Origin of the sequence: Thalassotalea hakodatensis (assembly GCF_030295995.1) — a bacterium.
GTDB classification, from domain to species: Bacteria; Pseudomonadota; Gammaproteobacteria; order Enterobacterales; family Alteromonadaceae; genus Thalassotalea_C; species Thalassotalea_C hakodatensis.
Genome location: NZ_AP027365.1, coordinates 2,018,504 through 2,076,174 on the forward strand (window position 1 = coordinate 2,018,504; position 57,671 = coordinate 2,076,174).

Annotated in this window: 41 protein-coding genes (2 of these 41 running past the window's edge); 25 read left to right on the plus strand and 16 right to left on the minus strand. The window is 39.2% G+C overall.

Features of this window, described 5'->3' with window-relative positions; translation table 11 throughout:
* The 3 genes in view from QUE72_RS08805 to QUE72_RS08815 are tightly spaced (each overlapping or abutting the next) and all read right to left on the minus strand, a layout consistent with a single transcriptional unit that may run on beyond the window.
* Window positions 1-689, minus strand: the 5' portion of a protein-coding gene (locus QUE72_RS08805; protein WP_286272811.1) for an HD domain-containing protein. It extends 235 nt beyond the left edge of the window; the window shows 689 of its 924 coding nt (coding positions 1-689); the start codon lies at window positions 687-689; the stop codon falls past the left edge of the window.
* Window positions 682-1,869, minus strand: a complete 1,188-nt coding sequence (locus QUE72_RS08810; protein ID WP_286272812.1) for a site-specific integrase — start codon at window positions 1,867-1,869, stop codon at window positions 682-684. The genes QUE72_RS08805 and QUE72_RS08810 overlap by 8 nt, the downstream gene beginning before the upstream one ends.
* Entirely contained in the window at window positions 1,862-2,107 is a 246-nt protein-coding gene (locus QUE72_RS08815; RefSeq protein WP_286272815.1) for a hypothetical protein, read from the minus strand. Before QUE72_RS08815 ends, QUE72_RS08810 begins: the two co-directional genes overlap by 8 nt.
* Window positions 2,108-2,261: 154 nt before the next feature.
* Here QUE72_RS08815 and QUE72_RS08820 point away from each other — a divergent pair, with 154 nt between their 5' ends.
* Window positions 2,262-2,465, plus strand: coding sequence for a helix-turn-helix domain-containing protein (locus tag QUE72_RS08820; RefSeq protein ID WP_286272816.1), 204 nt, complete (start codon window positions 2,262-2,264; stop codon window positions 2,463-2,465).
* Window positions 2,466-2,543: 78 nt separating this feature from the next.
* Here QUE72_RS08820 and QUE72_RS08825 read toward each other — a convergent pair whose 3' ends face one another.
* On the minus strand, window positions 2,544-2,744 hold the full coding sequence (locus QUE72_RS08825) for an HU family DNA-binding protein (RefSeq protein WP_407704963.1): 201 nt from the start codon (window positions 2,742-2,744) through the stop codon (window positions 2,544-2,546).
* 379 nt (window positions 2,745-3,123) lie between these two features.
* Here QUE72_RS08825 and QUE72_RS08830 point away from each other — a divergent pair, with 379 nt between their 5' ends.
* Window positions 3,124-5,964 (plus strand): FAD-binding and (Fe-S)-binding domain-containing protein, encoded by a 2,841-nt coding sequence (locus QUE72_RS08830; RefSeq protein ID WP_286272818.1) that lies wholly within the window; start codon window positions 3,124-3,126, stop codon window positions 5,962-5,964.
* A gap of 238 nt (window positions 5,965-6,202) precedes the next feature.
* Window positions 6,203-7,243, plus strand: a complete 1,041-nt coding sequence (locus tag QUE72_RS08835) for a LacI family DNA-binding transcriptional regulator (RefSeq protein WP_286272819.1) — start codon at window positions 6,203-6,205, stop codon at window positions 7,241-7,243.
* A 4-nt stretch (window positions 7,244-7,247) separates the two neighbouring features.
* Here the strand turns inward: QUE72_RS08835 and QUE72_RS08840 are convergent, their stop codons facing one another.
* The 6 genes from QUE72_RS08840 to xylB all read right to left on the minus strand — a co-directional run bounded on the left by QUE72_RS08840 (window position 7,248) and on the right by xylB (window position 15,904).
* Window positions 7,248-8,216, minus strand: coding sequence for an aldose epimerase family protein (locus QUE72_RS08840; RefSeq protein ID WP_286272820.1), 969 nt, complete (start codon window positions 8,214-8,216; stop codon window positions 7,248-7,250).
* A 9-nt stretch (window positions 8,217-8,225) separates the two neighbouring features.
* Entirely contained in the window at window positions 8,226-9,875 is a 1,650-nt protein-coding gene (gene pgi, locus QUE72_RS08845; RefSeq protein WP_286272821.1) for a glucose-6-phosphate isomerase, read from the minus strand.
* Window positions 9,876-9,924: 49 nt separating this feature from the next.
* Complete coding sequence (gene tkt, locus QUE72_RS08850) at window positions 9,925-11,943, minus strand: transketolase (RefSeq protein ID WP_286272822.1); 2,019 nt, start codon at window positions 11,941-11,943, stop codon at window positions 9,925-9,927.
* 100 nt (window positions 11,944-12,043) lie between these two features.
* Window positions 12,044-12,997, minus strand: a complete 954-nt coding sequence (gene tal, locus QUE72_RS08855; protein ID WP_286272823.1) for a transaldolase — start codon at window positions 12,995-12,997, stop codon at window positions 12,044-12,046.
* 95 nt (window positions 12,998-13,092) lie between these two features.
* On the minus strand, window positions 13,093-14,409 hold the full coding sequence (gene xylA, locus QUE72_RS08860) for a xylose isomerase (RefSeq protein WP_286272824.1): 1,317 nt from the start codon (window positions 14,407-14,409) through the stop codon (window positions 13,093-13,095).
* Between the two features lie 37 nt (window positions 14,410-14,446).
* On the minus strand, window positions 14,447-15,904 hold the full coding sequence (xylB, locus tag QUE72_RS08865) for a xylulokinase (protein WP_286272825.1): 1,458 nt from the start codon (window positions 15,902-15,904) through the stop codon (window positions 14,447-14,449).
* 872 nt (window positions 15,905-16,776) lie between these two features.
* Between xylB and QUE72_RS08870 the strand changes: the two genes are divergently transcribed.
* From QUE72_RS08870 to QUE72_RS08895, 6 genes are all read left to right on the plus strand, one after another.
* Complete coding sequence (locus QUE72_RS08870; protein WP_286272826.1) at window positions 16,777-19,173, plus strand: TonB-dependent receptor; 2,397 nt, start codon at window positions 16,777-16,779, stop codon at window positions 19,171-19,173.
* A 260-nt stretch (window positions 19,174-19,433) separates the two neighbouring features.
* On the plus strand, window positions 19,434-20,093 hold the full coding sequence (locus tag QUE72_RS08875) for a response regulator (RefSeq protein ID WP_286272827.1): 660 nt from the start codon (window positions 19,434-19,436) through the stop codon (window positions 20,091-20,093).
* A gap of 20 nt (window positions 20,094-20,113) precedes the next feature.
* A complete protein-coding gene (locus tag QUE72_RS08880; RefSeq protein ID WP_286272828.1) occupies window positions 20,114-21,463 on the plus strand; it encodes an ATP-binding protein in 1,350 nt (449 codons plus the stop codon).
* A 119-nt stretch (window positions 21,464-21,582) separates the two neighbouring features.
* Window positions 21,583-22,320 carry an SDR family oxidoreductase gene (locus QUE72_RS08885; protein WP_286272835.1) on the plus strand — a complete coding sequence of 246 codons (738 nt, stop codon included), beginning with the start codon at window positions 21,583-21,585 and terminating at the stop codon, window positions 22,318-22,320.
* Window positions 22,321-22,352: 32 nt separating this feature from the next.
* Window positions 22,353-23,555, plus strand: coding sequence for a mandelate racemase/muconate lactonizing enzyme family protein (locus QUE72_RS08890; RefSeq protein WP_286272836.1), 1,203 nt, complete (start codon window positions 22,353-22,355; stop codon window positions 23,553-23,555).
* 27 nt (window positions 23,556-23,582) lie between these two features.
* A complete protein-coding gene (locus QUE72_RS08895) occupies window positions 23,583-24,431 on the plus strand; it encodes a fumarylacetoacetate hydrolase family protein (RefSeq protein WP_286272837.1) in 849 nt (282 codons plus the stop codon).
* A gap of 92 nt (window positions 24,432-24,523) precedes the next feature.
* On the opposite strand, the gene QUE72_RS08900 is transcribed toward QUE72_RS08895, so the two are convergent.
* From QUE72_RS08900 to QUE72_RS08920, 5 genes are read right to left on the minus strand one after another with little or no spacing between them, the layout of a single operon-like run.
* Complete coding sequence (locus QUE72_RS08900; RefSeq protein ID WP_286272838.1) at window positions 24,524-26,092, minus strand: aldehyde dehydrogenase (NADP(+)); 1,569 nt, start codon at window positions 26,090-26,092, stop codon at window positions 24,524-24,526.
* Window positions 26,093-26,126: 34 nt separating this feature from the next.
* Window positions 26,127-27,350 carry a fumarylacetoacetate hydrolase family protein gene (locus tag QUE72_RS08905; protein ID WP_286272840.1) on the minus strand — a complete coding sequence of 408 codons (1,224 nt, stop codon included), beginning with the start codon at window positions 27,348-27,350 and terminating at the stop codon, window positions 26,127-26,129.
* A 36-nt stretch (window positions 27,351-27,386) separates the two neighbouring features.
* On the minus strand, window positions 27,387-28,121 hold the full coding sequence (locus QUE72_RS08910; RefSeq protein ID WP_286272841.1) for an SDR family oxidoreductase: 735 nt from the start codon (window positions 28,119-28,121) through the stop codon (window positions 27,387-27,389).
* 33 nt (window positions 28,122-28,154) lie between these two features.
* Window positions 28,155-29,039 carry an SMP-30/gluconolactonase/LRE family protein gene (locus tag QUE72_RS08915; protein ID WP_286272844.1) on the minus strand — a complete coding sequence of 295 codons (885 nt, stop codon included), beginning with the start codon at window positions 29,037-29,039 and terminating at the stop codon, window positions 28,155-28,157.
* Window positions 29,040-29,067: 28 nt separating this feature from the next.
* Window positions 29,068-30,864, minus strand: a complete 1,797-nt coding sequence (locus QUE72_RS08920) for an IlvD/Edd family dehydratase (protein WP_286272846.1) — start codon at window positions 30,862-30,864, stop codon at window positions 29,068-29,070.
* 318 nt (window positions 30,865-31,182) lie between these two features.
* On the opposite strand from QUE72_RS08920, the gene QUE72_RS08925 reads away from it, so the two are divergent.
* Complete coding sequence (locus QUE72_RS08925) at window positions 31,183-31,995, plus strand: SDR family NAD(P)-dependent oxidoreductase (RefSeq protein WP_286272849.1); 813 nt, start codon at window positions 31,183-31,185, stop codon at window positions 31,993-31,995.
* 360 nt (window positions 31,996-32,355) lie between these two features.
* On the opposite strand, the gene QUE72_RS08930 is transcribed toward QUE72_RS08925, so the two are convergent.
* Window positions 32,356-33,570 (minus strand): endo-1,4-beta-xylanase, encoded by a 1,215-nt coding sequence (locus tag QUE72_RS08930; RefSeq protein ID WP_286272851.1) that lies wholly within the window; start codon window positions 33,568-33,570, stop codon window positions 32,356-32,358.
* 218 nt (window positions 33,571-33,788) lie between these two features.
* Here QUE72_RS08930 and QUE72_RS08935 point away from each other — a divergent pair, with 218 nt between their 5' ends.
* The 15 genes from QUE72_RS08935 to QUE72_RS09005 form a co-directional block, all read left to right on the plus strand.
* Window positions 33,789-34,892 (plus strand): efflux RND transporter periplasmic adaptor subunit, encoded by a 1,104-nt coding sequence (locus tag QUE72_RS08935; RefSeq protein ID WP_286272854.1) that lies wholly within the window; start codon window positions 33,789-33,791, stop codon window positions 34,890-34,892.
* 19 nt (window positions 34,893-34,911) lie between these two features.
* Window positions 34,912-38,010 carry an efflux RND transporter permease subunit gene (locus tag QUE72_RS08940; RefSeq protein ID WP_286272856.1) on the plus strand — a complete coding sequence of 1,033 codons (3,099 nt, stop codon included), beginning with the start codon at window positions 34,912-34,914 and terminating at the stop codon, window positions 38,008-38,010.
* A 52-nt stretch (window positions 38,011-38,062) separates the two neighbouring features.
* A complete protein-coding gene (locus QUE72_RS08945; protein ID WP_286272858.1) occupies window positions 38,063-38,917 on the plus strand; it encodes an SDR family NAD(P)-dependent oxidoreductase in 855 nt (284 codons plus the stop codon).
* A 3-nt stretch (window positions 38,918-38,920) separates the two neighbouring features.
* The gene (locus QUE72_RS08950; RefSeq protein WP_286272860.1) at window positions 38,921-39,874 is read left to right on the plus strand and encodes a sugar kinase; all 954 of its coding nucleotides are present in this window, start codon (window positions 38,921-38,923) and stop codon (window positions 39,872-39,874) included.
* A gap of 151 nt (window positions 39,875-40,025) precedes the next feature.
* Window positions 40,026-40,946: a sialate O-acetylesterase gene (locus QUE72_RS08955; RefSeq protein WP_286272861.1), complete on the plus strand. Its 921-nt coding sequence runs from the start codon at window positions 40,026-40,028 to the stop codon at window positions 40,944-40,946.
* Between the two features lie 74 nt (window positions 40,947-41,020).
* On the plus strand, window positions 41,021-43,426 hold the full coding sequence (locus QUE72_RS08960) for a glycoside hydrolase family 2 protein (RefSeq protein ID WP_286272863.1): 2,406 nt from the start codon (window positions 41,021-41,023) through the stop codon (window positions 43,424-43,426).
* 194 nt (window positions 43,427-43,620) lie between these two features.
* Entirely contained in the window at window positions 43,621-45,972 is a 2,352-nt protein-coding gene (locus QUE72_RS08965; protein ID WP_286272864.1) for a beta-glucosidase family protein, read from the plus strand.
* Between the two features lie 289 nt (window positions 45,973-46,261).
* Window positions 46,262-47,008 (plus strand): DUF1565 domain-containing protein, encoded by a 747-nt coding sequence (locus QUE72_RS08970; RefSeq protein WP_286272865.1) that lies wholly within the window; start codon window positions 46,262-46,264, stop codon window positions 47,006-47,008.
* A 3-nt stretch (window positions 47,009-47,011) separates the two neighbouring features.
* Window positions 47,012-48,160 carry a right-handed parallel beta-helix repeat-containing protein gene (locus QUE72_RS08975; RefSeq protein ID WP_286272962.1) on the plus strand — a complete coding sequence of 383 codons (1,149 nt, stop codon included), beginning with the start codon at window positions 47,012-47,014 and terminating at the stop codon, window positions 48,158-48,160.
* A gap of 316 nt (window positions 48,161-48,476) precedes the next feature.
* The gene (locus QUE72_RS08980; protein WP_286272867.1) at window positions 48,477-50,741 is read left to right on the plus strand and encodes a glycoside hydrolase family 3 C-terminal domain-containing protein; all 2,265 of its coding nucleotides are present in this window, start codon (window positions 48,477-48,479) and stop codon (window positions 50,739-50,741) included.
* A gap of 25 nt (window positions 50,742-50,766) precedes the next feature.
* Entirely contained in the window at window positions 50,767-52,155 is a 1,389-nt protein-coding gene (locus QUE72_RS08985) for a sulfatase-like hydrolase/transferase (protein WP_286272869.1), read from the plus strand.
* Window positions 52,156-52,457: 302 nt separating this feature from the next.
* Window positions 52,458-54,221 carry a glycoside hydrolase family 43 protein gene (locus QUE72_RS08990; RefSeq protein WP_286272871.1) on the plus strand — a complete coding sequence of 588 codons (1,764 nt, stop codon included), beginning with the start codon at window positions 52,458-52,460 and terminating at the stop codon, window positions 54,219-54,221.
* A gap of 262 nt (window positions 54,222-54,483) precedes the next feature.
* Complete coding sequence (locus QUE72_RS08995; protein WP_286272873.1) at window positions 54,484-55,869, plus strand: sulfatase family protein; 1,386 nt, start codon at window positions 54,484-54,486, stop codon at window positions 55,867-55,869.
* Window positions 55,870-55,878: 9 nt separating this feature from the next.
* The gene (locus tag QUE72_RS09000) at window positions 55,879-56,442 is read left to right on the plus strand and encodes a hypothetical protein (RefSeq protein WP_286272875.1); all 564 of its coding nucleotides are present in this window, start codon (window positions 55,879-55,881) and stop codon (window positions 56,440-56,442) included.
* Between the two features lie 23 nt (window positions 56,443-56,465).
* Window positions 56,466-57,671 carry the start of a glycoside hydrolase family 2 protein gene (locus QUE72_RS09005; RefSeq protein WP_286272877.1) on the plus strand. 1,236 nt of this gene lie beyond the right edge of the window, so only the first 1,206 of its 2,442 coding nucleotides appear in the window; its start codon is at window positions 56,466-56,468; its stop codon lies beyond the right edge, outside the window.

The following is a 57,671-nucleotide window of genomic DNA, read 5'->3' on the forward strand; positions in this document are numbered from 1 at the left end:
CCTAAATGTGTTCTGTGACCAGTGAGAGATAAGGTTCTTGTTTTACCAATGTCATGAATCAATGCGGCAACAATGGCAATATCACGTTCAGCCCCCTTCAACTGATTTTCACTTAACAGCTTATTAGCAACATCAATGCTGTGAGCGAGTAAGCCACCGGCAAAACTATGATGGTGCCTAATGCTGGCAGGACATTGCAGGTAATAAATGCCGATATCTCTACCTACAAGCACATCCGACATAAAGCGTGTTAAGTGACGTGAAGAAAGACTATCAACCAAGGTTTTAAGTTGCAGTAACGTTTCAGGGGCAGGACTGTAACAACTAGGCAGTGAATTGATACTCAATACTTTTCTGCTCACGTTACTTGGCAAGCGTTGCAAAAAAGCGCAGCGAACATACTGATAACCATCAACATATTTTAAAGTCGCTTCAATATGGACAATGGCGTTGCAAGCTAACTGCTCAACATATTCATTCATATTGAAACAATATACATTAATGCTAGTGCTGATGTCTGATAGCTTAATTATCCAATAAGCTTTACCGGATTTATCATAACGCTCAGTACTACCTACAAGGCTATAAGCACCTTTAAAGCGTTTAAAGGAAGCAACTTCAGCTAATAATGGCTGAATAGATTGCTCAACAGTTGCAGGGATTAATTGAGTTTGTGGTAAGTTAGTCATGATTAGCTCCTGGGAAGTTTTTCTTAAGAAGATTTTCAAATGCGCTACCGTCATTACGGGTTAAGTTAGGCACAAAACGAGAGTAAACTTGAAAAAGCATCTGAGTATTCGAGTGCCCCATCTGCTTTGCAATCCATTCTGGGGATTCGCCCGATGCAAGCCAAAGCGTGGCTGCGGTATGACGTGACTGATAAGGCCTACGTTTTTCTAGCCCAAGCCGTTTGAGTAAGGGATACCAAACACGTTTAGTCACATTATTATGCTCAATCGGCTGACCTGACAGAGTGCAAAATACGTAATCAGAAAGTGAGGAGCTAACTTGCTCTTGAAGCTTTAAGGCATCATAAACTGGTTGGCTCATTGTTATTTCACGTTGAGAGAAATCGTTTTTGGTATAGTCACATTCACCTGCAACAATAGTTTCGCGAACTTTAATCATGCGATTGTTAAAATCAACGTATTTCCACTTCAGACCATCAATTTCACCTGTACGCATGCCAGTTAAAAATCGAATAAGGTAATAGCGGCTATAGTCTTCTCTAACATTGGCTATTATTTTATTCACCTCCTCTAATGAAAAGGGATTCACATCCGTCTTTTCAATCTTCAATGGCTTGATTCGGATAAAAGGCGTGTTAAAATCATGACGATCGGCGGCCTCCTCAAATACTCTACGTAATGGATCCATTATTTTATTAATGCGATTGTTACTGAGCGTTAAGCGTCCATTTCGTCCCGGTTCTTTGGCGAGAGAGGTACGAAATTTGAGTAAATCAGCGCGAGTGATGCTGTCGATCTTCTTTCCTTTAAAGGTAGGAAGATAGTACTTATTCTTCATGCTTTTCATATTTTTGAGATGTGACGGTCGCCATTTCAATATGCTTTCTTCAAACCATTCATCAAGAAAGTCTTCAAAAGATGGCGTCTTCTTTGTCGTAGTTCCTGAAAGCTTTTGTTCATCGAGCAAGAGCTTTTGTGCAACCTTGCTGTTAGGAAAGTGATTTAGATAATCAAACTGGCCTGTCAGTAGTTCAGCATTGATTTGATCTAGCTTCTTTTGTAAGCGACGACGATTAACTTTTGTGTCACTTAGGTTTGTGTTTTCTCTACAGCGCTTACCCTGAAAGGTAAAATCAAAATAGAGATTTTTTGTGTCTTTACGTGATGAGAGCTTAGCCATGATTTACTACCTCCATTGGCTTTTTGCATGCAAGAGCTAAAGAGTCATGAGCAATGTTTAACATGTCTGATTCAATAGCTTCCCAGATAAAAAGAATTTTTCTCCGGCCAAAAGGCCTAATGTAATGCTTACCTTCAATTAAACACGCATCGAGTAACTCATTTCGTATTGTTCTCGCTGTGTAATGAATTCGATCAGATAATTGATCTGTAGTTAAATATGTTTGTTCCGATTTCATCGATCTTCTCCTTAATAAATGCTAACCTGAATGAACAAAAGATATTTAAATTATCAAAATGTCATTCTAGGTAACATAATAACACTCAAAATGTCATTTGCAATGTTTTTTTGTTATTTAGGATGACATAATTTTATTTAGGATGGGAAATGGTTTGATTAAGTGTCACTTGGCTCGGTTAATGGGCGAGAGAAAAATGAAGGTTATGGATGTTGCTAGAGAAACTGGCTTGAACAGAAATACTATAACTTTATTATATAAAGAAACGGCTCAACGGATTGATTTAGATGCCATTGATAAGCTTTGTGAGTTGTTTGATTGCGAGGTAGAAGATCTATTACAGCGAAAAGTTGATTGATATTAAATCGTTTAGCTAAGGTAAAAACTATTGAAATTAAGTTTTTACCTTTGATTACGATTTAGCAAAACTCAAAAGCTAGTTGCAAGCATCTTTTAATGCTTTGCAGGCTTTGAAACTAGGTACAGTTGATGCTGCAATTCTAATTTCAGCGCCAGTTTGTGGGTTACGTCCTTTGCGAGCAGCACGGGCAGATATTTTAAATGTACCAAATCTTACAAGGGTGACATCATTACCCTCGACAAGCTCGGAAGTAATTGTGTCCATTAAACTATTCAATGCTCTTCCTGCCGCTGATTAACTAATATCCGCGCTTTCGCAATTTTGTCTACTAGTTGTCCTTTGTTCATTATTGTTTTTATTAATACTAAAAAAATGGCTGCTTATAGCAATGGAGATGAAGTGAATTTTTATTTTTATCTTAAAAATGGGCACATAGAACCATAGAGTTTATGATCAATTGGTGGTAATAGTGAATGTTTAGCTATAACTCGTTATGGAGCACAAACAGTCATAGTTTAATGTGCCATCAATTTAAGCTTCACTTCATAAAGTTAAGCTACCGTGGTTAGTATTTATCTTAAAGTAGCCGTTCATCTTTTTTATCACCTACTTTTATTTCATATCAATATTTTTAAAACAGTCGGAACTACATACTATGCCAACCAAGCCTTACCAAAATTTTGTTGATGATCTCAGACAGGTGTTACCTAATGAACGCATTATTACAGACTATACAAAGAGGTTTGCTTACGGTGTAGATGCCAGTTTTTACCGATTGATTCCGAAAGTTGTTCTATTAATTGATAATGAAGAAGAGCTTATTTTTAGCCTTAGAAAGGCACATGTTGCCAACCTCGCTGTTACATTCAGGGCAGCGGGAACAAGTTTATCAGGTCAGGCACAATCCGATTCTATTTTGATCATGTTGACAAACAGTTGGCGACATCATGAAATACTGGATTTAGGGCTAAAGATCAAATTAGGTCCTGCTGTTATTGGCGCAGATGCCAATAAGTACTTGTTACCTTACGGTAGAAAAATAGGACCAGACCCTGCCTCCATTGATACTTGCAAAATAGCTGGAATAGCAGCAAATAATTCGAGTGGAATGTGCTGTGGTGTATCACAAAATAGTTATCACACATTGGCAAGCATTAGGGTGATATTAAATGATGGCAGTATATTTGATAATAGCTCATGTGAGCGTGTTGATGAGTTTAGAAAAAATCATTCTAACCTCTTAGATCAAATAAGCACTCTAGCTAATTCTACTAAGGATAATAAAGTACTAAAGGAACTGATCGAACATAAATATCGATTAAAAAATACGACAGGTTATGCAATTAATTCCTTAATTGATTTTGATGATCCTATTGATATTTTGGCCCATTTAATCATTGGCTCTGAAGGTACCCTAGGCTTTATTTCTTCGATAACATATCATACGGTAATTGAGCATAAATACCGAGCTTCGACTCTTATATTATTTCCCGATTTATCTGTTACTTGCAAAGTTGTAAGTATGTTGGCTAATGAAGAAGTCAGCGCAGTTGAACTACTAGATTACCGTTCGTTAAAGTCAGTAAGTAATATGGAAGGTTTACCTGATTTTATTCTTGATGTAAAAGAAGGAAATGCAGCTCTACTGATAGAAACTCGTGCTAATAATCAAGACAGTTTAAATGAACAAGCTAAATTACTAAACAAGGCTATTTCTGCATTTGAGCAAGTTGCTGCTATTAACTTTACTGATGATATTGAGCAATATAGTAAATTATGGGCTATTCGCAAACAAACTTTTCCTGCGGTTGGAGCAGTTCGTGAAACGGGCACAACTGTTATTATTGAAGATGTTGCTTTTCCTGTTGAGAAATTAGCGGAAGGTGTTGCTGCACTTCAGCAATTATTTGATAAATATCAGTATGATGAAGCTATTATCTTTGGTCATGCATTAGACGGTAATTTACACTTTGTGTTTACCCAAGACTTTGCCTCGCAAGTGGAAGTTGATCGGTACGAAGCCTTTATGAATGATGTTTGCCAACTCGTTGCTGTTGACTTTAAGGGTTCATTAAAAGCAGAGCATGGTACAGGGCGAAACATGGCCCCATTTATTGAACTAGAGTGGGGCAAACAGGGCTATCAGTTGATGCGAGATATCAAAGCATTATTTGATCCATCCAATCTGTTAAACCCTGGAGTGATTATCAATGACGATAATAAAGCGCATTTAAAATCATTGAAGGCTTTGCCAAAAGCGGATGATATTGTTGATAAATGTATAGAATGTGGTTTTTGTGAACCAGTATGTCCCTCTGTAGGTTTGAGTTTTACCCCAAGACAACGAATTAGCAGCTATCGAGAAATACAAAGGTTAAGAAAAAGTGATGAAGATCCTAACTTATTGGCCAAGCTTGAAGCTGATTATGAGTATTTAGGTATAGATACCTGCGCAGCTACTGGTTTATGTGCTCAGCGTTGCCCGGTTGGTATTAATACAGGGGATTTAGTAAGGAAATTTCGTAGTGAACGTAATCAAAAACATGAAAAAGTATCGATTAAGCTAGCCAATAACTTTAAAACAATTGAAAGTCTGACACGTTTTTCTTTAGCAAGTGTAGATTTAGCACAAAAAGTACTGGGTAATAATGTTATGTCATCGCTTAGTAAATTGTTGAGAAAACTAAGCTTTAATCGTTTACCTTTATGGACAGAAAGTATGCCTGCTAAGGCAAATTACCACCCTAAACCAGCTGTTGCTCTAGAGAGTGATTCTCGTCCTAAAGTTGTCTATTTTCCAAGTTGTGCAACGCGAACTATGGGACCTGCGAATGAAGCAAAACAGCAAAAGTCGTTAACTGCGGTAACCATGCGCTTACTTGAAAAAGCGGGTTTTGAGATTATTAGCCCAGACTTTTCTGGACAATGTTGCGGTATGCCCTTTAAAAGCAAAGGTATGTTTAATCAAGCCGAGCAAAAACGTCAAGCAACGGTGAATCAGTTAAATCAGCTAAGTAATAATGGACAGTTTCCTATTTTGTTTGATACCAGCCCATGTAAATCAATGTTGTCCGAAGGGGAAGGCGCTAGCAGCAATTTAACTATTTATGAGCCCGTAGGTTTTATTGAAGATATTTTGACGCAGCACCTTACGTTTAGTCCTATTGATGAAAGTATTATGCTACATGTGACTTGTACCAGTAGAAAAATGGGGTTAATGGATAAAATGATCTCATTAGCCAATCGCTGTGCAATAAAGGTGTATATACCTGAACATATCTATTGTTGCGGCTTTGCCGGTGATAAAGGTTTTACTTTGCCTGAGCTAAACGCAAGTGCTTTATCTACCTTAAAATCACAAGTACCTGATGATTGCAGTCAAGGTTATAGCAATAGTCGAACCTGTGAGATTGGTTTGTCAGAGCATTCAGGTATTGACTATCAATCGATTATTTACCTCGTTGACAAGGTTACACAGCCAAGGTTTCCAAAATAAATTAAGATAATTTTTCTTAGGCCTGTTTCAGATTATATTATCGTGGAAATTCTGATTTACAACACCAAGAAAAGACAGTTCTAATGTTAATTTTTGATCTTTCTTCTAATGAACAACCTCAGCTATACCTAGCAAAATGGTATTTTCCATATAAATTTATTGATTAAATGATATCGCTACCAAATTTTGTTAAAGTACTAATGTAAATAATGAAATTTTAAATTGGGAACTTATATTAGTGAATGTATCCAAGCGGGCTAGAATAAAAGACGTAGCTGAAAGAGCAGGTGTATCGAGTATGACTGTCTCTAGAGTTCTTAGTCAAGATACAAAAGTGAGTAGCGCTAAAAAAGAGTTAGTAATGGAAGCTGTTAAAGCGCTTAATTATCGCCCTAATGTAGCTGCCCGTCGATTAGCGAGTAACAAATCTTTTTTTATCGGCTTACTTTATTATGATTCAGACACATCTTACGTGAGTAAATTTTTGCTGCGTGGATTAAAAAGTTGCCGAACGACGGGTCATCATCTCGTTGTAGATGAAATTGACGATGATATTGAAAAATCATTAGCATCTGTTAAAGACTTGATAGAAGTTACTCAGGTTGATGGGTTAATTTTATTGCCTCCTGTTTGTGATGACGCAAAATTACTCGCAACCTTACAAGAAGCTAACATGACTTTTGTCAGGATTTCCCCTGATACCCAGTTAAATATTTCACCTTATATTTGTATGGATGATTATCAAGCTAGTTTTGAAATGACAGAGCTGCTTATTAATAAAGGTCATACAAAAATCGGCCATATTATTGGTAATACGAATCAAGGCGTGAGCCGATTACGTTACCAAGGTTACCTTGATGCCTTACGCTCTCATCAAATTAATGTGCCACCTGAATATATTGAGCAAGGCTTGTTTACTTATGATTCAGGTCTCGCAGCAGCTAAAAAAATGCTCGCACTCGATATTAAACCAACGGCAATAGTCGCGGCAAATGATGAAATGGCTGCAGCTGTTTTGGCCGCTGCCCATTTAAATAGAATTGCAGTACCAGAAGAGTTATCTATTTCTGGGTTTGATGATGGTAATGTTGCAATAACCGTATCACCAAACTTAACAACAGTGCGGCAACCAATTCAAGAAATGGCTGAGTTAGCTATTGATATTATTGCGTCAGGGAAGTTTTCAGATTTATCAACGGCAAATCACCGTGAATTCAGAAATGTGCTCGATTTCGACATTATTGAAAGAAATTCGACAGGACAAGCACCTCAAACATAGTTTCTTATTGTGCTTTGATTAATGCATATCGAATTTCGGTTTTTAAAGGACCGTTCGGAGAAGTCATGTGAAAAGGGAAGGCAAGTTGATTTGGGCTATCTGGGCAAAACTGAGGCTCTAAACAAATGCCTTGGTTCGGAGTAAAAGGTTTATTTAAATGTTTGCCAGCATATACTTGTATTGCCGGATAATTTGAGCTGACTTGTAGCGTTAGCTTTTTATCTTGACTCGTCAGGCTGGCATGCTTTAACGCTATTTTTTCTATTGTTGTGTCTTGTAAAGATAGAATGAAATTGTCATCAAGTGATTGATTGTTATTCGCTTTTGATATTGTTGTCGGTGAGCTAAAATCATAATGGCTTCCTTCTACGGGCTGAATTTCACCTAGAGGTATGCCGTGTTTATTCACAGGTGTATAGTTGCTGCTGTTAACTTGCAGGTTGTGTTCAGTGCTCTGCTGTTTTGCATTTAAATTGAAATAGGGATGAGCAGTTGGCCCTACTATTGTGGCTTTTGCGGTGTTGACTTCTATGTTAATGATGAGTTCACTCGTTGGTGAAATTTCGTAATTTACCTTAATGCTAATGTTTCCAGGGTAACCGTTAAAGCCGTCTTTTAATTGACAAGTTAAGGTAAGTGAACTGTCATCATGGTAACTACATTGCCAAAACTGGCTGTCTAACGCTCCCTTGCCACCATGTAATTGGTTTTTTCCTTCATTGGCTGATAAGGTCACTTCCTTTTCATCAACTGTGTAACAAGCATTAGCAATTCTATTGGCGTATGGTCCAACAATTGCGCCCATGAAAAAAGGATCTGTTAGGTAATCTTCAAGGTCTGGATAGCCTAAAACAATATTACGACTTTCATCACCCACTTTGGTTTGCCAACGAATGATGCGTGCACCAAAATTAGTTATAGAAAGGGTATCGCCTTGGTGATTTTTTATCTCATAAGCGGTGATTCTAGTCATCAGGGAGCCTTATTTATCAGCTTTACTATCTTGGTAAAAGTGCATCAAACCTTGAGTTGAGCTATCGTGAGTATCACTGATACTGTTTTTAGCTAATTCTGCCTGTATGTTATTCGCTAAGCCTTTACCTAGTTCAACTCCCCATTGATCGAATGAGCAAATTTGTAAAAGAATGCCTTGCGTGAATATTTTGTGTTCATACAGCGCAATTAAGCTACCGATGGAGCGTGGTGATATTCGTTTCATCAATATGGTATTCGTGGGTCTATTACCTTTATGCACTTTATGAGGCACAACTTTATCAATATACTCAGGAGTCCTTCCTTTCATTTTTAAGTCTTCTCGTACTTGTTGTTCATTAACACCTTGCATTAACGCTTGAGTTTGAGCGAAAAAGTTAGCCATCAAAGTTTCATGGTGACCTTGTACAGGTGTTACACTTTCAACTGAGCCAATAAAATCAGTCGGGACAATATTATTACTTTGGTGTAAGTATTGATAAAAAGCATGCTGACCATTAATGCCTAGTTCACCCCAGATAGAAGGCACAGTAGGGTAGTCAATAGACTCTCCTTGCCAGTTAACAGACTTGCCATTACTTTCCATTTCAGCTTGTTGTAAGTAGGCTGACAACATATGCAGTGACTGGTCGTAGGGTAAAATAGCTTGAGATTGAGCGCCTAAAAAGGTGCAATTCCATAGACTTAACAAAGCTAGTATCACAGGAGCATTTTGTTCCAGTGGTGCTTGAGAAAAATGGTTGTCAATTTCATGGGCGCCTTCGAGTAATTCAATAAATCGCTCAAAGCCAAGATCAATGGCAATAGGTAAACCTATTGCTGACCATAATGAAAAACGACCACCAACCCAGTCCCACATATCGAAGATGTTCTCTTCGTCTATGCCAAACTCAGTCGCATTCTTCTTATTTGAAGAAACCGCGACAAAGTGTTTGGCAATGGAAGATTCATCAAAAGAAGACGCCACTAACCAACGCATTGCTGTTTTTGCATTGGTCATCGTTTCAGTGGTAGTAAAAGTTTTACTCGATATGATGAACAAGGTTTTTTCTGGGGTTAATGGCCTTAATACATTAGCGATTTGTGTTCCATCAACATTAGAAACATAATGCACATTGATACTATTATCACTGTATTGTTTTAAGGCTTCAGTAACCATTTGCGGCCCTAAGTTTGAACCGCCAACACCAATATTCACCACGTCAGTAATACGCTTTCCTGAGTAACCTTTCCAGTGCCCCTGACGAACATTATCTGAAAAGGCCTTCATTTGAATTAGTGCTTGTTGAACGTCTTCATCAATGTTTTTCCCCGCTAAGATTATCGCTTTGTGTGAGCGATTACGCAGGGCAATGTGTAATACCGATCTATCCTCTGTGGTATTAATACGCTCACCAGAAAACATTTTTTGCCGCCAGCCTTCTACGTCACATTCTTTCGCTAAGGCGAGCAGTTTTGACATTGTGTTTTCATTGATTAAGTTTTTAGAGTAATCGAGTAAAAACGGCGCTAGTTTGATAGAAAACTGTTCAAAACGATGAGGGCTTTGTTTAAAAAGCTCACTCATGTGTTGCTGTTTCATCTCAGTTGCATGAGTTACTAATGCTTGCCAGCTGTCTAATGAAGTTCTTGATTGCATAGTTTTTTTTTCCAACTCTAATATTTACTCAATTAATATTTATACAGGCTCAGTCGTTCAGGTTCTTTTTAATGACTTTGAGCGTTGTTGCAACGACATTTTCAATTGTGAAGCCAAAATGACTTAACAGTTCAGCGCCCGGTGCTGATTCTCCGAAAGTGCTCATGCCGATGATTTCGCCTGCTCTACCGACATACTTATGCCAGAAATCAATATGCGCTGTTTCAATGGCGATGATGGACTTTACGTCACGTGGTAATACGTTTTCTTGATAGCTGAGTGGTTGCTGATCGAATACATTGGTACTTGGCATAGAAACAACGCGGATATTTTTTCCTTGCTTTGTTAATACTTTTGCTGCATTAACGGCTAACGCAACTTCAGAGCCTGTGGCTATGATGATGGCCTCAGGTGTTGCTTGGCAGTCAACTAAGATATAACCACCTTTTTCAATATTATTGACTTGTTCATCATTTCGATCTTGATGTGAAAGGTTTTGACGACTAAAAATTAATGCACTGGGTCCATGCTGTTTTTGAATGGCTGCTTTCCAAGCGACCGTAGACTCAACCGCATCGCATGGGCGCCATGTTGTTAAATTAGGCGTCATACGTAAATTGGCAATTTGCTCTATAGGTTGGTGAGTAGGGCCGTCTTCACCCTGTCCAATGGAGTCATGGGTATAAACAAAAATATTTTGAATCCCCATTAGTGCTGACATGCGTACTGCATTTCGGGCATATTCCATAAACATTAAAAAGGTTGCGCCGTAATTGATGAAACCATCATGCAATGCTAAACCATTCATGATGCCACTCATGCCAAATTCTCGTACGCCGTAAAAGAGGTAATTACCGTCAGCATCATCAGCTGAAATGCCTTTTGAGCCAGACCATAATGTTAGATTAGAGCCGGCTAAATCGGCTGAGCCACCTAATAATTCAGGTAATAAAGAGCCAAAGACTTCTATCGCGTTTTGAGATGCTTTGCGACTGGCAATATTTTGTCCTTGTTGCTGACATTGCCTGATATATTGTTGGGCTTTTTCTTCGAATTTCTCAGGTAACTTTTTCTCTATAACACGACGAGTATATTCTTGAGCTAGTTCTGGGTGACTACTTTGATAGGCTGAAAACAGTGTTGACCACTGTGATTCAGCTTGACTACCTTTGTCTTTGGCATCCCAACCTTGATAAACCTCTTGAGGGATTTCAAAGGGAGCATGTGGCCAATTTAAAAACTCCCTTGCAGCAGCAATTTCTTCATCTCCTAACGGTGCACCGTGACAGTCATGTGAGCCTGATTTATTGGGTGAGCCAAATCCTATAGTTGTTTTACAACAAATCATAGTGGGTTTATCACTCATCGCTTTAGCTTGTTCAATGGCTAAATTGATGGCAGTAGGATCGTGACCATCAACATCACTGATTACATGCCAACCGTATGCTTCAAAACGAGCAGGGGTGTTATCTGTAAACCAGCCTTCAACGTCGCCATCAATGGATATGCCATTATCGTCCCAAAATGCGATGAGTTTCCCTAAGCCTAAAGTACCAGCTAGGGAGCACACTTCATGAGAAATTCCTTCCATTAGACAGCCGTCGCCTAAAAAGCAGTAAGTGTAGTGATCGACAATGTCAAAATTAGGACGGTTAAAATGTGCTGCTAAAGTTTTTTCAGCTATGGCCATACCTACGGCATTTGAAATACCGGCTCCTAATGGGCCAGTGGTGGTTTCTACGCCAACGGTATAACCGTATTCTGGATGACCAGGTGTTTTTGAGTGTAATTGTCTAAAGCGTTTTAGTTCATCAATAGGTAAGTCATAACCACTTAAGTGCAGCAATGAATAAATAAGCATAGAGCCGTGACCATTACTTAAGATGAAACGGTCACGATCAGCCCATTGCGGATTTGCAGGGTTATGCTTTAAATGGTCATTCCATAGTACTTCAGCAATGTCTGCCATCCCCATAGGAGCACCTGGGTGACCTGATTTTGCTTGTTGGACCGCATCCATGGTTAAAGTACGGATAGCATTAGCGAGATGCTGCCTTGAAGACGTCATGATAATTTCCTATAAAATTGATTATTAATGTTTTGTACTAGCCACTCACATTGATATGAGTGGCTATTGTAATGCTAGGTTAGCAGTACTTTTTAATTAATTATTGAGCAACAAGTTCACTCACCATTTGCTCTAAAATGGCTTGATCTTTAGCAAAGTTGCGAATGCCTTCAGACAGTTTTTCAACAGCCATGGCATCTTCATTATGTTGCCATGAAAAAGAGCTTTCATTCAGTGGCGTCAGGTTCTCTCTTGATTGCACTGCCACTGATTCAGCATCAAGTTTTGTGATGAGTTCACCTTCGCTTTCTTGAAGTTCGTTCAGCAAGGCAGGTGAAATGGTTAATAAATCACAACCCGCTAATTCAATAATTTCAGAGGTATTTCTAAAGCTCGCGCCCATCACAACTGTGTTGTAATCGTAAGTTTTGTAATATTGATAAATACGAGTAACTGATTGAACACCGGGATCATCAGCACCAGTAAATTCTTTATCTTCTTTGGCTTTGTACCAATCTAAAATCCGACCCACAAAAGGAGAAATTAAGGTCACATTGGCTTCTGCACAAGCAACTGCTTGAGCCATCGAAAATAGTAAGGTTAAGTTACACGCTATACCTTCTTTTTCAAGTTGCTCTGCAGCTTTTATTCCTTGCCATGTAGAAGCTAATTTGATTAATACACGGCTTTTGTTAATACCGGCTTTTTCATAAAGGGCGATTAACTTACGGCCTTTCTCGATACTGCCTTGCGTATCAAAAGACAAACGAGCATCGACTTCTGATGAAATACGGCCGGGAACATGCTTTAGTATTTCACAACCAAAATTCACAATTAATTGATCGCAAACATCATCGGTATTGGCTTCGCCATTAACCGTTGATTGTTCAATTGCATCATTAATTAGGTGTTTATATTGTGGTAACTTGGCTGCTTGTAAGATTAGTGAAGGGTTAGTGGTAGCATCAACAGGGTTTAATGCTTTAATGGAGTCAACATCGCCACTGTCGGCAACGACTGTTGTCACTAATTTAAGTTGTTCTAATAAATTCATTTTAATATTACCCATGCTATGACGTTGGCGCTGTCATAAACATGGGCGTACCTTATAGTTTTAATCTAACTCATCTCTCAACAAGTTAGCTTTAATTAAACGTAACGGTTAACAATATTTTCAAGTAGCTCTTGACGACCAGATACTTGTGACGGGTTAATATCGTTTTCTAGCACAAGTTTAGATAAGCTCTCTAAGCTTTGATCGCCCGCCATAATGCTTTGGCCTAAATCTTTTTTCCAACCAGCATAACGGTTTTCAACAAAGTCAGATAAAGGCGCGTCTTCGATTAACTTCGCGGCATTTAACAGTGATTTAGCCATAGTGTCCATGCCACCGATGTGACCAATGAATAAATCATCACGCTCACAAGATTGACGACGTAATTTAGTATCAAAGTTAAACCCACCCGTTGTTAAACCACCGGCTTTAAGGATTTCATACATGACTAAAGAACACTCAGCAACATCGTTAGGGAATTGGTCTGTATCCCAACCGTTTTGCATATCACCGCGGTTAGCATCAACACTACCCATAATACCTTCAGCACATGCGGTAGCAATTTCATGGTGGAAGCTATGGCCTGCCAATGTTGCATGGTTTGCTTCAATATTTACTTTAACTTCACCAGCAATGCCGTGCTTGTGTAAGAAACCTGCAACGGTTGCTGTATCGTAATCGTATTGATGTTTGGTAGGTTCTTGTGGCTTAGGTTCAATTAATAACGTGCCTTTGAAGCCAATTTTATGTTTATGTTCAATAACCATTTTAAGGAAGCGTGCGTATTGCTCGCCTTCTTGTTTAAGATCTGTATTTAGTAATGAATCATATCCTTCACGGCCACCCCAAAGTACATAGTTTTCACCACCTAAACGGTGAGTAACATCCATTGCGTGTTTTACTTGTGCAGCAGCATAAGCAAATAACTGTGGATCAGGGTTAGTTGAGCCGCCCGCACAAAAACGAGCATTTGAGAATAGGTTAGCAGTACCCCAAAGTAATTGAACACCAGTGCGAGACATTTCTTTTTCGAAAATATCTGCAATGTGGTTAACATTTGAATGAAATTCTTTTAGTGACGCACCTTCAGGTGCGATATCAGAATCGTGAAAACAGAAATAGGGAACACCTAATTTTTCGAAGAATTCAAACGCTACTTTTGCTTTTTGTTCAGCAAGCTCTAATTGGTTGCCTGTTGCTTGAATCCATGGACGTTCGAACGTACCAGCACCAAAAATGTCTGAGCCAGCCCAACAAAAGTTATGCCAGTAACAGGCAGCAAACCTTAAGTGTTCTTTCATTGTTTTGCCAAGCACTACTTGGTTTTCATCATAGTAACGAAAAGCAAGTGGATTTGTGCTATTAGTGCCTTCGAATTGAATTTTGTTTACGTTGTTAAAAAATTGACTCATGGTCTACTCCTAGTTAATTCTGTAAATAGTCTTAAGTTTAAAAATGATCTTTTAAGCTTTGATAAAGTTGTTGATATTTTTTGTGCTGAGCAAGGTAATAGTCTTGCAAGCTCTTATCAGGTTCGATAACAAAATCAATGTCGCTAGCGACACAAACATCACTGGCTAGAGAATTTGTTACACCGATTTTGGCGAGACGAGCTGCTCCAAAAGCTGGGCCAACCTCTCCACCTTTACGGTAAGTCAGTGGCTTGTTCAGTACGCTAGCAAGAATGCGTCCCCATAGAGCACTGCGAGCACCACCACCAATAACTGACACTTGATCGATTTTTGTACCAGCGGCCACTAGGGCTTCTTGGCCATCAGCAAAAGCAAAGGCAACTCCTTCTAAGACGGCACGACCTAATGTTGCTGCATCAATAGCATGGTCAAGGCCAAAGAAAACACCCTTAGCGTTAGGGTTATTATGTGGCGTACGTTCACCTGATAAGTAGGGTAAAAACATCACAGGGCACGGAATAGATAAATCGAGTTTTTCGACTTCATCTAATAATGCTTTTTCATCGCTAAAACCTGTTAGCTTAGTTACCCAAGATAGACAACTTGCGGCACTTAATACCACTGACATTTGATGCCAAGTATTTGGGATACAATGACAGAAAGTGTGTACCGCGCTATCAGGGTTTGGGTTGTATGTTTCATTGGCAACAAAATAAACGCCAGAAGTACCTAGAGATAAAAAGGCTTCATTGGGATTAATTACACCTATGCCCGATGCACCGGCGGCATTATCACCACCACCTGCAATTACGGGCACTTCATTTATACCCCACTGTTTAGCTATGTCGTTATTTAGATAACCAGTAATTTCTGACCCTTCAAATAGAGTAGGCATATGCTCAATAGTTAAACCAGTTGCGTCTAACATTTGTGTTGACCACTGTCTTTTTTCAACATCTAACCACAGCGTACCTGCACTATCAGACATGTCTGAAGCAAAGTCACCTGTCATCAAAAATCGTAGGTAATCTTTAGGCAGTAGTACTTTCTTAACCTGATTAAAGTTTTCTGGTTCATTTTCTTTTAGCCAAACGAGCTTGGGTGCTGTAAAACCTGGCATTGCAATATTGCCTGTTATAGCACGACTATTTGGTTCAAGTGCTTCAATAGTCTTACACTGTTGTTCACATCGGCCATCATTCCATAGGATTGCGGGTCGAATAACTTGGTTTTCGCTATCAAGTAAGGTCGCACCATGCATTTGGCCTGATAAACCAATGGCCTTAACTTGCTTTAAACTATCAGCATGTGACTGTTGAATTTCTGTGATTGCAAGTTGTGTAGCTTGCCACCAATCAATTGGATTTTGCTCAGACCATAAAGGTGCAGGGCGGCTAACTGTTAGTGGTGAAGAGGCCTGTGCAACTAAGCCATCTTGATCATCAAGGATGATAACTTTTACACCAGACGTGCCTAAATCTATACCCAAATACATAAGAAACTCTTTTTGTTAAACTGCTTGTTAGCGCTAACATTATCATTATGTTTTTTGTTTGGCAATGATTTTGTATCTGTAAATGATGATTACTGATGAACAACGTTTTTCTTATACGGAAAGTAAGTGAGGTTCTTTTGTGTTGCTATATGTGTAAGGAAATAATGCCGTTTGAACGGATCTGAACTACGAATTTTTGGTTGTATGAAGGTATGACTTTCTATTGTTTTGTATTTTTGTGATAGCGTTAACAGTTTTTCGTGTTTTAGTGGGGAGAGGGAACAAATTTGTGAGTTGTCATTTTTACGATAGGTTAAACTTTCATAACGAAGCTTATTATCTTTAAATTGATTAAAGGGAAAGCAAGTTTAAGTCACTCTATTAGTCAGTAAGACCTAGCAAAAATAAAGAATCTGCTCAATCAAGTGGCCTTATATTTACAAGAACAAAATTATACAACGCAAATTGTTATGGTTAAAAAAGTACCATAATCAGCTAAATATAACTTGGCTCAGTAATTATGTTATCCCCTATGCTGATCCCGTTATATATTATTTTCAGTTAAATAATTTCAGTTAAAGTGTGATTGTTTGATGAAAATAATTATGATGATGAATATATGATTATTACGTTAACTTGCACAAAAATATAGATAAAATTGAATTGATAAATGAAAGTGTTTGGCATTCAGGTTTGTTTAATAAACGATATGTAGGCTTTGTAATGAGATTAGTTCAAATTAAAAAAAGTCTCTCTAAGAGGCAGGAATACTTTACTACATTGGGATTTGAGCACTAAAGCTCATATCAACACAATGTTACATAGCAACTCAGCTAGATAACATTATAATTGAATTCATAGGGGAAGTAGGCATGAAACTTAACTCGATAACCAAGGCTGTTCTTTTAGCTTCATTAACCAGCATGACATCATATGCTTTTGCTGAAGAAGCCGTTGAAAATGCAGAAGCTGTAAATAACGAACTTAAAATAGAAAAAATCACCGTTACTGCACGTAAAATAAAAGAGAGCTCTCAGGAAGTACCTGTATCCATGAGCGTTATAACGTCAGATGCACTTGATAATATTGCTGCCTTTGAGTTTGAAGATATATCAAAACTTTCACCTGGTTTAGAAGTATCCGGTGATGATGCCATAAGTGGTACTATTAAAATGCGTGGTGTTGGCCGTGATGCCTTTGCAGGTAATATGGATGATTCCGTGGTTGTCTTTATTGATGGTGTAGCCCAAACTTCTGTTGGTGCTGCTTTTGGTTCTTTATCTGATATTGCTCGAGTTGAAGTACTACGTGGTCCTCAAGGTACTCTTTACGGTAAAAACGCGCCAGCGGGTGCTATTAACATTACCACTAAAAGTATTGATATGTATGAATTAGGTGGTGGTTTTACAACCAGTCATTTTTATACTGACGAAACATCTACTTACGGCACGTCAAACAAAGCACATCTTAATATTCCTTTAATTGACGGTGAATTAGGTATGCGTGTGTCGGGTTTTTATGATGACGACGAAGGCACTCTCTATAATGATTTCTTAAAAACTGAAGCAAATGACAGTAAACGTGAAGGTGCTAGAGTAAAAATTCAATATATTCCAACGGACAATTTAGATATTACCTTTATCGGTAATTATAGTGACAACTATAATGGTAAACCATTTGGTTATATTCCGGGCTTTGGCCCTAACTTTATTGCTGATAAAGAAGCTGCTGCACAAGGGACACCAGCTACGGCTAACAATACCTTCGAAGATAAATTAGGTACTGATATCCCGCTAGGTAGTCCAAATGATTATCTTATTTACTCTGATATTAATAGTCATAGTAAAACGCGTTTAAAAGATGCCCAATTAAATTTTAACTGGGATACTGAAACGCATTCATTAATCTCAATTACATATTACCAAGAAGTTAATACTAAGTTTGTTTCTGATCAAAATGGTACACCGATCATTGATGGCTTGCTTGAGATTGAAACTAATCAAGATTTATTTTCGCAAGAATTACGTTTAAGCAATATTGACAATGAAGTTTTTGACTACCTTTTAGGTTTTTATTATTCAAAGTCAGAAACTAACGGCCCTGATGATGGCTCTGTAGGTAGTTCTTTTAAGCAATTTGGTGCGAGTCAATTTATACCCGGTGTTGGTTTCATCAGTTTGGATATAGATTCTCAAATATTTTTAGAAGGTGAGACAGAGTCTTTTGGCTACTTTGGACATTTTAATTACCATTTTAACGAAGAATGGACCTTTGCTGCTGGGCTTCGTTATAACGATGAAGAAAAAACCAGCCAAGCAGACTTTTTTATTGTCAATAACATTCCTGCTTTTGGGGGCGAACAAGCACCAATTCAATTACCAGGATTAGAAAGAAGTACTGAGAAATACAGTAATGTTTCTGGTAGCTTGAAACTACAATATAAGCAAGATGAAGACATCATGTATTATATAGCGTTAGATACTGCTTATCGTTCAGGTGGCTTTAACATAAGTACATTGGCACCATTAGATAACTTACGTACTTTTGAACCAGAAGAAAGTACAGCCCTTGAAATAGGTATGAAAGGTAGTTTCTTTGACAGCCGTTTACAGTGGAATATTGATGCGTACTATCAAGAGTTTAAAGATTATCAGTTTGGTGATTTACCACGTCAAGATAACTACTTTCCAGGTACATTTACTGACATAGGCTCAGATGACCCGGTAAACCCATTAACCTTGGCTCAATCACATGTACTAAATGCCGATAAAGCGGTTAGTCAAGGTATTGAAACTGATTTTATTTACTTGGTTTCACACAACTTTGTTTTAAGCGGTGCGATGACCTATATCGATACTGAATATAAAGAGTTCATGGGTTTTTGTGATACAGGGGAAGGTCCAACAAATCAGCTATATTGTGACTTTAGTGGTCGTGGCATAGGATCTAACTTTGGTGTAGAACCTGCTTCATTTTCAGCAAACGTAAACTCGTTATTTCACTCCGACATAAATGCTTGGGGTGTGAAAATGTCTAACTCTTTGCAGGTTAACTATGATGATGTTAAAAAGTTCAGAGCTGACTATCACTTAGGTTTTGAACCACTTGACGGCGACTGGAGCGTGAAGCTATTTGTTAAAAATTTATTTGATAGGGAGTCAGGTCATATTTATCAAAGACCAGTTGGCCAAACGCCACCTTTTGACACCTTCAATTATGATTTAGTGCGTCCACGTCAAATTGGTGTAACCTTCGGTTACAACTTCTAATTAAATTTTTTAATGAGTTATCAGGCCATTACTTTTCATGAGTAATGGCCTTTTTGTTTTTCTTCTCACAAGAGTTTTTCAGTTTTACTTCAGTTTGATGACATACTCTGGTCTATAGTTAATATATTGACTAATTAACGTGAGTGTTAACAGTCAATTCAACTATTTCAATACAAAGAATGTTGTAGATTTTTAATCATTAGTTATACTGAAACATCAACGGGTTAGCTTATCTTTATTTTATTGTTGTAAGGATTGTCATGAGAATATTATTGGTTGAAGATGATTTTCAATTAGGTGAATCGTTAAAGTCAGCCTTGAGCCTTGAAAATTATGCGGTAGATTTAGAAACCGATGGCGCAAAAGTTATTCCCATGCTTGAAGCGGGGGATTATGACATGATGGTGCTGGATTTGGGCTTACCTAATGTTTCGGGCGATGAAATCCTCAAAAAGATCAGAGCGGTAGATGATCCTATGCCCGTATTAGTATTAACCGCTCGAAATACCACTGAAGATAAAATAGAAAGCCTTGATCTTGGTGCAGATGATTATTTAACTAAACCCTTTGATATGGATGAGCTCTTTGCTCGTTTACGTTCTTTACTTAGACGCAGTTCAGGCCGCGCAAGACCCGTGCTAATTTCAGGCGATGTTGAACTTGAGCCAAAAGAAAAAATTGTTACTCAAGCAGGAAAAACGGTGATTTTGACCGCAAAAGAGCTTTCAATACTCGAGGCATTGATGTCTAGTGCAGGGCGCTTTGTTTCAAAATCAAGGTTAGAAGAAAGCATGTATGCTTGGGGAGATGAAATAGAAAGTAACACAGTTGAAGTTTATATTTCTCGACTGCGTAAATACTTTGGTCGAGACTTTATAGAAACCCTAAGAAGTGTTGGCTACCGAGTTAAAAAAGGGTGAGATATTCACTAAAAGCCAAAATGATTTTTTTTGGTTTACTGCTACATGCCATTATATGGATATTGGCGACTTCTGCGTCTTCCTATACCGCAGCTCATGTTATTTTCGAAGGCTTAGATAAAGATCTAAAACAACAAGCACAGTACGTCAATTTTTCTACTCGATTATTTCAAAGTTTGTTCAGCAAATTTGCTATTAATGAAGGCTATGATCCCTTAAAAGATGGTGTGGAAATTGGCGAGAGTGTTGGATTAGACGATTTTAATTTAGTTATCTGGAATTTTAATGGCGATTTAATTTATCGTTCACCTAATGCTCCGGGATTTGATTTTCCAAATAAAAATGGATTCACTAATGATACCTTTGTCATTAAAGGTGAAGAGAGCGAATGGCGTATATTTAATAAAAATATTGATGGGGTTTTTTGGGCTTCAGTTGGTATGAATACTGAACAAGCCCGTCAAAGTGCTATCGATTTTGGTATTAAAGCATTATATCCGATGATTTTGATTATCCCATTAACAATATTTGGTGTATATATTGGTAGTAAAAAAGGCATGGGGGCGATTAAAAAAATCTCCAATGAGATCGCCCATCAAAAGCCAGCGTCTTTAATGCCTATAGATGAGCAGAATATACCTGAAGAAGTTTTCCCTTTAGTTGCATCAATTAATGGTTTGTTAAAACGATTAGACGTGGCAATTGAAAATGAGCATCGTTTTACTGCTAATGCATCACACGAATTACAAACCCCGCTAGCGGCAATTAAGGCTGAGTTACAATTGTGCCAGCGTAGCTCCGATAATCCTGAGGTTATTAATGTTTTAGACAGAATTTCTTCACGAGTAGAGCGAGCAGTGTACACTGTTCAACAATTGCTTACTTTGGCACGCATAGAATCTCAAGAGTCAGAACTTAAAGTAGAAGATGTAGATTTAAAGAATATTGTCTTAGAAGATTTGGCTGACTTAGCTCATTTGGCTATAGATAGGGACTTAGGTATAGATTTTCTGGAAAATGAACCCTGGCAAATTAAAGGTAATAAAGAGACGCTCAGTATTTTGATTCGTAATTTACTCACTAATGCCTTTCGATATGCAACACCAGGAAGCCAAATAGAAGTCTCGGCAAATGTTACAACGCAACATGTTCAGTTTTATGTAGCAAATGACAGTAAATTTATTACTGAAGAAGAAAGAGAAAAAATGATAGATAGCTTTTATCGAATCCCTGGAAATGACAAGCCAGGCGCTGGACTTGGCCTCTCAATAGTACAGCGAATTGTTAAGGTTCATCATGCCGAACTTGAAATAGATACATGGAAAGACAATAAAGGCGTTATGGTAAAAGTAAATTTTACTAGAGTTTAAATAGAACTTTTCATCTTCTGCGAGCTGTTTTTCAGATCCGTTTCAGCTCCACTTCATACACTTCACTTAATGTCAGCAAAAGGTTAGTAAAATACTAACCAACCATTGAGGGAAGTGTTATGTCAAAAATTGCCGTGATTACAGGTGGTGAGTCAGGTATTGGGCTTGCATCCGCAAAGTTATTAACCGAACAAAACTATAAAGTCATTGTTTTAGGTCTTAAAGAAACAGATGAGCTAAGGCTTGCTGAAATATCTTTTTTAACTTGTGATGTGAGTAATGCTAAAGCCATTGAACAGGCAATTAATCAAATTGTTGCAGCCTATGGCGCTATTGATTGCTTAGTTAATAATGCAGGCGTACTCTCTTATGGTACCGCAACTGATTCAAGTGAATCTGAATGGGACCATGTGATGGCAGTTAATGTCAAAGGGCCATTTTTATGTGCTAAATATACCATCCCTCATATGAATGATAACGCCGTGATTGTTAATGTCGCAAGCGTACAATCATTTGTCGCTCAGCCATATGTCGCTGCCTATGCCACAAGTAAAGCAGCAATTTTGGGTTTGACCCGCTCTATTGCTATTGATTTCTCTCCTAAGGTTCGCTGCGTTGCTGTTTGCCCCGGCACTATAGACACGCCTATGTTACGTGGTGCTATGGAGCAAGCAGCAGACCCTGAAGCTATGATGAAAGAATTAAATGAAGCTCACTTAACAGGTCGTATTGGACAGCCTGAAGAAGTTGCTGAGCTTATTGCTTTTCTTTGTAGCGGTAAATGTGGATTTATCAATGGCCAAGCTATTCGGGTAGATGGCGGTTTAGGTGTCAATATTGGCGGCAGTAAAAACTAGCACAGAATTATAAATTTGATTGAGAATAGACTATGAAAATTACAAAGATAGAAACAGTAAGATTGACCGAGTTTGGCAACTTATGTTGGGTGCAAATTCATACAGACGAAGGGTTTGTCGGTTTGGGTGAAACTTTTATGGGGCCTGCTGCTGTAGAAGCGTATATTCATGAAACCGTTGCACCTTATCTATTAGGTAAAGATCCACTTCACATTGATAAACACTGGCGCGAATTATACGGATATCTCGGCTTTCGTAGTAGCGGTGTGGAAATGCGAGGCAATTCTGCAGTTGATATTGCCTTATGGGACATTTGGGGTAAAAAAACTGAGCAACCTATTCATCAATTGCTTGGTGGTAAATCACGCGACACCATTCGTACTTATAACACCTGTGCAGGCTATTCATATATTCGCTCATCAGAAGGTCAAACATCAGATAATTGGGGATTACCAAGTGAAGAGCCAGAAGGGCCGTATGAAGATCTAGATGCCTTTTTACATCGCGCTGATGAACTTGCTATTAGCCTATTAGACCAAGGCATAACCGCAATGAAAATTTGGCCATTTGATTCTGCTGCTGAAGCAAATGACGGCCAATATATTACTAACGAACAACTTGAACAGGCTTTAGAGCCATTCAAGAAAATTCGTGCTGCGGTTGGTAATAAAATGGACATCATGGTGGAGTGCCATTCACTGTGGAATTTACCTACCGCGATTAAAATATCAAAAGCATTAGAGCCTTATGCGCCAATGTGGATTGAAGATCCGGTTAAAATGGACAGTTTGTCTGTTATTAAAGAGTTTAGAAATAGAACCACCATTCCGGTAACCGCAAGTGAGACAATTGCTACGCGTTGGGGCTTTAAGGATCTGCTAGAAAACAATGCGACTGATTTTGTCATGTTGGATATTGGTTGGGTTGGTGGAATTTCAGAAGCGAAAAAAATATCGACTATGGCAGAAGCATACCAACTCCCCGTTGCCCCGCATGATTGTACAGGCCCTGTTGTATTAGCTGCATCATGTCATTTATCTCTTAACGCACCTAATGCCGTTATTCAAGAGTCGGTTAGAGCGCTTTACACTGGCTGGTATACCCAAGTAATGGATAACTTGCCACAAGTGAAAAATGGCTATATTACGCCACCAGAAGGGAATGGATTAGGGATGACCTTTAAACCAGAAATATTCGATAGAGATGACTTAGTGGTTAAAACAAGTCAGCTGTAAATACTCCATTTGAGTTTAGGAAATTAAATGAAATTATTACGTGTAGGGCCGTTAGGCCAAGAAAAACCAGCAGCCATTGACAAAAATGGTGATATTCGAGATTTATCATATTTAGTTGAAGATATTTCGGGTGCACAATTATCTCAAGAATCACTCAACAAATTGGCTGAGCAAGATTTAACAACTTTACCGCTAATACCAGAAGATACCCGTATTGGTGCTTGTGTTGGCAATGTAGGTAAGTTTGTTTGTATAGGCTTAAATTATAAAGATCATGCTGAAGAAGCCAATATGCCTATTCCAACAGAGCCAGTAGTATTCAATAAATGGACAAGTGCTATTTGTGGTCCTAATGATGATATTGTTAAGCCAAGTGCAAGTATAAAGATGGACTGGGAAGTAGAATTAGGCATAGTGATAGGTGAAGATGCAAAAAATGTATCTGAAGCTGATGCGCTAGACTATGTTGCCGGGTACTGTTTAATTAATGATGTCTCTGAGCGTCATTTTCAATTGGAAATTAGCGGCGGACAATGGGACAAAGGTAAGGGCTGTGATACCTTCGGTCCTACAGGTCCTTGGATGGTGACAAAAGATGAAGTTGGTGATGTGCATAACCTTGATATGAAATTAAGTGTGAATGGCACAACCTATCAAAATGGTAATACCAAAACAATGATCTTTAAGCCTGCATTTATTGTTTCTTACCTAAGTCGATTTATGACATTAAACGCGGGAGACATTATTTCAACAGGTACACCTCCTGGTGTAGGGATGGGACAATCTCCAGAAGTGTTTTTAAATGTTGGCGATAAGATTACCTTATCAATCTCTGGTCTTGGTGAGCAATCGCAAACAGTTGTTGCAGAAAGTTAATGCTTTTGAAAACGAAAAAGACGCCATAAAAAAAGACGCATTAGCGTCTTTTTTTATGGCTTAATTTGACCAATCCTTATATGTCGCTAAGTTTAAATATCGCTACGTTGGTAGTCATTATTTATTTGTCGTAATATCTGTAAGCTGTTTTTATCTTGCAGCTCAATAGGCAGCATATTTTGTGGCATATCTTGATAAGCAATAAAGCGGGCAAAGCGGCTGATTGCGTCACTGCCAACACTCGTTGTTGCTGGTGAAGAACAAGCAGGATAAGGACCACTATGTTGCTGTGAAGCACACACTTCAACACCTGTTGGATAACCATTAATAATGAGGCGGCCAACATGGTCTTCAAGTAATTGCGCTAGTGGTGTGGCTAAAGCATCATTATCTTGGCAGTGAATAGTTGCCGTTAAGTTACCATGAATGGCATTTGCAACAGCGAGAAGCTCTTGTTCATCTTTGCAGTTGACTAATAAGCTAATTGGCCCAAAGGCTTCAACATGTAAGGTATTATCAGTTAAGAATGCTTGAGCACTCGTTGTTATTAAGCTGTTAGGTGTCTTTAAGCTATCCTCTGAGAGATTAGTACCCGCTAGAATCTCAACCTTTTCATTTTTTAGTAAACTATCAACACTGGCTTTTAAGCCAGAAGCAATACTTGGATGTAGTAAATAACCTTGTGCTGCGTTATTAATCGCATCTGTTAATTGCTTTTGAAATTGAGAATTTTCAAGCGTTACAATAACACCAGGAGAAGTACAAAATTGTCCTGTTCCCATAGCTATTGAAGATGCTAAGCCATTAGCTATCTCATTTCCTCGCGCCGCTAATGCATCAGGTGTGATAAATACAGGATTTGTGCTGCCCATTTCCGCATAAACAGGAATGGGTGTTGTACGTGTTGCGGCTAAATCCATAATTGAACGGCCAGCCATTAATGAGCCAGTAAAACCTACAGCTTGAATGTCTTCATTGGCGACTAAAGTTTGCGCTAATTCAATAGTACTGCCTTGAACCATTGCTATGGTATTACTTGCAATATTGCACTTTTCTAATGCACGAGCTGCTGCAATCATGCAAAGTTCAGAAGTAGCAGGGTGTGCAGGGTGGGCTTTAATAACGACAGGATTACCTGCCGCTAAAGCTGATGCTGTATCTCCACCTAAAACACCAAAGGCTAACGGGAAGTTAGAGGCAGGGAATACTAAAACAGGCCCTATTGGTCGTAACATTCTACGTAAATCAGGTTTTGGTGGCGTTCTATTCGCATCGGCGGTATCAATGGTGGCTCGAACCCAAGAGCCGTCTTTTAGCATGTTGGCAAAAGCGCGTATTTGATTACAAGTACGCCCACGCTCACCAGTTAAACGTACTAGACCTAATCCAGTTTCATCATTGGCCGTATTAAGTAAATCATCACCTAGCGCTTCAATTTCAATGGCAATTTGTTCTAAGAATGCTGCACGTTCTTGCCCTGAAAGTTTTTTGAAGGCACTAAAGCTTGCTCTAGCGCCAATAACAGCGTTAGCTGCGTCAGTTTTGGTCGCTGATGCATATTGAGTAATGCTTTCATTGGTAACGGGGTTGTGGTTGCTAAAAGTTTCGCCAGTTGTTGCTTGCCATTGGCCGTTAATAAAGCTTTTCTTTGTTAAATTCATAAGTATCCTAATCTTGTTGTCATCGGGCTTGGTACTATCTACATTGGCGTAAAAATTTAATGAACTGATTGACACCATATTTCCATGGTGGAATAGCATCACAATAATTTACCCAGTTCACTAATGTGCCAAGTTTTGGTGTTGATATTTCAACACGATCGCCTGGTAAGTGAGTAAAACCATTACCATCCTTGTGACGATCTTCAGTAGGGGCAAACATAGTGCCAACGTATAGCATCATGCCGTCAGGATATTGGTGTTGATCATTTAGGGTTTGCTCAACTAAGTTTTGTGGTGAGCGACTGATTTCACTCATTAGGTTTTTTCCTGAGGTAGTAAAGCCATCAGTACCCGTAATGGTTAAGCTGACTTCACATTGCTCTACATCTGTTATGGTAAAAGTGTCATCAAATAAACGGATCAGTGGGCCAATTGCTGATGCACCATTGTTATCTTTGGCTTTACCCAGTAATAATGCACTGCGGCCTTCAACGTCGCGCAAATTAACATCGTTGCCCAACGTTGCACCAATGATCTCACCTTCACTCGAGACTGCTAGCACTATTTCCGGCTCAGGGTTGTTCCATATCGATTGACGTCTAATGCCTATTTGTGCGCCACTGGTAACCGAAGATAGCGGTTGAGCTTTGGTAAAAACTTCTGCATCAGGACCAATACCAACTTCAAGGTATTGAGACCATACACCTTGTTCGATAAGTTCATCTTTCAGTTTTTGGGCTTGAGGGCTACCAGGAACCAAATCACTTAAATTTTCACCGATGACATTAATAATGTTACGGCGTATATCTGCTGCTTTGGCAGCGTCGCCCCTTGCTTGTTCTTCTATGACCCGTTCTAATAGACTGCGAGTAAAGGTTACCCCACACGCTTTAGTTGCCTGAATATCGTTAGGGGCAAGCAATCTAATCTTATCGCATTGTTCGATATCATTTTCATGTTGATTAAACAAGCTTGCAGCGAGCAATGTATCTAAACTAGAGACTACCGCTGATTGATTATTCTTAATGTTTTCCTGTCTGTTATTATCTGAAAATAAATCAGACATTGTTAAATATAAATCAGATAAATCAAATACCTGACCTTTAGAAACACTGACAACTCTTGGGCCTGCTACAGAATTTTTGGCAAGTTGTGCAGGTAACCAAACACGACCTACCCAAGTACCTTCGTTACATTGTTCAGGTAAAATATAGGCTGGAGAATAGCTTAATACCGTATTAACAGATGTTAAATTCATGATAATTTCCGCGTTTTAGTGATTATAAAATAGTAGTTAAAGGCTCATACCACCATCAATAATGATGTTTTCGCCACTCATAAAGCTGGCTTCGTCGCTCGCTAATAAGCTAGCTATGGCAGCAATTTCACTGGGTTGTCCAATTCGGCCCATAGGTTGACGATCAATAAAAGTGGCTAGGGCTTTATCGTAATCTCCCGTTTCAGCTAAGCGTTGATCTAATGAGGGAGAATGAATTGTGCCAGGACTAATAGAATTACAACGTATGCCTTGGTCGATAAAATCAGCGGCTACGGCTTTAGTTAAACCAATAATGGCGGCTTTACTGGTGCCGTACGCAAAGCGATTTGCAACACCTTTGACGCTTGAAACAACAGAGGCAATATTAATAATGGAGCCTTTTTGTTGTTTTAACATTCCTGGTAAAACGGCCTGAATTAGGTGATACGCAGAGCTAACATTCACAGCTAAGGTGGTTTGCCATTGCTGCTCAGTACAAGTTAAAGCACTACCGTTAAAAACGACACCGGCACAGTTCATTAGCACATCAATTTGAGGGTATGTTTCAATACAGGTTTTGATTTGCTCAGTATTGGTAATATCTAAAAGGTGAGTATGAATATTTTCAATGTCTTTAAATGTGCTGAGCGCTTCTTCGTTAACATCAGTAGCAATAACTGTTGCCCCTTGTTTAGCGAATAATAAGGCAGTTTCTTTACCTATTCCTTGACCTGCGCCCGTAATTAATGCGGTTTTATTTAATAGCTTCATTTGTTTTCTTCCAAATATAAAAAGACTGTGGGGTTATTTATTTACTAAGGGATAAACAAAACCTTGTTGCTCTACATCTACTGCAAATAGGCCTCCCGATAATGGGAATTGCTCAAGCTCTTCTTCAGTTAACCCCGTGGCTGCGGTGGTAATAAACAGTGTGCTAAGGTCGGCTCCGCCGAAACAACATTTAGTGACATGCGGTACTGGCAGTTTTATTTCGCTGATTAATTGTCCTTGCGGGTTAAAGCAGCTAACACGACTGCCACCCCAGTGACATACCCATAAATTTCCTTGCGTATCACAGCACATACCGTCTGGGTAGCCATCTTGTTCATCAAATTGAATATGCAGTTGAGGCTCGGCTATATCACCATTAACAAAAAGCTCGGCTTGAAATATTTTTCCCTCCATAGTATCGGTAAAATATAGCCATTTACCGTCTTGACTGAAGGTTGGGCCATTGGTGATACAAATCTCACCAAGCTGAGATAATTTTTCAACACCTGTTTGGCTATTGTAGCGATAAAAACGACCTGTATTGTTGGTTTGCTGCTCGTCCATACTACCTAACCAATAGTTTCCGCGTGTATCTGCACAGCCATCATTAAAACGATTATTAGGCAACTCAGCTTCTAAACTACATATTGACGTAACTTCGTTATTTTCTAAGTTGATGTGTGAAATCCCATCACGAAACGACGCCAGTAGTCCACCATCACTGCAAGGTATTACGCTGCTAATGTTGTCGGATAATTGCAACGTTGTTTTCTGTTCAACTGTGTTGACGTTAGGTTTATAGCAATGCAGCTGAGAGTTAAATATGTCTAGCCAATAAAGACAATTTTGTTCTTGATGCCATACAACACCTTCTCCCAATAGCGCTTTAGCATCCCAAATACATGCCACTTTATTCATAATGAAACCTCCAAATAAATCTTTTTAACTAGTGTGAATTACGCGGAATGCCATGCGTTTTATGAATTTGCTTATAGTCGCCTTCAGTGGTTAACGTGCCACCTTCACTCAACTGATTTACACGGCTACGGTATATTTCTTGCCAAGGCGTTTGATTAACTACTGTGATCAGTTGCGTGTTGTCTCTTCTTCGAGCAAACTCTGCGTCATCAATCAATAAATTCACTTGATTAGTATTTAAATCAATGTGAATTAAATCGTTATCTTTGATGTGGGCTAAGCCACCACCGACGGCTGCTTCAGGAGATATGTTCAAAATAGAAGGGCTGCCAGAAGTACCGCTTTGTCGACCATCACCCATAGTTGGTAAACAAGTAATGCCTTGTTTTACCAAATAGTCGGGCGGTAGCATATTCACTACTTCAGCTGAACCAGGGTAGCCGACCGGACCACAATTTCTGATGATCAATATGCAGTCTTTGTCTATCGCTAAACTTGGATCATTAATGCGTGAGTGGTAATCTTCAGGGCCATCAAAAACTTTTGCTTTTACTGTGAATTCATTCGGTGCTTTAGGGTCGCTTAAATAAGTACTAGTAAAGTCTTCATCAATGACGGATTTTTTCATTAATGCTGAATCAAATAGATTGCCACTCATGATTGCAAAACCAGCATTTTCTTTTAACGGCTTACTATAAGTTTTAATGACTTTTTCGTCTTTACTGGCACTGTTACTGTATATATCAGCAACGCTTTTACCTGTGACGGTAAGCACGCTGGTATCAAGTACGCCTGCCTTAATAAGTTCACCCATTATCGCAGGTACACCACCAGCACGGTGAAATTCTTCACCTAGGTATTCACCAGCAGGCTGACAGTTAACAATGAGTGGTGTTTTTTCGCCATGTTGCTGCCAATCGTTGATATTGATGTCAACGTCTTTTAAATGATTGGCTATGGCTTGAATGTGTGGCGGCGCATTCGTTGAACCGCCGATGGCCGAGCAAACTCGCATAGCATTGTAAAATGAAGCTTTGGTCATAATGTCTGACGGTTTCAAATCTTCCCACACCATTTCAACAATACGTCGTCCGGTAAAATAGCCCATTTGCGCACGTTCTCTATAGGGGCCCGGTATAGAAGCACAGCCTGGCAATGACATACCTAATGCCTCAGCTAATGAATTCATGGTTAATGCCGTGCCCATTGTATTGCAATGACCAGCACTTGGCGCTGATGAAGATACTTGATCCATGAAATTTTCATAATCAATTTCGCCAGCGGCGTATTTTTCTCTACACTCCCAAATGATACTACCTGAACCAACACGTTTATCACCTTGCCAGCCATTAAGCATAGGGCCACCAGAAAATACAATGGTTGGAATATCTACGGCGGCGGCTGCCATCAAAGTTGCAGGTGTCGTTTTATCGCATCCGGTTGTAAGAATGACACCGTCAAGTGGATAACCATAAAGCACTTCAATTAACCCTAAAGTTGCTAAATTTCTATCAAGTGCAGCAGTAGGGCGTTTACCCATTTCATGTATAGGGTGCACAGGAAATTCAAAAGCAATTCCACCAGCATCACGAATGCCTTCTTTTAAACGTTGTGCTAAGGCTAAATGATGTCGATTACACGGTGCCAAATCACTACCTGTTTGAGCAATGCCAATAAGCGGTTTACCAGATTGTAACTCTTCACGCGTTAAGCCGTAGTTTAAATAGCGCTCTAAATAAATGGCGGTTTGGTCAGGCTTGCTTGAATCGTTCATCCAAGCTTCACTTCTTAAGGTTCTTTTGCTGCTTTTATCAAGGTTGCTCATTGGGATATCTCACGGAGTTTTTACTGATATTAACAGTATAGGTTGGTACTCTAAGTATCAGCTACGCCTGACATATACTCAGGACAATACTTTTTTAACTTATAACCAACGCGTAGATTGTCCTCTATGTAATGCAGTGGATATGGCTACATAATTGTTTCTTCTGCATTTTTGTTGTTGTTTGCCTGTTGTTATCCAATGTCATCTTTGCTGAAAGTTAAAAAAGTATTCGTGTTGCTACAGCACAGGCTTAGCGTTTTTAATCAGCTAAACGGTATAGTTTTTTGTAGAAGTTTAAGAACCCAATAGAGAATACTTATGACAGATATTAGCCAACTAGAAAGTGCCACTGAGAATACAAAATTGGCCATCGTTACTGGAGGAAGTTCAGGCATTGGCGCTGAGCTTGCGGTTTCTCTAGCTAAAAATGGCTGGGACGTAGCCATAACTTTTGCGGGTAATGAGCAAGGTGCAATTGATGTAACTCAAGCCATTAACAAAACGGGGCAGCGTAGTTTTTATCAACGTTGTGATATTGGTTATAGTGATCAGGTTAATGACTTTGTAAATAAGGTGCATGCACATTTTAGCCAAGTGCCAACGCTTTTAGTGAACAATGCTGGTTGTCAAACATGGGCACCTTTTTTAGAGTTAAAAGAAGAAGATTGGGATAAAGTTATTCGCACTAACTTAAAAGGTTGTTTTTTATTTAGTCAAACGGTTGCCCGCTTGCTCGTTGAAAATAATCTTGCTGGCTCTATTGTAAATATTGGCTCGGGTTGTAATAAAACACCATTTCCTAATTTAGTTGATTACACTGCCTCTAAAGGCGGTATTGAAATGTTGACTCGCTCCACGGCAATAGAGCTAGGCAAATATAAAATACGGGTAAATTGTGTTGCACCAGGAGCGATTGAAATAGCACGTACACGCGAGGAGTCGCCTGAATACGCAGAAACTTGGTCTAAGATGGCACCATTAGGACGTGTTGGTTATCCAGAAGATATTTACAACGCCGTTGAATATTTTGCCACAAGTTCATCAAGCTATGTTACCGGGCAAACCATTTGGGTTGATGGCGGGGCTTTCACCACGCCTAACTGGCCTTATGAAGACAGCAACAACGGATAAATATAAACTACAGTATTAATTGTTAAAAACCCTTTAATATCGGCGGATATTAGGGGCTGTTGATCTTTCGAGATTGTTTTTGCAGCATTTTGTTGGGTATTTATACTAGGCAGAGCCTTTGTCATGTGGTTGTTCCACATAAAAAGGAGATAACGCCGTAAAAATGACCAACAAACGCTGTCCGAAGGATTCGGTTAAAAACGTTTTACTCTTTGTTGAGTCGTATTTGCTTAGAATGACTAGGCTACACACTACTCGCCGCGATTAAAACGTTTTTATCTCGAACAAAATTTAACTGCGAAAGATCAACAGCCCCTAAGGGTTTCTTTTTAACAGAAAATCATATAAAGAACAGTATTGTTATTTTTCCTGTGCCCTCAATAGCGCCTCAGTAATACCGTGATAAGCGGGTTTCTTCCTCATGTTTTTGTCAAACACTAGCGGTTGATTTGGACTTCTTAGGCTAAAAGGAAAAATAAAGTCTAACCAGGTTTCATTGTCACTCACGCCCCATGTAGTAACGCCCAGACAATGAGGTGCTTCATAACAACTTTGTGCAAAGTCTCGATAATAATTTCCTTGTGTTGTATAAGGATCCTTACTTTCTGAAAATAACCAAATAGGCACGTCCAGTTCAGTTATTTCAACCAGTAAATTTAATTGTTGAATATCTCTTATAAAGCGCTTCAGGGCTGAAATATCTTTAAGCCTGTAGATATGATGAGATTGAATGCCTATGCCATCAATGGCGGCTCCTTGATCTAATTGTCGCTTTATCAATGATAAAAACCTTTGAGTGGTAGCGGGCGTAAAATCTCGAAAGTCTTCATTAATAAATAATAAAGCATCGGGATCTGCTTCACGTGCCATATTAAAGGCTTCAGCAATGTAGTTTTCACCTAGAATTTGGTGGAATAAGTTGTTATCTAGCTGTTGGTTATCCATCGTTAATGGCTCATTGACCACATCCCAGCGTTGAACATGACCATGAAAGTGTTTCATCACGGTGGTTATGTGTGTTTTCATATGCTGTTTAAGTGTTATTGCAGGAGTGGTGCTTTTATAAACTGCTTCTTTTAACGCTTCTGGATACGTTCTACCTGCCCATTTCCCCCATATAAGCGTATGACCACGAATTGCTATATCAGCGTCCGCTAATTGCTCGACGATTTTGTCGGCTGTTGCAAAGTCATACTCACCTAACTTGCCGTCTGCTAATAAAGGTACCCACTTTAATTCATTTGGTAACGTTGCCGAGTTGATGTGCGCTGATAAAGACGGTAAACCTTGTTGTCCATTATAAGTAACACCAAAATATTTTTGTTGCTGTCTAGCTATTGGGCCAATATCTTTGCCTTCAGTTGTACTGTTAAGATAGGTTTTAATAGGGTCAATACCTTGGTATTGCAGATTAAGCCAACCTAAGTTGAGCAATAATATTACTCCCCATATCGATTTTGCCTTTGTAGCGCTAAATAAGCCTTGGCGTTTAGCTAACCACAATATTATCCCACTGGTTATTAAAAGCGCAAATACTATGATGAAATCACTAAACATAAAGAGCAACATGCTCATATTAAACCCTTTTAGTTAAACAGTGTCTTACTGTTATAAGAAAACGTATGAGCACAATCTATTTAACCTAGCTTAATTTGAACTGAATACATTCATTTCCTCGTATGCAAGCTTTGATAGTTCATTATCGACTATTGTGATTAGTTTACTTTTTTCAGATTCCGTTCAGCCTTCTTATTTAATATTAAGCTGTTATTCATCATATTTGCGGAACGTTTATGTTTATTGAAAAGTTAAGTCTCATAAAAAACATGCTATTGGTTTTATTGACGGCCTTATTTGTATCGGCTTGTAGTGAAGAAGTTCAAAAGGATAGTCAGCCAGAGCCAATAAAAGCAATAAAGCATATTACGGTTAAACCTAAAGTTTCTTCGTTTGAACGAAAGCTTTCTGGTTATATCCGTGCAGTAAAACGCTCAGATTTATCTTTTCAAATTTCAGGTCAACTACGCGAACTCAATGTTGAAGTCGGCGATCACGTTGAAATTAACCAAGCGTTAGCTGCGATTGACGCAGCACCTTATGTATACAGAACACAGCAAGCTCAAGCAGAACTTGCCAGTGCCAATTCAGCACTTAAGAAAAGCAAAGAAAATTATCTAAGACAAAAAACTGTTTTTGAAAAGAAAATAATTAACCAGAACGCGATGGATTTAGCCACGGCTGAATTTGAACAGGCGAAAAGCTCGGTTAACTTAGCCACCTCAAGACTTGCGCTTGCGAATAGGGACTTAACCAATACCATATTAAAAGCGCCTTTTTCAGGGATGATCACGCGAAGAAACTTTCAATCTTTTGAAGAAGTTTCTGCCAGTCAGCCGGTATTTGAAATACAAGGTCAAAATGAATTTGAAGTTACTTTCCTCGTACCTAGCACCTTAATAGGCCATTTAACTCAAGGTAGTAAAGTTAGCGTTAGTGTGCCGGTTATTGGGGCGTTGAAACAATCAGCTATTATCACCAAACTCGGTATTGAAGCAGATGTACGCGGTGCATACCCAGTTAGTGCTGTCATTGAAATGCCTGATGTTCAGATAAAATCGGGCATGTCTGCTGATATCTTTATCGAGATCAGCGAAACTAACGAAACCATTATTGTGCCTGATTCCGCTGTTGTTATTAATGCTAACAATCAAGAGCAGGTTTTTGTTTTTAATCCTGAAAACAATACAGTTTCGGCGCAGGTGGTTAAAACGCGGGTGGTGAGTGTCAATCATTTACAAGTTGAATCCGGTTTATTAGGCGGTGAAATTATTTGTGTTGCCGGTGCAGAGTTCTTACGAGATGGCCAAACGGTCAGCTTATATCAACGCAGTCATTAGTGCGTAGAAGGATATCACCATGAGCATCACCAAAATAGCACTTGATAACTCGCGCATGACTTGGGTGTTTTTAGTGCTGATTACCTTTTTAGGTTTTTCAGTTTACAACAACTTTCCAAGCAAAGAAGACCCATCTATTCGAATTAATCGTGCATTAGTCATCACCCAATTTCCAGGGTTACCGCCTGAACAAGTTGAAAACCTAATTTCAAAAAAGCTTGAAGAGCGACTTAGAGAAATAGGTGAGTTAAAAAATATTAGTTCTACCTCTATTACTGGACAATCAATTATCACCATTGATGCCCACGAAGACCTACCTGATTTTGATAAAGTCTGGGATAAGGTTCGTCGAAAAGTTGAAGATACAAAACCGTCATTACCAAGCGGTATTTATGGACCTACCATGAATGATGACTTTGGCGATGTTGCTATAGTAACCGCTGCGTTAACAGGTGATGGCTGGGCTATGGACGAATTACGTGACCATGCTAGAGATATTCGCGATCGTATTTACACGGTTGATGGTATTCGCCGCGTTTCACTATATGGCGTACAAGAAGAAAAGGTGTATTTAGAAGCTTTACCGAGTTTAGCTGAAGAGCAAAGCATCGATATTGCAGGGGCTATGCAAGCCATTCAAGACCAAAACACTATATTGCCTTCAGGTAAAATCTATACCCCATACCGAGAAATTACGGTTGAAACTAGCGGCAAATTAAACAGTATTGATGATTTAGACAATATCGAAATTAAAACCAATGACGGTGAAGGCACGCTAGCGATAAAAGATTACCTATCTATCAGGCAGAGCTTTAGTGAACCACCGAATGACCTTGCTTTTTACAACGGTAAGCCAAGCATTGTTATTGCTGCATCGATGCAGCATGGCCGTAATATTCTGGAAGTTGGCCCGCGCTTAAAAGAGATGTTAACTGACCTTGATGCTAATTTACCCGTGGGCATGGAGTTAACAGTTGCGACTTTTCAACCAGATGTTGTTGGCAAGTCAATAAATGATGTAAAAAATAGCTTATATCAAACCTTAGTGATTGTGCTTATTGTGGTAATCATTGCGCTAGGGCTTGTTGAAGGCCTAATTGTTGGTGTTACCGTTCCAGTGACTATTCTAGCAACGTTATTAGTAATGTTTTTTATGGAAATAGATTTACAATTTATTTCTTTAGCAAGCCTAATTATTGGCTTAGGTATGTTGGTTGATAACGGCATTGTTATTACCGAAAACATACATTTGCGCCTCAACCAAGGCGCTAAAAAGTATGATGCCGCTATTGATGCCTGTAAAGAACTTGCTATACCATTATTGACATCTACGTTGACCACTGTACTTGCTTTTGCCCCGATCTTAATTGCTGAAGGTACAACAGGGGAATATACCCGTTCATTAGCACAGGTAGTCTCTATTTCATTATTGATTTCTTGGGTGCTTTCATTAACCGTGGTGCCATTGTTAGCAGTACGTTTTATTCCCAATAAACATCAGGAAAAGCCGTTCTTTCTGATTGGGATTTACCAACGAATTATCGATAAAGTACTCGCCTTTCCAAAAGCCTTTATGGGCTTAGTTACAGGTATCTTTGTTTTTTCACTGATGATAGTTGCTTTAGTGCCAGTTGAGATGTTTGCAACCTCATCTCGAACCGAAGTGCTAGTATATTTAGATGTACCGGCAGGCTATAACGTGCATCAAACCACACAAGCTACGCAAAAATTAACTTCATGGTTAAAAGATGAAAATCAAAACCCTGAAGTCGATTATGTTTCATCTTATATTGGCAATGGAGGACCACGTTTTTTCTTGTCGATTTCACCATCAAACCCAGCGCCTAACCGAAGCTTTACTATCGTTAATACGGCTTCAGCATCTGATGCGAAAGCATTGGTTAACAAAATAAAGCGTTTTAGCGCTGAAAATATGCCGACCGCTAAAGTCAGGCCGCAATTAATTGCCAGAGGCACAGTACCGCCTGGTGTGGTGCAATTGCGATTTAGTGGCCCTGATGCTGATACGTTATACCAAATGGCATTAACTGCGGAAAAAGCCTTGGCGTCTATTCCAGGTGCAGAAGATGTTACCAATGATTGGCAAAATAAAAGCAAGCGCTTTCAGGTAGATATAGACCAAGCTAAGGTGCGCAGGGCAGGCATAACCTATCAAGCCATTTCTAATGCACTTAATGGCGTATTCACGGGTGGAAAGGTTACCGATATTAGACGAGGTGATACGCTGATTCCGGTGATTGTTAAATTAAAAGGTGATAATTTAGGTAACGAAGATGTAGGGCATTTGCTGGATAAAGTTAAAATTTTTACCTCAGCGAATAAACATGAATATGTGTTGTTGTCGCAAGTTGCTACCATAAAAGTGGTGCCGCAATTTGGTAGTATTATTCGCCGAAATATGGATAAAACCATTACCATTGGTGGCCGTCATAAAGTCATGAGAGCACCTGAGTTACAAGCAACTTGGGATGCTAAAATACAAGATATTTATAATAATCTCCCTAAAGGTTATAGCATCGAGCTTGGCGGAGAACTTGAAGGTTTTTCTAATAGTGCAGGCACACTGTTTTTAACCTTACCTTTATTTTTTGGTTTGATCTTCTGTATTTTGGTAGCGCAGTTCGCCTCATTTAGAAAAACCGGAATTGTTGTTATGACCATACCATTAGCTTTTTCTGGGGGCTTTTTAGGTCTATTCATTACCGGGGCAAATTTTGATTTCATTGGCGCTCTAGGATTTCTATCTTTAGCGGGTATTATTATTAATAATGCGATTGTTTTAATTGATAAAGTTTCTGCTGAATTAACGACAGGGTTGACTAAATATGAAGCAATAAAGTCTGCTAGCTTAAATCGTTTGCGCCCGATATTAATCACCACGGCAACCACTATTCTTGCTTTGATCCCGTTAATGCTTATGGAAGAAACGCTATTTTATTCGATGGCAAGTGTCATTATTTTTGGTTTAGCCATTGGCACCATTATGACGTTAGGTGCGGTACCAGCATTATGTTTGTTATTTTTGAAAGAACCAGAAAATGAAAGTATTGCCCAAAGTAATCAAGATGCAAGCCTAACCGTAGCTACTTCAGGTTGATTTCATCAAACCCCTTTACGCTAAATAGAGAATATTTATTGATTAGGAATTAATGATGAATCTTGTTGGAAAAATTATCGTGGTAACTGGCGCAGGTTCAGGTATCGGACGTGAGCTAGCCCTACAGCTAGTGGCAAAAGGCGCAATTGTGGCTGGCGCCGATTATAACGAGCAAGCGCTACTTGAAACTCAAGAATTGCTTAATAGCGATTCTCGTGATCGTATGAGTTGCCATGTCGTTGATATCTCCAATCTTGAACAAGTGCAATCTGTGGTTAACGATATGCTGACAAAGCATAACAGCATAGATGGCGTTATTAACAATGCGGGTATTATTCAACCCTTTACCCATGTTGAACATTTAGAACTTAACCAGATGCAACGAATTTTTAATGTTAATTGGTGGGGCGTGGTGTATATGACTCAAGCTTTATTACCTGCATTAAAGAAAAGCACCGAAGCTCGTATCGTCAATGTATCAAGTATGGGCGGTTATATGCCTTTTCCTGGTCAAGTTATCTATGGTGCTAGTAAAGCAGCAGTAAAATTAATGACCGAAGGATTAATGGTTGAACTTACTGATACCAATGTTGGTGTAAGCATAGTTTACCCAGGTGCTGTACAAACCAATATCACTAACAATGCCCCTGACATTACTGATGAAGCGAAACAAGCAACAGCTGAAAAACTGGCCAAGGAAAAGAAAAGCCCAGGAGTGACTGCAGAGCAAGCAGCCAAAGCGATTATTACGGGGATAGAGAAAAATAAAGCCCGTATCCTTGTAGGTTCCGATTGTAAGTTTATTGATAAACTCTATCGTTTAATGCCGGTGAAAACCGCACACTTAATGAGTTGGTTAATGAAAAGGTTTGCGGGTGTTGATATGAATGAAGCAGTTGAGAAATAAATCATGAATTCAACCTTGAAAGCTGCTCCATCAAAATTACGTTGTGCCGCCATAGGCGAGTGCATGTTAGAGCTATCAAATATCGACAGCAGTGTTTTTGGTTTGCAAAACCTTAAGTTTGGTGGTGACACACTAAACACTGCCATATATATGGCTCGTCAAGGCATTGATGTTGACTATATTACTGCGTTAGGTGACGACAAATGGAGCGATGAAATGCTCAAGGCTTGGCAGCTTGAACAAATAGGAACTGACCTCATCGCGCAAGTGCCTAATCGCGTGCCAGGCTTATATGCCATTCAAACCTTTGAAGGTGGCGAACGTGAATTTTACTATTGGCGTAATGAGTCTCCAGCACGAGAATTATTTGAACTTAAGCAAAGTAGCCAATTACTCTTAAAATTAATGGCTTTTGACTATCTCTATTTAAGCGGTATTACCTTGTCTTTGTATTCTGCTAAGGTGCTTGAGCGCCTGTGGGATTTTTTTGCACAATATAAAGCACAGGGCGGAAAATTGGTGTTTGATAGTAACTACCGCCCGCGAAATTGGCCGGATGCTAATGTAGCTCGTCAATGCTTTGATAAAATTGCCCGTTACAGTGCGATTGTACTGCCAACCCTTGATGACGAACAATTATTTAATCCGAAACTAACGCTTGAGCAATGCCAAGACCATTATCAACAATTGGGTGTAAATGAATTGGTGATCAAACTAGGTAGTCAAGGTTGTTTGGTTTGTAGCAACGGGCAAAGTCAACTAGTGCCAACTGTTGCCGTTAAAGCCATTGACACCACTTCAGCGGGAGATTCCTTTAATGCTACCTATTTAGCTGCTCGAATGAAAAATCTTACCACTACAGAGGCAGCAAAACATGCGCATCGCGTTGCAGGTGAAGTGATACAGTACCAAGGGGCGATAATTGATATTGCCAACCAGCCATTTATTGATGAATAAGTATTGTCGATTCTAATGACTATTTAACTTTCTATGTTTCATCTCTTTCTGGCGTTACCTTTTGTTGTTTGGGTAACGCCTTTTTTTCAGTTTGAATTCATGCTTTATCGTTATATTTTCAATATCAATAATCAGATAACTAAGATTAACTATGAGTAAGTATATCCTTGTAAGTTGTGTATTTGTTGTGGTTTTAAGTTTTGGGATGGTGAGCGGCTTTCATATGGGGGCAGCAACAGGTTTTTATCAACCGAAAATTGCTGAACCCTATGCAAAACGTTTTGCCGAATTCATTAAGCCGTTTATGAATGTAGATATGTGTTCAGAGAATGATGAATGTGGCTTCAGAGAAGTCGATAATCGAAACCAATTATCATGCCAACCTTTTATTGAAGATACCACGCGGGCGATGGTGCTACTCGCTTTTGGTCAGTCAAATAGTGGTAACCATGGTGATTATCTGCATAAACCTGTTGATGGCATTTATAACTTAAATCCCTTTGATGGTTTGTGTTACCAAGCACAAGACCTGTTGTTGGGGGCTACGGGTGAGCAAGGCTCAGTCTGGATGCCCTTAGCCGAACAATTAATTGCTTCAGGGAGAACCGATAAAGTACTGATTGTACCTTTCGGTGTAGGTGGTTCGTCTATTGAGCGCTGGACACTAACAGGCGATTTATCAGGCAGGATAAAACGAAGTATTGATGTATTAACTAAACAGAATATCAAAGCAACCCACATTGTTTGGCATCAAGGGGAAACTGATGCGGACAAAGGTACAACTTCAGAAGAATATATTGATATGTTCGGAGAGGTTGTTGAGCAACTTGGGCCTTTAGGTGAAAATATTCCTATTTATACTGCTGTTGCCACACGTTGTTGGGGCAATCCTAATAAAATAATAAGTACTGCTCAACAACAGCTCCCTCAGGTTTACTCAAATGTATTTTCTGGTGCAAACAGTGATTCATTAGGTAATGACCTGCGTTATGATAATTGCCATTTTAATCAACAAGGTCTAGCAGAACATGCAGCGTTATGGTTTGATGCTTTATACGCGCACGAACAATAATATTCAGATCTAATTCAGGTTACTTCGATATTCTCTTAGCTATAAGTCAGAATTTCAACTTTTAGGAGTATTCCGTGAGAATTTTGTGGAAGTGTATTAAGTGGTTCTTTATCTCGATTTTTTCGTTGATATTATTAATGGTTGTCACTTGGCCTTTATGGTCTCCGTTAATGGTCGATGGCAAATATGAAGGTTTTGCTAAATCACATGTTTCAAAAAATAAAGCTAATTATTTAGCTGAAATTATTGGTGCGCAACCTGAAATTGCTTGTGGTGGTACTGCAGGGCAATATAACTGGGGTGAAAAAACACGACAATACGTTTCACTTAACGGAACTTGGCAAGTAGAGCAAGGCGCATTAAATGACTCGATGCCAGAGCAATATAATCACACTGCGGCAGTACCTGGCTTGTTAGCCGATGCAGAGCCAGCATTCAATGGCTTAGGTCAACCGAGCGAAGAGCGGGATGTATTTTGGTATAAGCGTAGTTTTGAAGCGCCAGAGTCTGTTAAAGAAACAGCGCTACTATGTATTGCTAAAGTTAAATACGGCGCAAAAGTTTGGCTTAATGGCGTTGAATTAGGTAATCACTACGGGGCGTTCACTCAAGCTGAATTTAATATAGAAAATGCGATTAAGTGGGGCGAAAGCAATGAGTTAGTTGTTCGAGTTGGAGCCGAGCGAAGCCAAATACCTGAATATATCCCGACTGGTCAAGATAATGAAAAAGAATATTGGATGCCGGGAATTTGGGATGACGTAAATTTACTGTTTACTGGTGAACAAACGATTGTTCGTAGCAAGGTTGAAACCGACATTGCCACAGGTGTTGCTACGATCAAAAATACCATTAAAAATAATGGTCAAAGCAGCATAACGCTAGAGGTTGTTAACAGCTTACGCGAGTGGAAAGCAAATACGAGCGCATCGACAGAATCCTCATCAAATTTACATTTGGCTGCGGGTGAAACAAAAACGATTGAACAACAAGTTTCTGTATCGGACATGACCTTGTGGACACTTGATGCGCCATTTCTTTATGTTGCTGATACTTCTCTAAAATCAGGTGATGTTGTCATTGATGATCAAGCTACACGCTTTGGTTTTCGTTCTGTACAGTGGAAAGGTGGCGATGAACGAGGGTTTTATCTCAATGGTGAAAAAACTTACTTAAGAGGCTCCAACTTTTCGTTAGGTCGCTTTTTTGAAGACCCAAATGCAGGTACTCTAGCTTGGAATGAGGAATGGGTGCGTAAACTGTATACCAGCTACCCGAAAGACTATAACTGGAACTTGTTCCGCACCAGTTTAGGTCGCCTGCCTAATTTTTGGTACAACATTGCCGATGAAGAAGGGTTTTTGATTGATGACGAATTTGCCTATTGGACATTGATGGGACAAATGAAAGACACCGAAACACATAAATTTGATCAGGCGCATTTAGAGTGGTCAATTGTTGAGTTAGAAAAAGAATTTACCAGTTGGATTCAGGAAAATTGGAATCACCCTTCAATAGCGTGGTGGAGCGCATCAAATGAAACAACGGATATGAAGTCATTTGATACTATCAGCAATGTTCGCCATTTAGATCCAACCAGACAATGGGAAAACGGTGGATGGCAAAAGCCTCACCATCCTGATGACCCAATTGAAGATCATCCCTACGTGTTTGCCGCAAACTTTAACCCCATTATGGCACTTTTAGGTAGTAACCTAGGTGGCGGGATTGAATCGCTTGATGAGAAAAACGGCCAACCCAAAGAGCCTACCGATCTAGCTAGTGTGATTAATGTGACCTACCCATCAAAACATAATCCCTACATTGTTAATGAATATGGTTGGTTATGGTTAAATCGTGATGGTAGTGCAACTAAGTTAACAAATGAGATATATCCACAATTATTAGGTGATGATAATACCACCGAAGCTCGCAGAGAAGCATGGGCATACCTTCATGCTGGTTTAACAGGGTTTTGGCGTGCAAAACGCGGTTATCAAGGCGTGCAACATTTTGCTTATTTAAGCCACTCTAAGCCAGGGACGGCCTTTACTAGTGATAATTTTATTGACCTTGAAAACTTGGTGATGGAGCCAAAATGGCATGAATATAGTAAAAATATTTGGTCACCTGCAGCGATTTATATCGATAAATGGACTGATGATTATCAACGTGGTGATCTAACTGAAATTCCACTCATCGTTATTAATGATCATCATCAATTAGTAAATGGCGAAGTTCAGATATTTGCGACAGATGAAACCGGTAATATCCTTGAAAAATCAGCGCGAGTTAAAGTGAGCATTGATAAAAATGGCGAACAGTCATTTGAACTAGCAATGAGAATTCCAGCCCGTAAAAAGTTTGTTCTATTTGCCCAGTTAACCTATCAAAATGGCGAGAAATTCGATGTGGTTGATAAACGTAAAGTAGGTTTCAAACATCATGGTGTTGAAGTTGCCTCAAGGCCTAATTTGTAACCGTAGCGCTTATTTAGTTCCCCCAACAACTTTATAAGCTCATTTTCAGCCGAACTTCGCATTATGCAAGTTCGGTTTTTTTTGTTTAACACACAGCTGCAGGTATTCATGTTGTTTTCAGGTTGAAGCAGTATGTTGGTTACTATGAAGTTAAATTTTACATTTTGAGATGCATTCACAAATAAGGGCAAGAAATGAAAATTGATAAACGGATCAAGAGTGTTTTTAAGGGCTTAATTGCACTTTTTGTTTTGGCTATTAGCTACAATATTCTGGGTTGGTTAGGTATTCTGCTAGCCATTGTCGCTGGCATCGGTTTTATGCTGTATCAAGCCTATGACTATCCCGTTCATACGGTTGAGTTTGAAAAAGACAAGTTTCCTGAAGTTAAAACAGAACAAGATCTTGATAATGTCACCCATCAATTGATTGGTGAAATGAGCTTAGACGAAAAAATTGATCAAATGTACGGTGAAACCGTTGATCGCATGGCTAACCTTGGCATTAACCATTTACTTTTTCATCGCCTACCGCATTTTTATGTTGCCGGTAACGAACGTTTAAACATTCCCCGTTTTGCCTTCTCTGACGGGCCAAGAGGTGTTAAGTCAAACCTTGAACGTACTCGTGGTGATAAAAAAGGCGTAACGTCATTTCCTATTTCTATGGCACGTGGTGCCAGCTTCGATTTGGAAATGGAAAGCCGTATTTATGAGGTAATTGCCAAAGAAATGCGCGCCAGTGGCGTCAATTTTACCGGTACACCTACGGTCAATTTATTGCGTCATCCTGCTTGGGGACGCGCGCAAGAAGTGTATTCTGAAGACCCATGGTTAATGGGTGAAATGGGCTTAAAAGCGACCTTGTCTTTACAAAAACATAATGTCATGTCTTGTGTTAAACATTTTGCCTTAAACAGTATTGAAAATTCACGTTTTGTTGTTGATGTTGAAGTAGACGAACGAACCTTACGTGAAGTGTATTTACCACATTTTGAAAAAATCATTAAAGATGGTGATGTTGCCTCAGTAATGACGGCCTACAATAAAGTGAATGGCGTTTACTGTGGTAATCATAAAGAATTAATTACCGATATTTTGCGTGACGAATGGGGCTTTAAAGGGTTTGTTGTAAACGATTTTATATACGGCACTCATGACGCAGTAGAAAGCATTAATGCCGGCCTTAATGTGGAAATGCCATTTCAAAAACACTATAAACACAGCACCATTAAGCAAGCTATTGCCGATGGTGAATTCACTGAAAAGCGCATTGATGAGTTAGTTTTTGATACCTTAAAAATGCAGCTAAAATACGGTTTAGCACAAGATCCTATTGAATATCCAGATTCTATTATTGCAACGCCAGACTCTATTGCGTTAACGAAAGAAGCTGCTGAAAAAGGCATGGTACTTCTTAAGAATAGTGAGGTTAAAAACAGTGATGTTGATGGAAGTTCAGCGCAACAGGTTTTACCTTTTTCAAAAGCCAGTGGCCAAACGGTTGCGGTTATTGGTCGTTTAGCTGATGTTAAAAACACCGGCGATGAAGGCAGTAGTGGTACAGTTGAGCCTTATGTGATCACCCCGTATCAAGGTATTGCTGCCTATAATGAAAAACTTGGTAATAATGTAGTTTTAGATACAGCTTCTGATCTTAATGCCAGTAAAGAGCTTGCCACCAATGCTGACCAAATAGTCGTTGTTGTCGGCTATACGCATGTTGAAGAAGGTGAGTTTTTACTTGCTTCAGAAAAAGCCAATAAATCGGCTTATGCAGGTAAACGCATTGGTAAAAAAGCAAAAGGCGGTGACCGTGAAAGCTTGAAACTAATGCCAGAAGATGAAGCATTAATTCAAGCCGTTGCTAAAACCAATAAAAACTTAGTTGTTGTTTATGTTGGTGGTAGTGGCATTGATATGTCTGCGTGGAATGACGATGTACCCGCGATATTATTTTCATGGTATAGCGGTATGGAAGGCGGAAATGCGTTAGCCAATATCTTATATGGTGATGTTAACCCAAGTGGTAAATTACCGTTTAGTATCGCTAAACAAGAAAGCGATTACCCGTACTTTACTCCTTATACTGCCAAAATTACGTATGGTTATTATCACGGTTATACCTTGTTTGATAAGAAAGACATCGAGCCAGCTTACCCGTTTGGTTTTGGTTTAAGTTATACAAATTACGATTACAGTGATTTAACCATTGAAAACTCAACACTGAGTGAAAATGACAGCCTTAAAGTTACTGTTACCGTAACTAATAGCGGCGATGTTTCTGGTGATGAAATTATTCAATTGTATATTGGCTTTGCTAATTCTGCAGTTGACCGCCCGGTGAAATTATTAAGAGGCTTTGATCGCATTTCATTAGCTGCTGGTGAAAGCAAAGTAGTTGAACTTGAAGTTGCCGCTAAAGACATGGCTTGGTACAACCCTGAAGCTAAAGCGTGGCAAGTTGAGCATATGGAACATGAAGTTTATGTTGGTAGCTCTTCTGCAAAAAAAGACTTATTAACAGCAAACTTTGCTATTAAATAAGGCTGTTGTTTAACGAGTAGTACTCGTTAAACTCCTAGGGGAACTTGCTATATCAGGGGCTGATATAGCATTTTTCCCTAGCTTCCATTGTTTTTAGCATCATATTTTCTGAGTTTCATTACTCTAAATGCGATTTCCTAATACTCGCTCCGCTTCACGTTTCAAACACCCTAGAAAATGTTATTTCATTTATTACTTTAACGATTTAAGTTTAGTTTAAGCAGGCTTTTCTACTATCAAACAAAGATTTCATACTTTATTGAAAATTAATTTTATGGGAAGCTTTAAAATGAAGACTAAACTAACCTGTTTTATCGTACCAGCGCTACTAGCTGTTAGCGCAGTAAACGCGCAGGAATATCACGTATCACCAACAGGCAACGATAACAGCACGGGTAGTAGTGCTCAGCCGCTTAAAACCATATCAGCTGCCGCAGAATTTGCTCAACCTGGCGATGTGATCACCATACATGCAGGCACTTATCGAGAATCTATTGCGCCACCACGTGGCGGAAGCTCAGAGCAGCGTATAATTTACCAAGCCGCGCCAAATGAAGAAGTCATTATTAAAGGCTCTGAACGTATTACTCATTGGGAAAAAGTAAGTGGTGATACTTGGCAAGCTATTATTCCTAATGATTTTTTTGGTCAGTTCAACCCTTATAATGATGTGATTAAAGGTGATTGGTTTAATGATCGCGGCCGTGATCATCATACCGGCTCTGTATATTTAAATAATCATTGGCTGGTTGAAGCTGAGTCATTGGAAGAATTAGAACAGCCAATATCTGATGAGCCGTTGTGGTTTGCACAAGTTAGTGATACTCAAACCACTATATGGGCTCAGTTTAAAGCCATAAACCCGAATGAAGAACTTGTGGAAATTAATACTCGCCAAGCGGTGTTTTACCCTGAAAAGCCAGGTATGAATTTTATTACCGTCAGTGGTTTAACGTTAATGCATGCAGCCACGCCTTGGGCGCCACCAACAGCCGAACAAATTGGTTTAATTGGTACTCATTGGAGTAAAGGCTAGGTTATTGAAAACAATACCATCAGTTATTCTCGCTCAACCTGTATCACCTTAGGAAAATATGGCGACAAATGGGACAATACTTCAGCTGATACTGCAGATGGCTATGTAAATACTATTGAACGAGCGGGCAAAAATGGTTGGTCGGATGTTGGTTATCATGTTATTCGCGGCAATAAAATTTCACATTGTGGTCAGGCAGGTATTGTCGGTAGTTTAGGAGCAACCTTTAGTGAAGTGAGCGAAAATGAAATTCATGATATTCATGTAAGACACGATTTTACTGGAGCAGAAATCGCTGCCATTAAATTTCATGCACCTATTAACAGCCTGATCAAAAACAATCACATTTATAATAGCTTCCGTGGTATTTGGCTTGATTGGATGACACAAGGCGCTAGAGTCACCGGTAATTTTCTTCATGATAATGCAGGCTCGCAAGATCTATTTTTAGAAGTTAACCATGGCCCATTTCTTGTTGACCATAATATTGTTGTTTCAGCGAATGCTGAAGATCCTAATTGGCTAGTTAAGTATTTTTACGGGAATTATATGCCGTGGAATTTACAACGCAGTGTATTAGATATGTCGCAGGGTGGAACTTACGCGCATAATTTATTTATGGGCGGAATAATGCTACGTGATGAACTCGAACGCGATACCCCCTTTATGGCACCTAACTCTACACAAGTGATTGGCTTAAAGCCTATTAAAGGCGGGGACAGCCATTATTATAATAATGTTTTGATCAATCGTGGTGTTGATCGATACGGTGATGATTCTGTACCTACATCGTTTAATGGCAACGTCTATTTAGGCGAAGCTGAACCGTATTCATTAGATAAAAATGCACATGTTGCAGCTGATATAACTCCAGAAATTAACGTGGTTGAAAAAGACGATGGTTGGTATTTGAACATTAATGCTGATAAGAGTTGGGCAGGGGCGATACAAAGATCGTTAGTGACTACTGAAATGCTTGGTAAAACACGTGTTACAGGAGAAACCTATAAAACACCTAAAGGCTTAAATTTTCGTTTAGATCATGATTATTTAGGGGCAAGTAGAAATACTGACAATCCGTTTCCGGGGCCTTTTTCTCAAAACACTTTACAAGGTAAATTAATAAAAGTGTGGTCAAAAAGCGCTGAATAGTTTTATCGACACAATCAAACCCGTTTGAAAATAGTTAACGGCTTAATGAATTATTACCAACATTAAGCCGTTATTTCCCGCCTTACTAACATTACAACCCTTCGTTTTAGTCTATACACACTGTTTTTTCACTCTGATTATTCTACACAAAGAGGTACCAATTTAAGACCCAATTCTATTAATTATTAGTAACATGTTTTTTCCTTTTTTTCTTTATTGTTGTCAGCGAATAACGCTATTCATACAGTTTTAAGGTAAGCGCTTTACTATCAATGTTTAAACTTCTTTATAGTTAATGATTCCTGAAAGGTTGAATATGAAAAAGGCAATAAAAATAATGGGTTATATTCTATTAACCTTGTTGTTCGTTGCAGCTATTATGTTGTACAACATTTACGATTATACCGAGCATTCGGTTGAGTTTGATAAAACTAAGTTTGCTAAAGTAACTACAGATGAGCAACTGGACCAACTTACCCATAGCCTGATTAAGCAAATGAGCTTAGATGAAAAAATTCAGCAACTTTATGGTCGTCCTCTATCTGATGCTATGATCTTAGTTATCAACAGTGCCGTTTTTGGTCGTACTCCACCAGTTTATGGTGGTGGTAATGAACGCTTGAATATTCCACCTTATGCTTTCTCTGATGGCCCACGCGGAGTTCGGGCAAACAAAGAAAGAACCGCCGGGGATAAGCTCGGTGTTACCTCATTTCCTGTTTCTATGGCCCGTGGTGCTAGTTGGGATATTGAACTAGAAAGCCAAATTTATGATGTTATTGGCAAAGAAATGCGCGCCAGTGGTATTAATTATACCGGCACACCTACTATCAACTTATTGCGACACCCGGGGTGGGGACGTGCTCAAGAAGTGTATTCGGAAGATCCTTGGCTGATGGGCGAGTTTGGTTTAGCAGCAGTAAATGCCTTACAGCACCATAATGTTATGTCATGTGCAAAACACTTTGCTTTAAACAGTATTGAAAATTCACGTTTTGTTGTTGATGTTGAAGTTGATGAACGTACGTTACGTGAAGTGTATCTGCCGCACTTTAAAAAAGTGGTACAAGAAGGTAATGTTGCCTCGCTTATGGCTTCTTACAATAAGGTCCTAGGTGAGTATGCTGGTCAAAATAAATACTTATTAACCGACATTCTTCGTGATGAGTGGGGTTTTAAAGGTTTTGTTAGCTCTGATTGGTTTTTTGGTACATATGACGGTATCGCTAGTATTCAAGCAGGCTTAAATGTAGAGATGCCTTATCAAAAAGTTTATCAACAAGATACCATCGAACAAGGTATTGCTGACGGTGCAATCACCGAAGCACAAATTGACAAGCTGGTATTTGATACTTTAAGAACCCAACTTAAATTTGGTTTGGCACAAGATCCTATGGCATACCCTGATTCGATTATTGCCACGCCGGAGTCAATTGAATTAACCCGAATTGCCGCTGAAAAAAGCATGGTATTGCTTAAAAATGGCTATGATAATAGTGCGCCAGTATTACCTTTTGCTAAGACTAAACAGCAGCAGATTGCTGTTATTGGTCGTTTAGCTGACATGGAAAATTTAGGTGATACCGGTAGTAGTAAAACCACAGAACCTTATGTAGTAACACCATATGAAGGTATTAGAGATTACAATAAAAAGCTTGGTAATAAGGTTGTTCTAGATGATGCTTCTGATATATCAGCAAGTAAAAAACTAGCGGCAGCATCAGATCAAGTCATTGTTGTTGTCGGTTATACCCATGTCGAAGAAGGCGAGTTTTTATTAGCCTCAGAAGAAGCCAATAAAGCGGCTAAGCTAGGTAAACGTACGGGGCCAAAAACTAACGGCGGTGACAGAGAAACCTTAAAACTTAATCCTGAAGATGAGGCATTAATTAAAGCCCTAGCGAAAACCAATGACAACCTAGTTGTTGTTTATGTTGGCGGTAGCGGTATTGATTTATCGGCTTGGGACAGCCAAGTGCCAGCAATATTATTTTCATGGTATAGCGGTATGGAAGGCGGTAATGCCCTAGCTAATGTGCTGTATGGTGATGTAAACCCAAGTGGTAAATTGCCATTTAGTATTGCCAAACAAGAAAGTGATTACCCATATTTTACCCCCTATACAGAAAAAATTACTTACGGCTATTACCACGGTTATACCTTGTTTGATAAAGAAAATATTGAACCAGCTTACCCGTTTGGTTTTGGTTTAAGTTATAGCCAGTATGATTATTCAGACCTTGTGGTTAATACCCCTGAACTAACAGAATCTGACACACTTAATGTTTCAGTTACCGTCACGAATAATGGCCAAGTGGCAGGTGAAGAAGTGGTGCAATTATACCTCGGCTTTGATAACTCAGGTGTTGACCGTCCAGTAAAATTGCTACGTGCATTCGACAAAGTTCATTTAGAAGCCGGTGAAAGCAAAACTATTGATTTAGCAGTAAAAGCAAAAGACATGGCGTGGTACAACCCAGAAGCTAAAGCATGGCAGGTAGAGAAAATGACCTACCAAGTTTATGTAGGCGGTTCGTCAGCTCAGCAAGACTTACTAGTAGAAAGCTATCAAGTTTTATAAGCAGCTAATTCAGGAGTACGCATAAATGAAAGCTTTATTAACCAAGAAAAATATCTTAATTACATTAGTCTTGTTGCTGGTTTTAAAAATAGTAACCACATATTTTACCAATATTAATGGTAGAGATATTGATAACGACAGAACTGAAAAGTACTTACAACAGGTAAATGCACTGCAATATAATGAAGAGCAGGGCAAGCAGCCTAATATCATTTTAATTTTAACCGATGATATGGGGTTTGCTGACTTATCTAGTTATGGCTCTACAGTCATTGATACCCCCAATATTGACAAACTTGCTAACCAAGGCATGAAGATGACCAATTTTTATGCACCGTCTTCTTTGTGTACACCAGCTAGAGCGGCTATTTTAACTGGCCGCTATGCACCAAGAACTCACCTTCCTGCAGTTGTGTTTGACTCAGGTACTGCTATCAATACTATCAGAAAATATGCTGGCTTTTACTCCTATGGTATGGACGGTTTGTCACCAGATGAGGCAACGGTATCTAAGGTCTTACAAGCTCGCGGTTATAGCACAGGGGTTGTCGGAAAGTGGCATTTGGGAAGTGCTCCTGAATATGCACCGGAAAAAGCAGGCTTCGATTTCGCTTACATCCCTGACAAGTCTGTTGAGCTAACCACATTAACCAAAAACTATACGGAAAAGTCGCTAGAGTTTATCAGCGAAAATAAAGATAAACCTTTCTTCTTGTATTACGCAACCACCATTCCTCATGAGCCATTACATCGGGTAGAAGCTTTCAAAGATCAAAGCAAAGCGGGCATGTACGGTGAAATGATCATGGAAACTGATTGGAGTGTTGGGGTAATTATGGACAAACTGGTTGAGCTGGGTATTGACGATAATACGCTGGTTATCTTCACCAGTGATAACGGTCCTTTTCGCCAAGGTAGCGCAGGAGATTTTCGAGGAGGTAAAGGTTTAACAACAATGGGTGGGCAACGTGTGCCTTTTATTGCTTATTGGCCAGAGGTTATCCCAAAGGGGCAAGTGAGTGATGAAATGGCAATGGGTATCGATTTTTTCCCGACGGTGCTCGATATTGCTGGAATTCCAATGCCCACTGACCGAACTATTGATGGTAAAAATATTATGCCATTACTAACTGGCGAGTCTAAGGAAACACCCCATGACTACCTATTTATGATCAATGATCAAGTGGTTGAATCGGTACTAGATAAAGACGGCTACAAATACCAAATACCTACAGCGCCAGACATTTCAAAATTCTGGTACTTAACCAAGGGACCCTACTTATTTAATACTCTAGATGATCCTTCAGAGTCATACAGTATTTTAGAAATGAACCCTGAAAAGTCAACAGAACTGGCGGGAAATATTAAAGCGTTTCAAGCTGAATTAGATAATGACTTGAGAGGTTGGAGATAAATAGCTTAAGCATAAAAAACTATGTACTTAGTTTTATCCGTTGATAAAATTCAAGTTATATGGTGCTGTAATTAAGACCGCAAGTTATATAAAAAAACTTGCGGTCTTTTTTTATTAAATTACTAATTGTTTCAGGTGCTTACCTATAAATGGAGCTTTGATTAAGTCACAGCACTAGAGTTAATTAGGCGTTTTAAGCTTGATTTCATATTGGCAAGAGATAGTAAGCAAACATAGCAATACTATTTTGCTTTGCTAACGCGTTTATTCGTATAACAATATTGATTGCGAGAACCCATTTGATGGCATCGATTACTGAAAAATTCATTCCCTTAAGCCTGCTAGTCTTAACCTTATTAGTAACAGGTTGTGGGGAAACTACAGGCTCAACAAAAACCAATCAACAAATGGCATCATTTTCTTGGTTTGAATACCAAGGTGATGATGAGATGTTTCGAAGTTCAATAGACGAAGGGCAATTTCGTAATCCCATTTTAACTGGTTACTACCCAGACCCTAGTGTTGTTGTGGTAGGCGACGACTACTACATGGTGAACTCAACATTTGGTTTCTATCCAGGTATTCCAGTTTTTCACAGCACAGATTTAGTCAACTGGACCCAACTTGGCAATGCCATTGATCGCCCTGATATGCTGCCGTATGACGAAGTATTACATGCAGGCTATCTTGGTGTTTTTGCTGCTACTATTGAATACCATAAAGGCACCTTCTATATAATGAATACCTGCGTTTACTGTGGTGGAAACTTTGTGCTAACCGCTAAAGACCCAGCTGGTCCGTGGTCAGATCCATTATGGCTACCTCACATTGACGGCATTGACCCTAGTTTGTTCATTGATGATAACGGCAAATTTTTTGTGGTACACAACAAAGAACCAGAGGAGCCTACGGTAGACGGACATAGAGTAATTAGCGTGATGGAAGTAGACCCTACGACCTTTGCGGCTCGCTCAGAAGATATTACCTTGGTTGATGGCGCTGATCCTGCACCCTATAACACCACACACATAGAAGGCCCACATATATACAAAATAGAGGGGCAGTATTATTTATCAGCGGCAGGAGGCGGCACGGGCCTTAATCATCAACAGTTGATATTTCGCTCTCAAAATATTTTGGGACCTTACCAATCTTATGAGAACAACCCCATACTCACTCAAGTGGGATTAGCTAAAGATCGAAAAAATGCGGTTACATCAACAGGACATACAGATATATTTAAAGATGCTAATGGCGATTGGTGGGCTGTTTTTCTTGGCACCCGTGTTTATGGTTTAGATAAGCATCAAGAAGGTCCTGCTAACTTTCATACCGGACGAGAAACATTCCTATTACCAGTAACCTGGAAAGACGGTTGGCCTAATATTCTCGAAAGCGGCAAGCCTGTGCCGTTAATAGTCGACCGTCCATCATTGCCTGATAGTGGTCCAGCTCCGCGACCAAAAACTGGCAACTATACTGTAAAAGACGAGTTTAACGACAGTGCGTTAGGTTTACAGTGGTTGTTTGTTCGCGCGCCAGAGTCTCCTTGGTGGCAAACGGGAGACGGTAGCTTGAAAATTCAGCCTCGCGCCAATCGTATTGGTAGCCTTAGCTTATTTGATTACACTCCTCAGCCTAGTTTTGTCGGGCAGCGTGTTGCACATATGTCGGCATCGGCAACCACTGAAATGCGATTTACTCCTGCAACAGAAGATGAAGAAGCTGGCATGATGGCAGTACAGAATGACTTTTTCTACTACGCATTTGGGCTGGGTTTATCTGATAATGATGAAACCGTGTTACGCGTTCGTATGCGCAATAAAATGGCGACACTGTTTAATGGCGAAACGCTTGTTGAAACACCTGTTACCGTTGCAGATGGTGCGCCGATTTATCTACGCACAACGCTTGATAAAGACAAGATAAGCTTTGCCTACAGTTTAGACGGTACTACATTCATTAGCGTGCTTGAAAACGCCGATGCTACAGTACTAACAACGGCTAAAGCAGGTGGATTTATCGGCGCTGTTATAGGCCTCTATGCTGAGGGTGAAGTAGAGTAACCTTGCTAGAAACTAGTCAAAATTGACGCTTATATAGGTTTATTGATAAAGCCCTCGTTATATAACGGGGGTTTTTCATTAGACCATGTAAAATCAGCACGCTATGTTAAGTAAGCAAGTAAAGTAATAAAAATTCAGTAAATGCAAAGAACAGTACGAGCTATTGAAAGTAGAAAAATATTTGCAATAGCTTTTCAATTTTAAGGTCAGCTTCAGCTTGTTTTCATATGTTATGACTCATTAGTCATAAATTGGAAATAAAATGAAAGTGCTTTTGGTCTTAATCTCATTAATTGTCCCTTCGATAACGACCTCTGTTATCGCAGAAGAAATTGAGCATAAAAAACCCAACATTGTCTTTATCTTAGCAGACGACCACCGTTGGGATTACTTAAGTGTGATGGATCATCCTTTTATCGAAACACCGAGTATAGACAGTATTGCTAATGAAGGTGTGTTATTTGAAAATGCTTTTGTTACTTCATCATTATGTAGTCCTTCTCGTGCTAGTTTCTTAACGGGGCAATATCCTCAACAACATGGCGTGCAGAATAATTTCACCGTTTGGGATAATAAAAACATTACCTATTTTGAACCGTTAAAAGCGGCAGGTTATGCCACGGCTTTTATTGGTAAGTGGCATATGCCAGGAGGCTTACCTAAATTACGCGGTGTAGACCAATTTATTAGTTTTGAACATCATGGCGGTCAGGGTGCTTATTATGGTACGCCCTATATTGTTAATGGTAAAAAATTGAAATTAAATGAATCTCCCGTTGAAGGTGTTGAAATTAGTGGTTACATCACAGATGACTTAACCAATTTTGCCAACAAGTACATTGAAGATAACAAAGATAGGCCTTTTGCCTTATATCTTTCTCACAAAGCACTGCATTTACCTATGACGCCTGATGCTGAAGCTGCGGGCCGTTACGATGATGTAGAAATCACCTTACCAAGAGAAGCTGATTCGTGGTTGGCTTTTGCTGATGGTAATTTTAAGCATTTTCTTTGGGATCCCCTTGAAGAGAAAATGAAAGATTATGCAGAAACTGCAGTTGCTATGGATCAACAAATAGGTTTAGTGCTAGCGAAACTTGATGAATTAGGGCTAAGCGGTAATACCATTGTTGTTTTTGCTGGTGATAATGGCTACATGTGGGGAGAACATCGCCTAATTGATAAACGTTGGTCATATGAAGAGTCAATGCGAATTCCATTTATCATCAAATATCCTAATGGTATTAAAAACCCAGGTCGTCGTTCACAAGAAATGTTACTCAATTTAGATATGGCACCAACTTTCCTTGCCCTTGCAGGCCTAGAAGTGCCAGAGCAAATGCAGGGTAAAAGCGCTGTGGCGGTATTAGAAGATAAACCTGACTCGCTACGTGACGCTTGGCTCTATAAGTATTACGAAGACTATCCATATCCTGTTCCTGAACAATTAGCATTGCGCACCAAACGCTACAAGTTAATTGATTATAAGCGCGGTAAAAAAGATGAACTATTTGATCTGAAAAATGACCCGCTTGAACAAACAAATTTGATTGATGATCCAAGTATGCAAACTATTTATCAAGAACTAAAAGAGCGTTTAATTGAAATGGAAGCTGAGGTTAGTCAACCTACAGTCAAAGTAGAGTAGGGGATTGGCATGAATTTTATTTTAAAGAATATTCCTAGCCAATGGCGAGTAGCTTATGGCGTGATTTTTACCGCGATTATCATGACGGTTATTTATGACTATGGATGGCATATTGATTTGCCGTTGGCATTAAGGAATTTATCAGGGTTAATTCTATTTACCTGCATCATGTTTGGCGCTGGGATCTCATATGTTGGCGCACGAATAAACGGTAGTGATTTTTCTCAGGCAATAAAAATTGGACTAATTGTTCCCTTCATTTGGTACATCAAAGAAATCATGGTTGCCATGAACTTTTATGGTTTTGCAGCAGGGCTTTATGCTGGCCTACAAGGGCCATATTTATTTTATTTTGGCATGATGTTTATGATGATTGCCATGTTCAATTTGTTTTATCAGCTCACTCTTAAAATATTGAAAAAACCTTCTGACAAATTACTTAAACCCACCGTATTACTATTTTTACCAACACTAGTTTTAGGTGGAGTAGAAGGCATTGGATTAGCTGTTTTTGGTGTTGATGTACTTGTATTTCAAGGCTTCTTAGCTGGCTACCGCACTTTTATCTTGTAAACAGGATTAATTGAGAATTAAAAATGAAAATATTTAAAAAAATTTTATTAACGATTATCGCGTTAGTGGTGTTGGGTTTTGTTTTTCAAGATCCATTACTAAAACTTGCTAAGCCTCATATTAATGCTTTTATGAGAGATTTTCCTGAGTCTGAATTTAAAGAAAGTGAAATTCAAGGTAGCTATGCAAAAGCGGTTTGCCAAAATAGTCATGTTGATTTTGGTGAAACCGTTAGAACAACGCAGTCTTTAGACGGTCAATGGCAAGTAGAACAAGGCGGTTTAGATGATAATTTACCCACTTCGTTCAAACACACTGCACCTGTACCAGGCTTTCTAACGGAAGCTACTCCTCGCTTTAATTTAGTGGGAATGGAAAGTGATGAACGCGAAGCATTTTGGTATAAAAAATCTTTCACCGCACCTGATACTGAAAGTGAACTTGCTAACCTTTGTTTACACAAAGCAAAATATGGTGTGAAAGTATGGCTTAATGGTAAAGCCTTGGGAGAACATTATGGCGTGTTTAGCGTATCTGAATATAACCTTTCATCGGCAATTCGTTACGGCCAGGAAAATGAATTAATTATACGTGTTGGTGCTGAACACAACGCTATACCAGAATTTATTCCTTATGGCAGTGATGTTGAAAAATCTGGTTGGTATCCCGGCCTATGGGACAGTGTCAGTGTCGTTTATACTGGGAAATATTCCATTGTCCGCACAAAAATAGACCCAAATATTGATAAAGGTGTAGCAATTGCTCACACCACCATTCGTAACAATAGTATGGTACCCGTTGACTTAGTGGTTAAAACACAAGTTAACGAATGGCAAAGTAAAAATGAGGCTTCGGCTTTAATTGAAAAGCCAGTAACAGTTGCGGCTGGGAAAACAGTTACTATCAGCCAAGATGTCAAAATAAATGACATGAAATTGTGGTCGCCAGAATCACCATTTCTTTATACGGCACATACATCAGTGGAGCAAAATGGCCAAGCTAGTGATGACCGTGTTAGCCGTTTTGGCATGCGCAAAGTACAGTGGCGTGGCGGCGATGGCCTTGATAGTAAAGACAAAGGTTTTTATTTAAACAATAAAAAGTACTATTTACGTGGCACCAATATCGCGTTGCATCGCTTCTTTGAAGATCAAGACAGAAAACAGCTCCCTTGGAATAAAGCCTGGGTAACAAAGCTTTTAGCTGGACAAAAAGACTTTCATTGGAAT

Bases quoted from the DNA above. Each gene is read 5' to 3' on its own strand.
- QUE72_RS08810 (WP_286272812.1), bottom strand. From the start codon at position 1,869: ATGGCTAAGCTCTCATCACGTAAAGACACAAAAAATCTCTATTTTGAT.
- QUE72_RS08815 (WP_286272815.1), bottom strand. From the start codon at position 2,107: ATGAAATCGGAACAAACATATTTAACTACAGATCAATTATCTGATCGA.
- QUE72_RS08830 (WP_286272818.1), top strand. From the start codon at position 3,124: ATGCCAACCAAGCCTTACCAAAATTTTGTTGATGATCTCAGACAGGTG.
- QUE72_RS08840 (WP_286272820.1), bottom strand. From the start codon at position 8,216: ATGACTAGAATCACCGCTTATGAGATAAAAAATCACCAAGGCGATACC.
- pgi (WP_286272821.1), bottom strand. From the start codon at position 9,875: ATGCAATCAAGAACTTCATTAGACAGCTGGCAAGCATTAGTAACTCAT.
- tkt (WP_286272822.1), bottom strand. From the start codon at position 11,943: ATGACGTCTTCAAGGCAGCATCTCGCTAATGCTATCCGTACTTTAACC.
- tal (WP_286272823.1), bottom strand. From the start codon at position 12,997: ATGAATTTATTAGAACAACTTAAATTAGTGACAACAGTCGTTGCCGAC.
- xylA (WP_286272824.1), bottom strand. From the start codon at position 14,409: ATGAGTCAATTTTTTAACAACGTAAACAAAATTCAATTCGAAGGCACT.
- xylB (WP_286272825.1), bottom strand. From the start codon at position 15,904: ATGTATTTGGGTATAGATTTAGGCACGTCTGGTGTAAAAGTTATCATC.
- QUE72_RS08870 (WP_286272826.1), top strand. From the start codon at position 16,777: ATGAAACTTAACTCGATAACCAAGGCTGTTCTTTTAGCTTCATTAACC.
- QUE72_RS08875 (WP_286272827.1), top strand. From the start codon at position 19,434: ATGAGAATATTATTGGTTGAAGATGATTTTCAATTAGGTGAATCGTTA.
- QUE72_RS08880 (WP_286272828.1), top strand. From the start codon at position 20,114: ATGATTTTTTTTGGTTTACTGCTACATGCCATTATATGGATATTGGCG.
- QUE72_RS08885 (WP_286272835.1), top strand. From the start codon at position 21,583: ATGTCAAAAATTGCCGTGATTACAGGTGGTGAGTCAGGTATTGGGCTT.
- QUE72_RS08890 (WP_286272836.1), top strand. From the start codon at position 22,353: ATGAAAATTACAAAGATAGAAACAGTAAGATTGACCGAGTTTGGCAAC.
- QUE72_RS08895 (WP_286272837.1), top strand. From the start codon at position 23,583: ATGAAATTATTACGTGTAGGGCCGTTAGGCCAAGAAAAACCAGCAGCC.
- QUE72_RS08900 (WP_286272838.1), bottom strand. From the start codon at position 26,092: ATGAATTTAACAAAGAAAAGCTTTATTAACGGCCAATGGCAAGCAACA.
- QUE72_RS08905 (WP_286272840.1), bottom strand. From the start codon at position 27,350: ATGAATTTAACATCTGTTAATACGGTATTAAGCTATTCTCCAGCCTAT.
- QUE72_RS08910 (WP_286272841.1), bottom strand. From the start codon at position 28,121: ATGAAGCTATTAAATAAAACCGCATTAATTACGGGCGCAGGTCAAGGA.
- QUE72_RS08915 (WP_286272844.1), bottom strand. From the start codon at position 29,039: ATGAATAAAGTGGCATGTATTTGGGATGCTAAAGCGCTATTGGGAGAA.
- QUE72_RS08920 (WP_286272846.1), bottom strand. From the start codon at position 30,864: ATGAGCAACCTTGATAAAAGCAGCAAAAGAACCTTAAGAAGTGAAGCT.
- QUE72_RS08925 (WP_286272849.1), top strand. From the start codon at position 31,183: ATGACAGATATTAGCCAACTAGAAAGTGCCACTGAGAATACAAAATTG.
- QUE72_RS08930 (WP_286272851.1), bottom strand. From the start codon at position 33,570: ATGAGCATGTTGCTCTTTATGTTTAGTGATTTCATCATAGTATTTGCG.
- QUE72_RS08935 (WP_286272854.1), top strand. From the start codon at position 33,789: ATGTTTATTGAAAAGTTAAGTCTCATAAAAAACATGCTATTGGTTTTA.
- QUE72_RS08940 (WP_286272856.1), top strand. From the start codon at position 34,912: ATGAGCATCACCAAAATAGCACTTGATAACTCGCGCATGACTTGGGTG.
- QUE72_RS08945 (WP_286272858.1), top strand. From the start codon at position 38,063: ATGATGAATCTTGTTGGAAAAATTATCGTGGTAACTGGCGCAGGTTCA.
- QUE72_RS08950 (WP_286272860.1), top strand. From the start codon at position 38,921: ATGAATTCAACCTTGAAAGCTGCTCCATCAAAATTACGTTGTGCCGCC.
- QUE72_RS08955 (WP_286272861.1), top strand. From the start codon at position 40,026: ATGAGTAAGTATATCCTTGTAAGTTGTGTATTTGTTGTGGTTTTAAGT.
- QUE72_RS08965 (WP_286272864.1), top strand. From the start codon at position 43,621: ATGAAAATTGATAAACGGATCAAGAGTGTTTTTAAGGGCTTAATTGCA.
- QUE72_RS08970 (WP_286272865.1), top strand. From the start codon at position 46,262: ATGAAGACTAAACTAACCTGTTTTATCGTACCAGCGCTACTAGCTGTT.
- QUE72_RS08980 (WP_286272867.1), top strand. From the start codon at position 48,477: ATGAAAAAGGCAATAAAAATAATGGGTTATATTCTATTAACCTTGTTG.
- QUE72_RS08985 (WP_286272869.1), top strand. From the start codon at position 50,767: ATGAAAGCTTTATTAACCAAGAAAAATATCTTAATTACATTAGTCTTG.
- QUE72_RS08990 (WP_286272871.1), top strand. From the start codon at position 52,458: ATGGCATCGATTACTGAAAAATTCATTCCCTTAAGCCTGCTAGTCTTA.
- QUE72_RS08995 (WP_286272873.1), top strand. From the start codon at position 54,484: ATGAAAGTGCTTTTGGTCTTAATCTCATTAATTGTCCCTTCGATAACG.
- QUE72_RS09000 (WP_286272875.1), top strand. From the start codon at position 55,879: ATGAATTTTATTTTAAAGAATATTCCTAGCCAATGGCGAGTAGCTTAT.